The following is a 57671-nucleotide window of genomic DNA, read 5'->3' as shown; positions in this document are numbered from 1 at the left end:
GAACATGAAGCGGCACTGTTGGCGCTTTCGCAACACGTTACGCAACACTGGCCGCAACTGGCGTTGCAGCCTGGGAAATGCGTCGTGGAAATCAAACCTAAGGGAACCAACAAAGGCGAAGCGATTGCCTCCTTTATGCAGGAGGCTCCATTTGCGGGACGGATTCCCGTTTTCGTGGGAGACGATTTGACCGATGAGGTTGGCTTTGGCGTGGTGAATCACGCTGGTGGAATTTCCGTGAAAGTGGGCGTCGGAACAACCCAGGCGGCTTGGCGACTGGAAAGCGTACCCGACGTCTGGCGCTGGCTGGAGCAAATCAATTATCCACAACAAGAACAAGAAGTAATGAATAACAGGAGAGATGGCTATGAGTCGTTTAGTCGTAGTATCTAATCGAATTGCCCCCCCGGATAACAAAGGCGGCGCTGGCGGCCTCGCCGTTGGCGTGCTTGGCGCGCTAAAAGCGGCTGGTGGGTTGTGGTTCGGCTGGAGTGGCGAGACAGGTAACGAGGATGAGCCATTAAAAAAGGTGACAAAAGGGAATATTACCTGGGCATCGTTTAATCTGAGTGAACAAGATTACGAAGATTATTACTGTCAATTTTCTAATGCTGTCCTCTGGCCTGCGTTCCACTATCGTCTGGATTTGGTACAGTTTCAGCGTCCGGCATGGGAAGGCTACATGCGGGTTAATGCGTTATTAGCCGATAAGTTACTGCCTCTTATCAAAGAGAACGACATCATTTGGGTGCATGACTACCACTTATTACCATTTGCCAGCGAACTGCGTAAACGTGGCGTGAACAACCGAATTGGTTTTTTCCTGCATATTCCCTTCCCGACGCCGGAGATCTTTAACGCCTTACCGCCGCATGATGAACTTCTGGAGCAGTTATGTGACTTTGATCTGCTGGGGTTCCAGACGGAAAATGACCGGCTGGCTTTTCTGGATAGTCTTTCAAGTCAGACACGCGTCACGACTCGCAGCGGCAAACACCATATCGCGTGGGGTAAAGACTTCCAGACAGAAGTGTATCCTATTGGTATTGAACCCGATGAGATTGCCCTACAGGCTGCCGGGCCGTTGCCGCCTAAATTGGTGCAGCTCAAAGCGGAACTGAAAAATGTGAAGAATATTTTTTCCGTTGAGCGACTGGATTATTCGAAAGGACTGCCGGAACGCTTTCTGGCGTATGAAGCGCTGCTGGAAAACTATCCGCAACACCGGGGAAAAATTCGTTATACCCAAATCGCGCCTACGTCACGCGGAGAAGTACAGGCGTATCAGGATATCCGTCACCAGCTTGAGACGGAAGCAGGTCGTATTAATGGGAGATATGGGCAACTGGGTTGGACGCCGCTCTATTATCTGAACCAGCATTTTGACCGTAAGCTGTTAATGAAGATATTCCGTTATTCAGATGTCGGGCTCGTCACACCGCTCCGTGATGGAATGAACCTGGTGGCAAAAGAGTTTGTCGCCGCGCAGGATCCCGCTAACCCTGGCGTATTGGTACTGTCACAGTTTGCCGGCGCGGCGAATGAACTGACGTCGGCGTTAATCGTCAATCCTTACGATCGGGATGACGTGGCGGCGGCACTCAATCGCGCTTTAACGATGCCGCTTGCCGAGCGTATTTCGCGTCATGCGGAAATGCTCGACGTGATTGTTAAAAATGACATTAACCGTTGGCAGGAGCGTTTTATTCATGATCTAAAGGAGGTCACGCCGCGCAGCGCTGAGCGTCGGCAGCAGAACAACGTGGCGACGTTCCCTAAGCTGGCCTGATGTATCGCGAACGGCGACTAATCGCCCGCTAACGGCACCAGCAACACATCTGCCTGGCTGGCGCTAACGACACTTTTTGCTGAGCAGGACGCTCGCGAAAAGAAACTGTGGTTATGGTTGCCGCAAATGACCAGATCAACATGGTGTTTGCGGCACACATCTATAATATGCGGACTTAACTCACCGTAGGTGATGAAGGTTTGTTCAATCGGATAATCCGCTTTCTTCCCAAGCATCTCAAGAAAATTCTTAGTCTCTTCATGCATAACCGCGCGTAAGTCCTCCATCATGGGCGCGGCGAACTGGTTATACAGCTCAGGATCGGAAGCGAGGGTAATCAGACTTATTTTCGCCTGAATAGGGCGGGCAATAGAGACCGCTTTAGCCAGTAGCTGGTGACTTTCCGGGGTGACGGCAACGGCGACAAGAATATGGGTGTAGCTCATAACTCGCTCCTTTATTGCAAGAATATGAGGTTGTCCTTTAGCTTTACTCTGTTTATCTCATTTCTGCAATGTGGTAATACAACATTAATGTGAAGGATATCATAATTAATCATTAATTATTCTTATGAAATGAATAATATCATAAGACGCTTTTTACACGTCATTAAGGTGCTTTGATTAACCGGATGAATAATTAGGGCTAAAAGTTAAATTAATTGAGCTTGAGCTTTACCTCGCTGGGTTTATGCTGGTGTATTATTGATTAATAACGGTTAATATTTAACTTGCTGTTTACTAAAGGTAAAATAAAAACGTTTCTAAAATAGAAATAATAGCCTGTTATCTATTACCTTACCGTTATTTTAACATAGGGAAACAAAAAAGTATTTGGCGTTGACGTGCCCCTATTCATCAGTACGGATTAGAAAAATTGAATGCTAGGTTATTAAATAAACAAAATAAAAGCCATGCTGATGGTTTTATCGTATGTATTCAGTTAAAATATGTGACTTGCATCACATATTTTCTAAAATCGCTGTCTCGCTCCGTTGTATGTCGCGAGGCTGACGAGTAGAGTTGCGTCGAATTAGGAAAAATCTTAGGCATTTGTAAAAAATGATGTAAACGTGTAAGGCGAATCCCTACGGGAGGCTGCGCTATACGTCGCAATGTCTGAGCGCTGCTATGCATTTGACCTTTTTGCTTCTTTTACCGGGCCTTCCCGGCGACATCACGGGGTGCGGCTACGCCGCACAAAAATAAAGTTGGTTATTCTGGATGGGAACAATGCATACATCCGAGTTGCTAAAACACATTTATGACATCAATTTGTCATATTTACTCCTTGCACAGCGTTTGATCGTCCAGGACAAAGCATCTGCGATGTTCCGCCTCGGTATCAACGAAGAGATGGCAAATACACTGGGCGCGTTGACCCTGCCGCAGATGGTCAAACTGGCTGAGACGAACCAGCTGGTTTGTCATTTCCGGTTTGACGATCATCAGACGATCACCCGTTTAACTCAGGATTCGCGCGTCGACGATTTACAGCAGATTCACACAGGTATCATGCTTTCAACGCGTTTACTCAATGAAGCGGACGAAACGGCGCGTAAGAAAAGGGCGTGATAATGAGTGAAAAAAGCATAGTTCAGGAAGCTCGCGATATCCAATTGGCGATGGAGTTGATTAATCTTGGCGCTCGCCTGCAAATGCTGGAAAGCGAAACACAGCTCAGTCGTGGTCGCCTCATCAAGCTGTACAAAGAGTTACGCGGTAGCCCGCCGCCTAAAGGGATGCTGCCATTCTCGACAGACTGGTTTATGACCTGGGAGCAAAATATTCATGCTTCCATGTTCTGTAATGCCTGGCAGTTTTTACTTAAAACCGGCTTGTGTAGCGGCGTGGATGCGGTAATTAAAGCTTATAGACTTTATCTTGAGCAGTGTCCGCAACCGCCTGAGGGGCCGCTGTTGGCTCTGACCCGCGCATGGACTCTGGTGCGTTTTGTTGAAAGCGGACTGCTCGAATTATCAAGCTGCAACTGCTGCGGCGGAAATTTTATCACCCATGCGCATCAGCCAGTAGGCAGCTTTGCGTGTAGTTTATGCCAGCCGCCATCCCGTGCAGTAAAAAGACGTAAACTTTCCCGGGATGCTGCCGATATTATTCCACAACTGCTGGATGAACAGATCGAAGAGGCTGTTTAACCGAAACGGTGTGGACAAACACTCCAGCAGCGGTAAGTCATTACCGCTGCTTTTTTTTGCCTTACCATCGCGTTAATCGCCCGACTGCGCATCCTGTCATAGTCAACAGCGGAAGGATGATGTCGTGCTTATCTTATTGGGTTACCTGGTGGTTATCGGTACAGTTTTCGGCGGTTATGTCATGACCGGTGGACACCTTGGGGCACTCTATCAACCCGCTGAACTGGTCATCATTGGCGGCGCGGGGATAGGGGCGTTTATTGTCGGCAACAACGGGAAGGCCATCAAAGGCACGATGAAAGCGATCCCGCTGTTGTTTCGTCGATCGAAATACACGAAAACCATGTACATGGATCTGTTGGCGCTGCTCTATCGCCTGATGGCCAAATCACGTCAGCAGGGAATGTTCTCCCTTGAGCGCGATATTGAAAATCCGAAAGAGAGTGAAATCTTCGCCAGTTATCCGCGTATTCTGGCCGATGCGGTAATGCTTGATTTTATTGTGGATTATCTGCGCCTGATCATCAGCGGCAACATGAACACGTTCGAAATTGAAGCGTTGATGGATGAAGAGATTGAAACCCATGAAAGCGAGTCGGAAGTCCCTGCCAACAGTCTGGCGATGGTGGGGGATTCGCTGCCTGCCTTTGGTATCGTAGCTGCGGTAATGGGAGTGGTTCACGCTCTGGCTTCAGCCGATCGCCCGGCCGCCGAATTGGGGGCGCTGATTGCCCATGCCATGGTAGGAACATTCCTCGGTATTTTACTGGCTTATGGATTTATTTCACCGTTGGCTACCGTTTTGCGCCAGAAGAGCGCCGAAACCACCAAAATGATGCAGTGCGTAAAAATTACATTGCTGTCTAATCTGAACGGTTATGCGCCGCCGATTGCCGTGGAATTTGGACGTAAAACGCTTTATTCCAGTGAACGTCCGTCGTTTATCGAGCTGGAAGAACATGTTCGCGCGGTGAGAAACCCAAACCAGCAGCAGACGACTGAGGAAGCATGAAAAATCAGGCCCATCCCATTGTCGTCGTAAAACGTCGCAAGCACAAACCGCACGGCGGCGGGGCGCACGGTTCCTGGAAGATTGCCTACGCCGATTTTATGACGGCGATGATGGCTTTTTTTCTGGTGATGTGGCTGATTTCCATCTCCAGCCCTAAAGAATTAATTCAGCTTGCCGAATATTTTCGCACGCCGTTGGCCACTGCGGTAACGGGCGGTAATCGAATTGCCAATAGCGAGAGTCCGATACCTGGCGGCGGTGATGATTACACCCAACAACAGGGTGAAGTGGAAAAGCAGCCGAATATTGACGAGCTGAAAAAACGGATGGAGCAGAGTCGGTTAAATAAACTGCGCGGCGATCTGGATCAACTGATCGAATCCGATCCCAAACTGCGCGCGTTACGTCCGCATCTGAAGATTGATTTAGTTCAGGAGGGGTTGCGCATCCAGATTATCGACAGCCAGAATCGCCCAATGTTTAAAACCGGCAGCGCCGAGGTTGAGCCATATATGCGCGATATCCTACGCGCGATTGCGCCAGTGCTAAACGGTATTCCTAATCGCATTAGCCTGGCGGGCCATACCGATGACTTTCCCTACGCGAATGGCGAAAAAGGCTATAGCAACTGGGAGTTATCCGCCGATCGCGCCAATGCCTCGCGTCGCGAACTGGTCGCAGGCGGGCTGGATAACGGAAAAGTATTACGGGTGGTAGGCATGGCCGCCACGATGCGGTTGAGCGATCGCGGTCCCGATGACGCCATTAACCGCCGTATAAGTCTGCTGGTGTTAAACAAGCAGGCGGAACAGGCCATTTTGCATGAAAACGCTGAAAGCCAGAATGAGCCGGTAAGTGTATTACAACAGCCTGCGGCAGTCCCGCCGGCAAGCGTACCCACATCGCCACAAGCCGAACCGAGGTGATAGCGTGAGCATGGATATTAGCGATTTTTATCAGACATTTTTTGATGAAGCTGACGAGCTGTTGGCAGATATGGAGCAGCATCTGCTGGATTTGGCGCCGGAATCCCCGGACGCTGAACAACTGAACGCCATTTTTCGCGCGGCGCACTCCATTAAAGGCGGCGCAGGGACATTCGGTTTCACCATTCTGCAGGAAACCACACATTTAATGGAAAACCTGCTGGATGCAGCCCGACGCGGTGAAATGCAGCTCAATACCGACATTATCAACCTGTTTTTGGAAACGAAAGATATTATGCAGGAACAGCTCGACGCCTATAAAAACTCCGAAGAGCCGGATGCCGCAAGCTTCGAATATATCTGCAACGCGCTACGCCAGTTGGCGCTGGAAGCGAAGGGCGAAACCACGCCAGTGGTCGTCGAAACTGCGGCATTAAGCGCGGCTACTCAGGAAGAACGCGTAGCCGAAACCGAAGCGCCTCATGATGAGAGTAAACTGCGCATTGTACTTTCGCGGTTGAAAGCCAGTGAGGTCGATCTGCTTGAAGAAGAGTTGGGTAATCTGGCTACCCTGACGGATGTCGTTAAGGGGGGGGATTCACTGTCGGCGACTCTGGATGGCAGCGTCGCAGAAGATGATATTGTCGCCGTGCTCTGTTTCGTCATTGAGGCCGATCAGATCGCTTTTGAAAAAGTTGTCGCCGCGCCGGTTGAAAAAGCGCAAGAAAAAACTGAGGCGGCGCCGACAGCGCCTCCGGCGGCGGTTGCGCCTGTCGCCAAAAGCGCGGCGCATGAACATCATGCAGGTCGCGCAGAGCGTGAAAAACCTGCGCGTGAACGCGAGTCTACCAGTATTCGCGTGGCGGTAGAGAAAGTGGATCAGCTCATAAACCTGGTCGGCGAGTTAGTGATTACCCAGTCAATGTTGGCCCAGCGTTCTAATGAGCTGGACCCGGTAAACCACGGCGATCTCATTACCAGTATGGGACAGTTACAACGTAACGCCCGCGACTTGCAAGAGTCGGTGATGTCGATTCGCATGATGCCTATGGAATATGTCTTCAGCCGTTTTCCTCGTCTGGTTCGCGATTTAGCAGGCAAACTGGGCAAGCAGGTAGAGCTGACGTTGGTCGGCAGTTCTACGGAACTTGATAAAAGTTTGATCGAGCGCATTATCGACCCGCTAACGCACCTGGTGCGCAACAGTCTCGACCACGGGATTGAAATGCCGGAAAAACGCCTCGAAGCCGGAAAAAATGTTGTCGGCAACCTGATCCTTTCGGCAGAGCACCAGGGCGGAAATATTTGTATTGAAGTGACCGATGACGGCGCGGGGCTTAACCGTGAACGTATTCTTGCGAAGGCCATTTCGCAGGGCATGGCGGTGAATGAAAACATGACCGACGATGAAGTGGGTATGCTGATTTTCGCGCCGGGATTTTCGACTGCGGAGCAGGTAACGGACGTCTCTGGTCGCGGCGTTGGCATGGATGTCGTGAAACGTAACATCCAGGAGATGGGCGGTCACGTTGAGATCCAGTCGAAACAGGGCTCCGGCACCACGATTCGTATTCTGCTGCCGCTGACGCTGGCAATACTTGATGGCATGTCTGTTCGCGTAGCGGGGGAGGTTTTTATTCTGCCGTTGAATGCGGTGATGGAGTCGCTGCAACCGCGTGAAGAAGATCTTCATCCGCTGGCGGGCGGCGAGCGGGTTCTGGAAGTCCGCGGCGAGTATTTGCCGCTGGTCGAATTGTGGAAAGTGTTTGACGTGGAAGGGGCGAAAACCGAAGCCACACAGGGAATTGTCGTGATCCTGCAAAGCGCGGGACGCCGTTACGCGCTGCTGGTCGATCAGCTTATAGGCCAGCACCAGGTAGTGGTCAAAAACCTGGAAAGCAACTATCGCAAGGTGCCGGGTATTTCCGCCGCGACGATCCTTGGCGATGGCAGCGTCGCGCTGATTGTTGATGTTTCTGCATTGCAGGGGTTAAACCGCGAACAACGTATGGCGATCACAGCCGCCTGATTGAGTGAGAAGGGAATAATATGACCGGTATGAGTAATGTAAGCAAACTGGCCGGCGAGCCGTCAGGTCAGGAATTCCTGGTGTTTACACTGGGAGATGAAGAGTACGGTATCGATATCCTGAAAGTGCAGGAGATCCGTGGCTATGACCAGGTGACGCGCATCGCCAATACACCCGCCTTTATTAAAGGGGTGACTAACCTACGTGGCGTGATTGTACCTATTGTCGATCTGCGCGTGAAGTTCTGCGCAGGCGACGTTGAGTATGACGATAATACGGTGGTGATCGTACTGAACCTGGGTCAACGCGTCGTCGGGATTGTGGTAGACGGCGTGTCTGACGTACTGTCGTTAACGGCAGAACAAATCCGTCCGGCGCCAGAATTTGCCGTGACCTTGTCAACGGAATATTTGACGGGACTGGGCGCGCTCGGCGAGCGTATGCTGATTCTGGTGAATATCGAAAAACTGCTAAACAGCGAAGAGATGGCGCTGCTGGATATCGCAGCGTCGCACGTCGCATAATGGCATTGCCGGATGGCGTCGCGTCATCCGGCAATATTAACCGTTAAGCTTCCACCAGCGATGATATTTCATCTTCATCGCCCTCACCTTGTACCTCTTCATTTTGTCCTGACTGCTTAACCGTGTTTGTGTGATCATGATCGCATAAGAATGAATATATCCTCGATAAACGTAGCGTTAACTCACATGCATTTAATTTAATGAATTGATAAATATGATTTTTTAAGTCAATACGCGATCGGTATGAGCTTATGTTGCGCCAGTGGTTTATTCCCCAGACATAAACTAAATTTTTGTTTACCAATTTGTTATTCCTGATTCACGTTGATAGTCGCGCCACGTACTGGGGGATAACCAGATAAGTATGAGGGGTTGGGGAGATAAAAAGATGAATAAAATTTACCTTGTGCTGGTTGCTGCGGGTCTCGCTTCAGGCGCTTTGTCTCCGGCATTTGCGGTGACCAGCAACGGAACTATTGGTGCGACGCTGACGTTGACCAACGGTTGCCTGATTAATGGCTCGCCGGGTCAAAATGGGATCAATTTCGGGACGCTGGACTTTGGTACGCATCCGGCGACCTTTTCTGAACTGACCACGCAGTTAACTGGCGCGGGCGGCGGCAACAGTTTTGGTATCCAGTGTACGACCGCCAACTACACGGTGCAGGTTACCGGAAATACCAACGTGACCGCACCTGGTACTACCATCGGAACGCCCGGCACGCCAGCGCGTTATCTGATGAATTCAGCGAATACCAGCCAGGGTGTCGCATACCGTCTTTATAGCGACAGCAGTTTTAATAACGAGATCACTAACAATACGCCGATACCGAAAGCGAATACCACCGCAGGCGTAGACAACTACACGCTATATGGTCGCATTCAGGGCGGCGGCAACAGCGTTACGGTTAACCCAGGCATCTATACCGACACCATTAACGTCAGCGTTATCTACTGACAGAAAAACCATGCGACGTAAAAACGCACGCTTTCTGAACGGGAGCGGGAAACGGTTATGCCTGATGCTGGCGCTACTGGGGGGGATGGCACCGCCGCTTCCGGCAGTGACGACGCAATCTTTTCAGCTTAACGCCACTATTACGCCGGGGTGCAGCGTCGCCACCGGCAGCGGCGGAACGCTAGGTACACTGAACTTTGGCACATACAGCGGCGTGGAAAATCGTCAAATTAATACTCGTTTTGTACCGGGAACGACGGTGAATCTGGCCTGTACGCCAGGCGTGGCGTTAAGCATGAGTATTGATGGTGGTCGCCAGTATACCTCAGTGCGCAACATGCAACGTTCAGGCGGCAGTGAGCGGGTCGCTTACCGGTTATACAGCTCGGCATCACTGGCGGCAAACAGCGAGATAGGCGTCAATCAATCTGTTCCCGTGCTTTATACCGACAGCAATAACATTGCGTTACCGCTTTTCAGCGCCGCATTTTTGAGCGGATTTAGCCCGGCAGGCACCTATTCCGATCAACTGACCGTGACCTTGTCATGGTAATAAGGGAGACATGATGAAATTTACGGTCCTTTTCAGGCGCGTTTTGCTGGCGCTGGCGGGTCTATTTTTTTCACTTGGGGCAAATAGCGGCGCCGCTATTTTATTGTGGCCGATCGATCCCTGGCTTGCCGCAGAGAGGAACGCAAGCGAACTGTGGATTGAGAATCGGGGCGACGCGCCGACGACCATGCAGGTACGTATTGTGCGCTGGCGCCAGCAAGGGGGGTTCGAGCGTTATCAGAATCAGCAAGATGTGGTTGCCAGCCCACCGATTGTGCGCATTGAAAAAGGGAATAAGCAGTTGATTAGGCTGATAAAACAAACAAAAGCCCCTGACGGAGCAGAACAGGCTTATCGCATTATTGTTGATGAGATCCCCTCATCCGATAACGCCGGTACGCCGCCGATGGGACTAAAAATACAGATGCGCTACTCTTTGCCGCTGTTCGTTTATGGGCAAGGCATCGCAACCTGGCCTGGGGAAGAACATCATGCCCGCGCCAGTGTACCGCAGTTGCAGTGGCGTGTGATTCGAGAAAATGGGGCGCCATTTCTGGAGGTGCGTAACCAAGGGGCGGTACATGTTCGCCTCAGTAAAACGAGTGTGCGCCAGGGAAGTGAAACGCGTTCCCTGGCGGATGGCTTGTTGGGGTACGTGCTTCCAGGTAGCTATCGGCGCTGGCCGCTACCCCCAGGAATGACACAGCCGACGGAATTGACAGCGACGATTAACGCTCAGGGTGGGCAATGGCAGTCTGGCCCCACGCGCTAAGCGGCGTAGCGATGTTCCTGGTCAGTAGTGTGTACGCCGGAGATGATGCTCTCCCGCCGCCGCCTGATGGGGAGGTTATGAACGAGCAGGCGGTATTTCACCTGACGTTAATTATCAACCATTTCGATAGCAAGCAGGTGGTCCCCGTCACGTGGCGACAGAATGATTTTTATGTTGCCAGCGTGGATCTACAACGTGCCGGACTGCCTGCCGATAAGCTGCCGCCGGGAGAGGTTAATATGTCGCAACTGTCTGGAGTAAAAACGGAATATGACAGCGGCAGACAGCGCCTGTTACTGTCGGTTCCCCGTGACTGGTTACCTGAGCGTCCTGTCTCTTTTGGCGGCGAGCCGACGCAAATCACGCCGCAAAACGGTCAAGGGGCGCTGCTGAATTATGATTTTTATACTAGTCATACCCAACATGGCGATGGACAGGCATCGCTCTGGCATGAGTTACGCTTTTTTAACGATGTCGGTTTTTTCTCTTCTACCGGCTATCTTCGCCAGCGTCTGACAGGGGATAACAATCAACAAGAGGGCTATGTGCGTTATGACACGGTATTTACTGCGATGCATGAAGAGAGCGCGACACAATGGCGGTTGGGCGATGTGGTTAGCGATGCCTTAAGCTGGAGCAGCAGCGTGCGTGTCGGCGGTATTTCATGGGGGAGGGACTTTTCGCTACGTCCGGATTTAGTCACCTGGCCCTTACCAACGTTTTCCGGAGAAGCGGTCGTTCCGACGGCGGCGGATCTGTTTATTAATGGTTATCAGGCGGGATCGACGCAGATTCAGCCTGGGCCATTCACCTTGACTAACCTGCCGTATATTAACGGCGCGGGGGAGGCCGTACTGGTTACCCGCGATGCACTGGGCAGGCAGGTGAGTACTACACTTCCATTTTATGTCGCCAGCGATCTGCTCAAAACGGGAATGACCGACGGCGCGGTAACGTTCGGCAGTTTACGCCGCAACTACGGCCTCGAAAATTTTGACTATGGGCCAGCGTTGGGCAGCGCCACATACCGTTATGGCGCGAGTGATTATATTACTCTGGAAAGTCATGGCGAGGGGGCGAAATCGCTGGCGTTGGCGGGGGCTGGCGCGCTGGTCAGACTGGGGCGTTTCGGCGTAGTAAATGGCGCCTTAAGTGAAAGCCGGATGCGGGGAAATCCTGGCGAACAGCGAACCTGGGGATATCAGTACAATACCTCTGCTTTTAGCCTTGCCACACAGCATAGTCGTCGTACTCGCGGGTTTGGCAATCTGGCGTTATATGATCAACTTCCCCGTGTGGATGACGATAATTTCCCCCAGGCATCGTTGAGCCAGCGCAGCGATCAGTATTCGCTGACGTTTAACATGGGCACGTTTGGTAATGTCGGCGCCGCGTGGATTGGCGTTCGCACTTTCGACGCGCAAAAAACAGAATTACTTAACCTCTCCTGGAGCCGGAATTTATGGCGAAGTAGCAGCCTTTATCTGGCGGCTAGCCGGGACCAGCAACAGGGGGAATGGACGCTGGCGATGTCGTTACAAATTCCGCTCGGCGCGCGGGATAGCGCAGCGTTGAGCATGGAGAAAACGCCAGACGCTGGGCAGACGCAGCGTATAAATTATAACCATGCTATGCCAACAGACGGCGGATTTGGCTGGAATCTGGCATGGGCGCGACAATCTCAGCGTCACAACTATCAGCAGGCAACGCTGGGCTGGCGAAACAATAATGTGGAGTTGCAGGGCGGCGTGTACGGTGAAAGCGATGCATTTACCGGTTGGGGGGAAGCGCAGGGAGCTGTGGTTCTGATGGATAATCATTTCTTTACCGCCAATAAAATTAATGACGCTTTTGCGCTCATTAGCACTGATGGACATGCGGATGTACCCGTGAATTATGAGAACCAGCCAGTAGGAAAAACCAATGTTCAGGGCTATTTATTGATCGCTGGCGTGTCGGCGTATTATCCGGCGCATTACAGTATTAATACCCTTAATTTACCTGCCGATACTCGCCTGAAAGAGACCGGTCGTCGTATTGCGATCCGGCGGCAAAGCGGTTTTCTGGTTGAGTTCCCGCTGGAGCAGTCGCGGGCCGCCAGCGTCATTTTATATAATGAGCAGGGGGAGCCATTACCGTTGGCAAGCTTGGTGCTGCGGCCGCAAAACGCGTCCGCGGTCGTCGGATACGATGGCATCGTCTGGCTGGAGGATCTGGAATCGGTAACGCCGCTGCAGGCAGTAACACCGGACGGTACTCGATGTGAGGCTACGCTTACGCTTGCCGCGAATCCTGATCATAAATTGCAGACCTACGGGCCGCTTGTTTGTCGAAGTAAGGCCTTATGACTGCACGAATTTTATGGCTGTTGGCCTTACTATTTTTCGTGCCCGGAGTGTGGGCGGCCTGTAGCGTCGCCACTACCAGCGGCGCATTCGGTAGCGTATCGTCTTTTATGTTAAACAGCTCTGAGCAAACTACTAGCGCCAATGTGCTGGTGCAGTGCGACGTGGTGCTGGGGCTGCTGAATAACGATACGGTGACATTAACCTACACCGGTGCGTCAGTCTCAGCCGGTACTCGCGCTGCCCTGAAACGTACAGATAATACCAGTATCACGGACACTATTCCGGTTCGGTTATGTGGACAGGCTGGATGCGCAAATAACAGTGAGATTGCCATCAACGGCAGTTATACCTGGAACGGCAGTACGCTATTGTCCTTACTGGGATCTCGTCGTTTTACATTACCGCTCTGGTTTCGTACCACGTCTGGCCTTAACGTTAGCGCCGGGCCGTACCAGGTAACATTCAATTTCAGCGTTTACTACAATATTTGTCAGGTCGGTCTTTTAGGGATCTGCGGGACGGCGCAAACGGGAACTGCGGCGACAACGTTGCAATTAACGTTAACAGTAGCCAATGACTGTATTGCGATTACTGCGCCCGATGTCAATTTTGGCAGCGCGCCGCTGGTCAAGAATTTTCCAGTGATAAGTCAGAGCGTGGCGGTCACTTGCACCAAAGGAAGCGTGTATAGCGTAGGTATCAATAATGGTGCATATGCAAACGGTAACAGCAGAAACATGGCCAGTGGCAGTAACCGGTTGAATTATGAAATTTACAAGGGCGCGACCAACAACCGATGGGGCAGTAGCGGCAGTGAACGGTGGGCGAGCGAGGCATCCTCGGCTATTAGCGCCGATGGTCTGCTGCGAACGTATAATTATAACGCAAAAATTCTTACTAACCAGCCTACGCCGCCCGCTGGTGTCTATAGTGATACGGTTGTAGTCGATATCACCTTCTAGCGCAGGGTTTTTCCTTTTCGCAAATGTAAAGTTATTACCGCAGGTGCCGATAACGTTGATAACTCGTTATCAGGAAGGTGCCTTATGTTTAACCGTATCCGCGTTGTCACAATGCTGATGATGGTGCTGGGGGTTTTCGCACTGCTACAGCTTGTTTCCGGTGGTTTGCTGTTTTCTTCATTACAGCATAACCAGCAAGGTTTTGTTATTTCTAACGAATTACGTCAGCAACAAAGTGAACTCACGTCGACATGGGACTTAATGCTGCAAACGCGCATTAACCTGAGCCGCTCCGCCGCACGCATGATGATGGGCACCTCTAACCAGCAGAGCAGCGCCAAAACGGATTTACTCCAGAACGCAAAAACTACCCTCGCACAGGCGGCGGCGCACTACACTACTTTCAAAAACATGACTCCATTGCCAGCGATGGCGGAGGCCAGCGCAAGCGTTGATGAAAAATATCAGCGCTATCAGGCTGCATTAACCGAACTTATCCAGTTCCTGGATAACGGCAATATGGATGCTTACTTCGCCCAGCCAACCCAGGGAATGCAAAATGCGCTGGGCGAGGCGTTGGGCAACTACGCACAGGTGAGCGAAAACCTGTACCGTCAGACATTTGATCAAAGCGCTCACGATTACCGTTTTGCGCAATGGCAACTGGGGATTCTTGCCATCGTGCTGGTGCTGATTTTGATAGTGGTTTGGTACGGTATTCGTCAAGCCCTGCTTAACCCATTAGCGCGAGTGATTGCCCATATCCGTGAAATTGCCAGCGGCGATCTGACGAAAACGCTCACTGTCTCAGGGCGTAATGAAATCGGCGAACTGGCGGGGACGGTCGATCACATGCAACGTTCGCTGACTGACACCGTGACCCAGGTTCGCGAAGGTTCGGATGCGATTTATTCCGGCACCAGCGAAATTGCCGCCGGTAATACCGACCTCTCTTCCCGTACCGAACAGCAGGCCTCCGCTCTGGAAGAGACGGCAGCCAGCATGGAACAACTGACGGCGACCGTTAAGCAAAACGCCGATAACGCCCGCCAGGCTTCGCAACTGGCGCAAAGCGCCTCCGATACCGCGCGTCATGGCGGCAAAGTTGTCGACGGCGTGGTGAATACCATGCACGAAATTGCCGACAGTTCGAAGAAGATCGCTGACATTATCAGCGTTATCGATGGTATTGCCTTCCAGACTAATATTTTGGCGCTGAACGCGGCGGTAGAAGCGGCGCGCGCGGGCGAACAGGGGCGCGGTTTTGCGGTAGTGGCAGGCGAGGTGCGTAATCTGGCCAGCCGCAGCGCCCAGGCGGCGAAAGAAATTAAGTCGTTGATTGAAGATTCCGTCGCGCGTGTCGATACCGGTTCTGTGTTGGTGGAAAGCGCCGGGGAAACCATGACCGATATCGTCAATGCCGTCACGCGCGTCACGGATATTATGGGCGAAATCGCCTCCGCCTCGGATGAGCAAAGTCGGGGCATCGATCAGGTCGCTTTGGCCGTTTCTGAGATGGATCGCGTAACGCAACAGAATGCCTCGCTGGTTCAGGAGTCCGCGGCTGCGGCCGCCGCGCTGGAGGAGCAGGCCAGCCGTTTAACCATGGCGGTATCCGCTTTCCGGCTGGCATCGCGACCGCTTGCGGCAAATAAACATGAACCGCGTCCGTTAGTGGACGTTCAGCCTGGTAATACGCCGCGGCCCTTAGCCGCCGGGGACGATGCGAACTGGGAAACCTTCTGATCGATGTGCGCGATGTGCTGTCGGTTATCGATTAATTTGCGAACCAGCCGATACCTTTCGTCTGGTTCGCAATAGGTAAAAGCAAAAAATGAGTAATACGGGAAGCATGGCGTTGTCGCAGGGCGCGCCCGTTGTATTGTGAATGTGATTAAGAAGGCGCTATGACATCATCTCTGCCCTCCGGGCAAACGTCATTAATGTTACAGATGACACAGCGCCTCGCGCTGTCCGACGCGCATTTTCGTCGGATATGTCAATTAATCTACCAACGCGCAGGGATCGTGCTGGCCGACCATAAGCGGGATATGGTTTATAACCGCCTGGTGCGTCGGTTGCGTACCCTGGGGCTGGATGATTTTGGCCGTTACCTTAGTATGCTGGAGGCTAACCAAACCAGCGCTGAGTGGCAGGCTTTTATCAACGCTCTGACCACCAACCTGACCGCTTTTTTTCGGGAGGCGCACCATTTCCCGATCCTTGCGGAACATGCGCGCCGCCGCCACGGCGAATACCGCGTCTGGAGTGCGGCGGCATCGACGGGAGAAGAACCTTACAGCATCGCCATTACGCTGGCGGATGCGTTGGGAATGGCTCCCGGTCGCTGGAGAGTGTTTGCCAGCGATATTGATACTGAAGTGCTGGAAAAAGCGAGAAGCGGTATTTATCGCCTCAGCGAACTGAAAACGTTATCGCCGCACCAGCTACAGCGTTACTTCATGCGCGGTACAGGGCCGCATGATGGGTTGGTGCGCGTGCGTCAGGAACTGGCCAATTATGTTGAATTTTCCTCCCTTAATTTGCTGGAAAAACAGTACAACATCCCTGGACCCTTTGACGCGATATTTTGCCGTAACGTCATGATCTATTTTGACAAAACGACACAGCAGGACATTCTGCGCCGTTTTGTTCCACTCCTTAAACCTGACGGACTGTTGTTTGCCGGTCACTCAGAAAACTTTAGCAACCTTGTGCGCGAGTTTAGCCTGCGCGGACAGACGGTGTATGCGCTAAGTAAGGATAAAGCATGAGTAAAATCAGGGTGTTGTCGGTAGATGATTCCGCGCTGATGCGCCAAATCATGACTGAAATTATTAATAGCCATAGCGATATGGAGATGGTGGCGACCGCGCCGGATCCGTTGGTCGCCAGGGATCTCATCAAAAAATTTAATCCGGACGTATTGACGCTTGACGTTGAGATGCCGCGGATGGATGGCCTCGATTTCCTTGAAAAACTGATGCGTTTGCGTCCGATGCCGGTGGTGATGGTCTCCTCGCTGACCGGTAAAGGTTCCGAAGTTACGCTGCGGGCGCTGGAGTTGGGGGCCATCGATTTTGTCACCAAACCACAGCTTGGCATTCGTGAAGGTATGCTGGCGTATAGCGAGATGATCGCTGAGAAAGTGCGTACCGCCGCGCGAGCCCGCATCGCCGCGCATAAACCGATGGCGGCCCCGGCAACCTTAAAGGCCGGTCCGCTGCTCAGTTCGGAAAAACTGATTGCTATCGGCGCCTCAACGGGCGGTACTGAAGCTATCCGCCATGTGCTACAACCGCTGCCGCTTTCCAGCCCGGCAGTGATTATTACGCAGCATATGCCGCCTGGCTTTACCCATTCGTTTGCCGAGCGCCTTAATAAACTCTGTCAAATCAGCGTGAAGGAGGCCGAAGACGGCGAACGCGTATTGCCAGGTCATGCCTACATTGCGCCCGGCGACAAGCATATGGAGCTGGCGCGTAGCGGGGCGAATTATCTAATCAAAGTTCATGACGGCCCGCCGGTGAACCGGCATCGGCCTTCCGTGGATGTGCTGTTTCATTCGGTGGCGAAACACGCGGGGCGTAACGCCGTAGGCGTCATTCTTACGGGGATGGGCAACGATGGCGCTGCCGGAATGTTGGCGATGTACCAGGCAGGCGCCTGGACCATTGCTCAAAACGAAGCAAGTTGTGTGGTGTTCGGCATGCCGCGCGAGGCCATCAATATGGGTGGCGTGAGCGAAGTGGTCGATCTTAGCCAGGTGAGCCAGCAGATGCTGGCGAAAATCAGTGCCGGACAGGCGATACGTATTTGAACCAGGAGTAGTATTTTATGGCGGATAAAGAGCTTAAATTTTTGGTTGTGGATGACTTTTCGACCATGCGTCGTATTGTGCGCAACCTTTTAAAAGAGCTTGGATTTAACAATGTGGAAGAGGCCGAAGATGGCGTCGATGCGCTGAATAAGCTCCAGGCGGGCGGTTTTGGTTTCATTATCTCCGACTGGAACATGCCGAACATGGATGGTCTGGAACTGCTGAAAACCATTCGCGCTGATAGCGCCATGTCGGCGTTACCCGTGTTGATGGTGACGGCGGAAGCCAAGAAAGAGAATATTATCGCCGCCGCGCAGGCTGGCGCCAGCGGTTATGTCGTAAAACCGTTTACGGCAGCGACGCTGGAAGAGAAGCTAAACAAAATTTTTGAGAAACTGGGCATGTGAGGATGCGATGATGATGCAACCATCTATCAAGCCTGCTGATGAAGGTTCAGCAGGAGACATCATTGCGCGCATCGGTAGTCTGACCCGAATGCTGCGCGACAGCTTGCGCGAACTGGGGCTGGACCAGGCGATTGCCGAAGCGGCAGAGGCGATTCCCGATGCGCGCGACCGTCTGGATTACGTCGTCCAGATGACGGCGCAGGCGGCGGAACGCGCGCTGAATAGCGTAGAGGCCTCGCAGCCGCATCAGGATGCGATGGAAAAAGAGGCGAAGGCGCTGACGCAACGTTGGGACGAATGGTTTGAAAATCCGATCGAACTTTCCGACGCCCGTGAACTGGTAACGGATACGCGTCAGTTTCTCAAGGATGTCCCAGGTCATACCAGTTTTACTAACGCGCAGTTGCTGGACATCATGATGGCGCAGGATTTCCAAGACCTGACTGGTCAGGTGATCAAGCGTATGATGGACGTGATTCAGGAAATTGAGCGCCAGTTGTTAATGGTGCTACTGGAAAACATCCCGGAGCAGAGCACGCGGCCAAAACGCGAAAACGAAAGTTTGCTTAACGGCCCGCAGGTAGATGCCTCGAAAGCTGGCGTGGTCGCCAGCCAGGATCAGGTGGACGATCTGCTGGACAGTCTTGGGTTTTAAGTCTTTTTGACCTGATGGCGCTGCGTTTATCAGGTCCGAACCCATCAACCAGGCCGGATACGATATATTCTTATCGTATCCGGCCATCTATATTAACGCCATAAACCCCGCCTTTTTTACCGCTTACTCTGCCCATTGGCGTAAAGCGGTTCTGGCATCATTCTCGCTTATCGATCTATCCAGGATTTGCTGCGTGGCAGAAGAGAGCGACGACGACAAAACAGAAGACCCCACACCCCACCGACTTGAAAAAGCGCGGGAAGAAGGGCAGATCCCCCGTTCCAGAGAACTGACCTCACTGCTGATATTGCTGGTGGGCGTTTGCATTATCTGGTTCGGCGGTGAGTCGCTGGCGCGGCAACTGGCGGGAATGCTCTCAGCAGGCCTGCACTTCGATCACCGCATGGTAAACGATCCTAACCTGATCCTGGGGCAGATAATTTTGCTCATTAAAGCGGCGATGATGGCGCTGCTGCCGCTCATCGCAGGCGTGGTGCTGGTGGCGCTTATTTCGCCGGTCATGCTTGGCGGCCTGATCTTCAGCGGTAAGTCATTACAGCCAAAATTTTCTAAATTAAACCCGCTGCCGGGAATTAAGCGGATGTTCTCGGCGCAAACCGGCGCGGAGCTGCTAAAAGCGGTCTTGAAATCTACGCTGGTAGGCTGCGTTACCGGATCTTACCTCTGGCATAACTGGCCGCAAATGATGCGCCTGATGGCGGAGTCGCCGATTACCGCGATGGGGAACGCGCTGAATCTCGTCGGGCTTTGCGCGTTACTGGTGGTTCTGGGCGTGATCCCGATGGTGGGATTTGACGTTTTTTTCCAGATCTTTAGCCATCTGAAAAAATTGCGTATGTCGCGGCAGGATATTCGCGACGAATTTAAAGAGAGCGAAGGCGATCCGCACGTTAAGGGCAAAATTCGTCAGATGCAGCGTGCTGCCGCGCAGCGTCGCATGATGGAGGATGTGCCGAAAGCGGACGTCATTGTCACCAACCCGACGCACTATTCCGTGGCGTTGCAGTATGAAGAAAACAAAATGAGCGCGCCGAAAGTGGTCGCTAAGGGGGCCGGGTTGATAGCGCTGCGTATTCGCGAGATCGGCGCTGAACATCGGGTTCCCACTTTAGAAGCGCCGCCGCTGGCGCGCGCATTATATCGCCACGCCGAAATCGGTCAGCAAATTCCCGGACAGCTCTATGCTGCCGTCGCGGAAGTGTTGGCCTGGGTCTGGCAGCTTAAACGCTGGCGGCTTGCGGGCGGGCAACGTCCTCCACAACCTGAGAACCTTCCGGTGCCAGAAGCGCTGGATTTTATGAACGAGAAGACTACTGATGGATAATCTGGTCGCGATGCTGCGCCTGCCCGGCAACCTGAAATCGACGCATTGGCAAATTCTGGCCGGGCCGATCCTCATTCTGCTGATTTTGTCGATGATGGTGCTGCCGCTGCCTGCTTTTATCCTCGACTTACTGTTTACCTTTAATATTGCGCTATCGATCATGGTGCTGCTGGTGGCGATGTTTACTCAGCGTACTCTGGATTTTGCCGCGTTTCCGACCATCCTGCTGTTTACCACGCTGCTGCGCCTGGCGCTCAACGTGGCCTCGACGCGTATTATTTTGATGGAAGGGCATACCGGCGCGGCGGCGGCGGGAAAGGTGGTGGAGGCGTTCGGCCATTTCCTGGTCGGCGGTAACTTCGCGATCGGAATTGTGGTCTTTATCATCCTCGTCATTATTAACTTCATGGTCATCACCAAAGGCGCTGGACGTATTGCCGAAGTCGGCGCGCGCTTTGTGCTGGACGGTATGCCCGGTAAGCAAATGGCGATTGACGCCGATCTTAATGCCGGTCTGATTGGTGAAGATGAGGCTAAAAAACGGCGTGCGGAAGTGACTCAGGAAGCCGATTTCTACGGCTCGATGGACGGGGCGAGTAAATTTGTGCGCGGCGATGCCATCGCCGGCATTCTCATTATGGTCATTAACGTGGTGGGCGGACTGCTGGTCGGTGTATTGCAGCACGGAATGAGCATGAGCAGCGCGGCGGAAAGCTACACTCTGCTGACCATTGGCGACGGTCTGGTCGCCCAGATCCCGGCGTTGGTTATCTCTACGGCGGCGGGCGTGATCGTGACCCGCGTTAGTACCGATCAGGATGTAGGCGAGCAAATGGTTGGCCAGTTGTTCAGTAACCCAAGAGTGATGCTGCTCGCGGCGGCGGTCCTGGGGCTGCTTGGCATGGTGCCTGGAATGCCTAACCTGGTATTTTTACTCTTTACCGCCGCCTTGCTCGGTCTGGCATGGTGGTTGCGCGGGCGTGAACAAAAAGCGCCGGAGGAGCCGCAGCCGGTAAAAATGCCGGAAAATAACTCGGTGGTCGAAGCCACCTGGAATGACGTGCAGCTTGAAGATTCGCTGGGCATGGAAGTCGGTTATCGCCTGATACCGATGGTAGATTTTCAACAGGATGGCGAGTTACTTGGACGTATTCGCAGCATTCGTAAAAAATTTGCGCAGGATATGGGGTTTTTGCCGCCGGTTGTCCATATTCGCGACAATATGGATTTACAGCCGGCGCGCTACCGTATTTTGATGAAAGGGGTAGAGATCGGCAGCGGGGACGCCTATCCTGGACGCTGGCTGGCCATTAATCCCGGCACAGCGGCGGGAACGCTACCGGGCGAGAAAACTGTCGATCCAGCTTTTGGCCTTGATGCCATCTGGATTGAGAGCGCCCTGAAAGAGCAGGCACAAATTCAGGGCTTTACTGTGGTTGAAGCCAGCACCGTCGTGGCGACGCACCTTAACCACTTGATCGGCCAATTCGCCGCCGAGTTGTTCGGCCGCCAGGAAGCGCAGCAACTGTTGGATCGTGTCTCTCAAGAGATGCCTAAACTCACGGAAGATTTGGTCCCCGGCGTCGTGACCCTCACGACTTTACATAAAGTCTTACAAAACTTACTGGCGGAAAAAGTCCCGATTCGCGACATGCGCACCATTCTTGAAACGCTGGCGGAACATGCGCCGTTACAAAGCGATCCGCATGAGTTAACCGCCGTGGTACGCGTGGCATTGGGACGGGCGATTACGCAGCAGTGGTTCCCCGGTAATGAAGAAGTACAGGTTATTGGACTGGATACCGCGCTTGAACGTTTGCTGCTTCAGGCATTGCAGGGCGGCGGCGGCCTTGAACCTGGATTGGCGGATCGTTTGTTGGCGCAAACGCAAGAGGCGCTTTCTCGTCAGGAGATGCTTGGCGCGCCGCCGGTATTGCTGGTTAACCATGCGCTACGTCCACTATTGTCCCGCTTTTTGCGACGCAGTTTACCGCAGTTGGTGGTGCTATCGAATCTTGAACTTTCCGATAACCGTCATATCCGCATGACGGCGACTATTGGAGGAAAATAATGTGTAAATGGCTCGCTTTGCTGCTCTTTCCCCTGACGGTACAGGCCGCAGGCGAAGGCGCGTGGCAGGACAGCGGTATGGGCGTAACCTTACATTACCGGGGCGTCTCCGCTTCGTCTTCGCCACTGTCGGCGCGCCAGCCGGTTTCAGGTTTGATGACGTTGGTCGCCTGGCGCTATGAACTGAATGGTCCGACACCCGCGGGCTTACGGGTACGTTTATGTTCCCAGTCCCGTTGCGTAGAACTGGATGGTCAGAGTGGGACTACCCACGGTTTTGCCAATGTTCCCGCTGTTGAGCCGCTCCGTTTTGTCTGGGAGGTCCCTGGAGGCGGTCGTCTCATCCCGGCATTAAAAGTGCAAAGCAATCAGGTCATTGTGAACTACCGCTAATCCCTCATCTTTTCGCCAGGCAGCAGGAAATTGCTGCCTGGCCCGCATTTTTGGCTTTGTCTTTTCAATAAATAGAAACGATGTTTTATAAATCGGTGACGCGCGTTAGCGGACTCTTTGTGTTTTTGCCATTTCTCTTTTGGATCTGGCAAATACAAAAAGGTTTCCTCGCGAATTAGCTTTTACTGTAGCCGTGTAATGACTCCCTGAATCCTGATGCCGGGAGTCTCCCCATTATTTGCAGGGTTAGCGGCAATGAAAACACGTAAAATTGGTTTAATTAACTATTTTGCCTATGGTTCTGGCGATTTTTTAGGGGCTGGCACGACGGCGTTAACCGCCGCATGGTTACTCTATTTTTATACGACGTTTTGTAACCTTACCCCGATTGAAGCCACCTTCATTTTCGCCACTGCCAGGGTACTGGATGCGGTTGTCAGTCCGCTTATGGGATTTTTAACGGACAACTTTGGTTCTACCTGGTTGGGTAAGCGCTTCGGGCGACGCAAGTTTTTTATTTTACTGGGGATTCCATGTGTATTTAGCTATTCATTAATATGGCTTAGCGGTATGGGATTCTGGTATTACCTGTTAACGTATCTGCTGTTTGATGTCGTTTATACCATGATTCTGGTGCCTTATGAGACCCTGGTACCGGAAATGACTGATGATTTCAAACAGAAGACCCGGTTTTCAGGCGCGCGTATTTCAATGGCGCAAATGTCCGCTATTCTGGCGTCATTCCTGCCAGGAGTCCTGCTGGCAGCATTTGGTAAAAATAATCCTGTCTCTTTCTTTTATGCCAGCCTGGTCTTTTCTGTGCTGTGCGCATTAATGCTGGTTTTTGTCTGGTGCTTTACCTGGGAGCGTCCGCGGGAGGCATGGACGGAAGCTGCGCTGCGCGCTGAAGATGAGAAGAAAAGCCTGACGTTTACCCAGAGCGTACGCCGCCTGGTCGTTGAACTCATGTCCACGCTACGTATTAGAATTTTTCGCCAGCATCTGGGGATGTATCTGGGAGGGTATATCGCTCAGGATGTATTCAATGCCGTCTTCACCTGGTACGTTGTTTTTGTGCTGATGCAGGATGCTTCCGTCGCCTCGAATTTACTGGGCACCATGGCGACGTTCCAGTTTATCGCGGTTATTGCGATGATCCCGCTTTGCATTCGCTTTGGGCCCGCGCCATCTTACCGGATGGTTGTCGTACTATTCGGCCTGAGTTCTCTTTCTTATGCATTGGTGTATTACATCGGGTTGAGCGATGCCTATGGGTTATTATTATTGGTGTCTGCGTGTGCGGGACTGGGACGCGGCGGCATTAACTACGTACCGTGGAACACTTACACCTATATTGCTGATGTTGATGAGGTCATTACCGGTCAGCGTCGCGAAGGCATTTTCGCCGGAATTATGACGCTAACCCGCAAAGCCTCACAGGCTGGCGCTGTTATGGTGGTCGGAATTGTGATGCAGCTTTCCGGCTTCGTCTCTGGTCAGAGTATGCAAGCCGCCGCCGTGGGCCACACCATTCTGTTGATTTTAAGCTGCGGCACGCTGGTTATGCTTGCCTTTGGCTTCCTGGTTTCCCTGAGATTCAGACTGAATTTGCACACCCACCGTGTCTTACGCGAAGAGACTGCCAAAATGCGTGAGTCGGGCTGTACGACGCCGGAAAACATTACGCCACAGGCGCGTGCCGTGGTCGAGATGCTTTCAGGTCTGCCTTATGAATCGCTTTGGGGTAACAACAATATTGGTTATCTGAATCGTAATAAACCGGCTGCGTCAGGAGCAACACTATCCGCAGCGCTGAATTCGACATTAAACAGAGGTTAAGGAAATGATTGTTTATCCAGTCAAACACAGTCCGTTATTGCGTCAGCCTGAGCGTTTTATCGCCAGAGATGAACTAAAAGCCTTGATACAAAAGGTGACGTATAACCTGGTTAATATTAAAGATGACACGGGCGAATTTTTATTGCGACTGGACGACGGACGTGTGATCGATACTAAAGGCTGGGCCGGGTGGGAGTGGACGCATGGCGTGGGCCTGTACGGAATGTATCACTATTATCAACAGACCGGCGACCAGACGATGTGTAACATCATTGATAACTGGTTTGCCGATCGGTTTGCGGAAGGCGCGACGACGAAAAACGTCAATACGATGGCGCCGTTTTTAACGCTGGCGTATCGCTATGAAGAGACCGGTAATCCCGCCTGGCTACCGTGGCTTGAATCATGGGCCGAATGGGCGATGTATGACATGCCCCGTACCGATCACGGCGGGATGCAGCACATCACCCTGGCGGAGGAAAATCATCAGCAGATGTGGGACGACACGCTAATGATGACGGTGTTGCCGCTGGCGAAAATCGGTAAACTGTTGAACCGGCCGGAGTATGTGGAAGAGGCGACCTATCAGTTCCTGCTGCATGTGCAGAATCTGATAGATAGAGAAACGGGGCTGTGGTTCCACGGCTGGAGCTATGACGGCCATCATAACTTCGCGAACGCGCGCTGGGCGCGCGGCAACAGTTGGCTGACCATTGTAATCCCGGATTTTCTTGAACTGTTGGACTTGCCGGAAAATAATGCTGTACGCCGTTACCTGGTTCAGGTACTGAATGCGCAGATCGCCGTGCTGGCGAAATGTCAGGATGAAAGCGGTTTATGGCATACGCTGCTTGACGATCCGCACGCGTATCTGGAGGCGTCCGCGACGGCGGGTTTTGCCTACGGTATTCTTAAAGCGGTACGCAAACGCTATGTCGATCGGCGATATGCGTTAGTGGCGGAAAAAGCCGTCCAGGGCATTGTGCGGCATATTTCTCCGGAGGGCGAACTGCTGCAAACTTCATTTGGCACTGGCATGGGCCACGATCTCGATTTTTACCGCAATATTCCGTTGACCTCTATGCCTTACGGGCAGGCGATGGCAATGCTGTGTTTGACGGAATATCTGCGTAACTATTTTTGATGTATGCGGATATTCCGGGCGTATCCTTGTCTGATGGCGCTTTGCTTATTTGACTATGGCGCCTGACCCGGCTGCGTGGTATCAGCCTGTGGATCAAACAGGTGGTCAAGGATTTTTCGCATGACGGGTGCGGCGGTAACGCCGTCGCTTCCGCCGTTTTCCAGAATCAAGGCAATAGCGACCTTAGGGTTTTTATACGGTGCAAAAGCGGTATAAAAAACATGATCGCGCAGGCGAATGGGGATCATTTTCGCGTTGTAGGTCTGATTTTCTTTCAGGCTAAACACCTGCGACGTGCCGCTTTTGGCCGCAATGCCGTAGGGCGCGGTGTGAAAGAACTTATAGCCCGTTCCGTTGGGTGCATTCGCCATGCCATACATCGCCTGACGCACCAGTCCCCAGTATGGCGACGCCGGATCGGCTATCTGTGACGCTGTTCCGGAAGGACGATACGGAACCACCGTTTTGCCGCTCTCTTCATTGAGTAACAGGTGAGGGGCAATCACCTTACCGTTGTTGATGAGCGCCACCATCGCTTTTACCATCTGGATGGGGGTGGCAATCCAGTAACCCTGGCCGATGCCGACAGAAATGGTATCGCCCTGATACCAGGCTTTTTTATGGACCCGCTGTTTCCATGCACGGCTGGGAAGCAGCCCGTCATATTCTTCATTAAGGTCGATGCCCGTCGGTTTGCCATAGCCGAACTGAGACAACATCGTGTCGATACGGTCAATACCCATCATATAAGCGACCTGATAGAAAAAGGTATCCGCAGATTCCTCAATCGCTTTAGTGACATCCAGCATACCGTGTCCGGTTTTTTTCCAGTCCCGGTAATGCCGCTGCGTGCCGGGAAGCGTCCAGGTTGGCGCGCCAAAGAAGGTAGTTTGCGGCGTAATAATCCCGCTTAACAGCGCGGACATCGCCATATAGGGTTTAACCGTTGACGCCGGAGGATAAAGCCCTTGCGTCACGCGGTTGATCAGCGGCAGATTTTTATCGTGCAGCAGTTTGCCGTAATCCTGATAGCTAATGCCTTTTACAAAGGGGTTCGGATCGTAGCTGGGCATAGATACCATCGCCAGCACTGAACCATCGTGCGGATCTTCAACCAGTACGGCAGCACGCTGCCCGGCCAGCAAACTTTCAATGTACTCTTGTAAATGGAGATCCAGCGTCAGGTGAATATTCTTACCCGCGATGGGAGGAACGTCTTTCAGCAGGCGGACAATACGCCCGTGATTATCCACCTCGACCTCCTGATAACCGGTTTTGCCATGAAGATCGTTTTCGTAGTAACGCTCAATCCCCTGTTTACCGATGTTATGGTCCGCCGCGTAATTCTCTGCCAGCCCTTTTTTATCCAGCGCTTTAAGGTCGTTATCGTTTATCTTTGACACGTAACCGAGAACATGCGCCAGCTCCGCGCCGTAAGGATACTGCCGATCCTGATAGCTATTGATCGTGACGCCGTTGAAATGAAACTGATTGACCGCAAAGCGTGCGATTTCAACATCCGTTAGCGCGTTTTTGAGCACCACCGGACGATAGCGGCTACTGGATTTTAGCGCATGGCGAAAGTCGGCGATATCATTGGGGGAGAGATCAACAATAGGGGTGAGCTGTTTTAGCAGCGCATCCATATCGGCAATTTTATAGGGCGTAACCGCGATATCATACCAGGTTACGTTACGCACCAGCGGAATGCCGTTGCGATCGTAAATGATGCCGCGCGTGGGCGCGACGGGTAGCATCTTGATATCGTTCTCATTCGAACGGGTGGTGTAATAGTGGTGCTGACGGATTTGCAAGTTATAGAGGTTGAAGATCAGGATACCAAAGCAGACAATCACTACACCAAACGCCACAATCACACGTCTCAGGAAGAGTTTCTCTTCCGCATCAAAGTCTTTAAAAGTCATTACCTGTACCTGAACAATCCGCCGCCTAATGATACGGGGCGGTCAGCGCCAGGACAGGTAAAAGATGTTCCATCTCTCTATAGAAATGTGTCATTCCTTGTGATTTGTTACAGATATACCGCTGTGGCAATAAAAAGGCCTGAGTCCGTTACCCGGAGTCAGGCCTGATGATGTTAACGACGGCGCATTTACATGCGTTCTACGGTTTCGATACCCAACGTATCCAGACCCAGTTTCAGCGTCTTCGCCGTCAGTTGCGCCAGTTTTAGGCGGCTATTGCGAACCGCGTCATTCTCGGCGCTGAGAATAGGGCAGTGCTCGTAGAAGCCGGAGAACAGCCCGGCGACGTCATACAGATACGCGCACATGACGTGCGGCGTACCTTCACGCGCGACCACCGTCAGGGTTTCTTCAAACTGCAGCAGACGGGCAGCGAGCTGCGCTTCGCGATCTTCGCTAATGATAACCGGCGCGCTCGCCAGCGCCTGCTCGTCGATGTCCGCTTTACGGAAAACAGACAGCACACGCGTATAGGCATACTGCATATAAGGAGCGGTATTGCCTTCGAAAGCCAACATATTATCCCAGTCGAAGATATAGTCAGTGGTGCGGTTTTTTGACAGATCGGCGTATTTCACCGCGCCAATACCGACGGCGTTAGCCAGTTTTTCCAGCTCGTCAGCCGGCATATCCGGGTTCTTCTCCGCCACCAGACGACGCGCGCGCTCCAGCGCCTCATCCAGCAGGTCCGCCAGTTTCACCGTACCGCCCGCGCGAGTTTTAAACGGTTTACCGTCTTTACCCAGCATCATGCCGAACATGTGGTGTTCCAGCGGAACGGAATCCGGTACATAACCGGCTTTGCGCACAATGGTCCAGGCTTGCATCAGGTGCTGGTGCTGACGGGAGTCAATGTAGTAGAGCACGCGGTCGGCGTGCAGCGTTTCGTAACGGTATTTGGCGCAGGCGATATCGGTAGTGGTATACAGATAACCGCCATCTTTCTTCTGAATAATGACACCCATCGGGTCGCCTTCCTTGTTTTTAAACTCATCAAGGAAAACCACCGTCGCGCCTTCGCTTTCAACCGCCAGGCCTTTGGCTTTCAGATCGGCGACAATGCCTGGCAGCATCGGGTTATACAGACTTTCGCCCATCACATCGTCACGCGTCAGGGTGACATTCAGGCGATCGTAGGTGATCTGGTTTTGCGTCATCGTGATATCAACCAGCTTACGCCACATCTCACGGAAATAGGCATCACCGCTCTGCAATTTTACGACGTAGTTACGCGCACGCTCGGCAAACCCTTCATCTTCGTCATAATGCTTTTTCGCATCGCGATAAAACCCTTCAAGATCCGCCAGTGCCATTTCGCCCGCGTTTTCCTGCTGCTGTTTTTCCAGCCAGGCGATAAGCATACCGAACTGAGTGCCCCAGTCGCCGACGTGGTTAGCGCGAATAACATGATGGCCCAGAAATTCCAGCGTGCGCACTGCCGCATCGCCGATAATCGTGGAGCGCAGATGACCGACGTGCATCTCTTTCGCAACGTTAGGCGCCGAATAGTCGACGACAATCGTCTGGCGAGCCGGCTGAGAAACGCCCAGACGATCGGAGGCCAGCGCCTGTTGCACCTGTTCAGCGAGAAAAGCCGGATCGAGGAAAATATTGATAAAACCAGGGCCGGCGATTTCCACCTTGCTGGCGATACCGCTGAGATCCAGATGAATCAGCACCTGCTCTGCAAGTTGTCGGGGGGCCATACCCAGTTTTTTCGCAACTGCCATCATGCCGTTGGCCTGATAGTCGCCGAACTGAACTTTGGCTGACTGACGAACCTGGGGCTCGCAATCTGCAGGCGCGCCTGCAGCAATCATGGCCTGACTAACTTTTTCTGAGAGAAGAGCCTGAATATTCACCGGAATACCTTACGTTTATGAAGCGGACTGTATTACCCGCGCCAGTTTGAGAATTAGGGCGGGAGTATACTGCAAATGCCCGTTGGCGTCAGCATTGCGCGCGCGTCGCGTCGCCTGAAATATACGCAACAATAATCTGCATAAACATTCAATAAACGCCCAATCAAATCAAAGGTTGGTTGACGGGACGCAACAGCGTAAATTAGCGGCTTTCACAGTAAAAAGAGCTTCCTGATATGGCGAACTGGCAAAATATTGACGAACTGCATGATATTTCGGCAGATTTACCGCGATTCACTCTGGCGTTAAGAGAACTTTCCACTCGCCTCGGTCTGGAGATTAGCGCACTTGAGGCTGATCACATTTCATTGCGCTGCCACCAGAATACGACGGCGGAACGTTGGCGTTGCGGTTTTGAACAATGTGGCGATCTACTGTCGGAAAATATCATCAACGGCAGGCCGATTTGTCTGTTTAAGCTGCATGAACCGGTATATGTGGAACACTGGCGGTTTTCTGTCATTGAATTACCGTGGCCGGGAGAAAAACGCTATCCGCACGAAGGGTGGGAGCATATTGAAATCGTGCTGCCCGGCGAGCCGGAGACATTGAATGCGAGGGCATTGGCGTTGTTATCGGATGAGGGGCTTAGTCAGCCGGGAATCGTGGTTAAAACCAGTGCGCCGCAGGGCGAGCATGAACGTTTGCCAAACCCTACGCTGGCCGTGACTGATGGTCGCGTCACGGTAAAATTTCATCCGTGGTCGATTGAAGCGATTATCGCCAGCGAGCAGGCAGCACATTAACATGCCGACAGGAGTGAATATGGCGTTACTTGAGATCTGTTGTTACAGCATGGAATGCGCACTCACCGCGCAGCAAAACGGCGCGGATCGTATCGAACTGTGCGCCGCGCCGAAAGAAGGGGGGCTTACGCCTTCGCTGGGCGTATTACGCAGCGTGCGCGAGCATATTATGATTCCCGTACATCCGATTATTCGTCCTCGCGGCGGGGATTTTTATTACACTGATGGCGAATTTACCGCCATGCTGGAGGATATCCGCCTCGTCAGAGAACTGGGCTTTCCCGGGCTTGTTACTGGCGTTTTGACCCTTGATGGGGATGTCGATATGCCGCGAATGGAAAAAATAATGGCGGCGGCCGGACCGCTGGCGGTGACATTTCACCGCGCCTTTGATATGTGCGCTAATCCCTTCAATGCGTTAAAGAATCTGGCTGACGCAGGCGTAGCAAGAGTGCTGACTTCCGGGCAAAAAGCCGATGCAGCGCAAGGTTTATCAATAATTATGGAACTTATTGCGCAGGGGGATGCTCCAATCATTATGGCTGGTGCAGGCGTTCGTGCCGATAACCTGCAGAATTTCCTCAATGCCGGAGTACGGGAAGTACACAGTTCCGCCGGAGTCTTACTGGCTTCGCCGATGCGCTATCGCAATCAGGGGTTATCGATGTCTGCCGATGTTCAGGCGGACGAGTATTCCCGTTATAGGGTAGAGGGGGCGGCGGTCGCTGAAATGAAAGGAGTCATTGTTCACCATCAGACCAAATGATTTTTACCGTTGCATCATGTCGCCCAATATGATGCTTGCTCGTACCAGGCCCCTGCCAATTCAACAGGGGCCTTTTTTTCTCTTTCTCCGGCATATTTCAGCCTGCAACTGTGTTGGCTTTCCTCGTTCATCCCAGTTACTTACTGATGTAAGCTCCATGGGGATTCAGTGCATCGCCGCCTTGTTGCAAACCGAACATTTGGCGAAAAATGAGACGCAGCCCCTCCATACCCTCACGGTTTACGCGCAATCAGCACCGCGCGCAGCGGGGCGGGATATCCTTCCACCGTTTTGCTGTGGTCGTTCGGGTCAAGAAAATCAGCCAGCGACTCGGTAACCATCCATTCCGTGCGGCGCTGCTCTTCCGTGGTGGTGACGCAAACGTCAGCGATACGCACATCAATAAGGCCGCATTTTTCCAGCCATTTTTTTAACGCTGGCGCGGAAGGAATAAAATAGACGTTACGCATCTGAGCATAGCGATCGCCGGGTACCAGAACGGTATTTTCATCGCCGTCGACTACCAGCGTTTCCAGTACCAGTTCACCCTCGTTGACTAACTGATCTTTTAACTGCCACAGATGCTCCAGCGGCGAGCGGCGGTGATAAAGCACCCCCATCGAGAAGACAGTGTCAAACGCTTTCAGGGCCGGGAGTTGTTCAATGCCCAACGGCAGCAGATGCGCGCGCTGATCGTTACCCAACAGTTTACGCACCGCCTCAAACTGGCAGAGGAAAAGCTGCGTAGGATCGATGCCGACTGCCAGATGCGCGCCTGCGCCAATCATTCGCCACAGGTGATAGCCGCTGCCGCAGCCGACATCAAGGATCGTCCGGCCGGTTAAATCTGACAGATGCGGCAGTACGCGTTCCCACTTCCAGTCGGAACGCCATTCGGTATCAATATTTACGCCATAAAGCGAGAACGGGCCTTTACGCCACGGCATCAGGTTACGCAACAACGTATCAATACGCTTTAGTTGACCTTCGCTGAGCGGCGCTTCGCTTTCCGCCGTGACACTGTGCAGTAAATCCAGTCGCCAGGGCGTTATTTCCGGTAAAAATTCTACCGCGTTCGACCACTGTTTAAACAAACCATGCTGTTGCTCGCGTTGCCAGGCGGCAATCTGCGCAGGCAATATTTCCAGCCAGTGAGAAAGATGATTTTTGGCAATGAGCTGATAAAAGTTACCAAACTCGATCATGCGGCAACTCCGGCTTTTAAAGCGACAAGCGACCCGAAATTAAAGCACTGGAACCATAGTTCGCTGTGTTCGAAACCCGCCTTACGCAGGCGCGCTTTATGTGTTTCCACCGAGTCGGTGAGCATCACGTTCTCCAGCATACTGCGCTTCTGACTGATCTCCAGTTCGCTGTACCCATTCGCGCGTTTAAAATCGTGGTGCATGTTGAATAACAGCTCGCCCACTTTCGCATCTTCAAAGCTAAATTTTTCCGACAGTACCAGCGCGCCGCCGGGATTCAACCCCAGGTAAATCTTATCCAGCAATGCCTGGCGTTCAGCAGGTTCAAGGAATTGCAGGGTAAAATTCAGCACCACCATCGAGGCGTTTTCAATAGTGATATCGCGGATATCGCCTTCAACGACCTCGACCGGCGTTGGCGCTTTATACGCATCAATATGGCGGCGGCAGCGTTCAATCATGGCCGGGGAGTTATCGACGGCGATAATCCGGCAATGCTCATGACGGATATTGCGCCGAACAGACAGCGTTGCGGCGCCCAGCGAGCAGCCCAGATCGTAGACCTGCGTGTCCGGTTGCACAAAGCGTTCAGCCAACATGCCGATCATAGAGATGATATTGGAGTAGCCCGGCACCGAACGTTGAATCATGTCGGGGAAAACTTCGGCTACTCGTTCATCAAAAGTCCAGTCGCCGAGACGGGCGATAGGCGCAGAAAAAAGCGTGTCGCGGTGAGACATAACGTATACATCCGGGAAAAATAAAGGCGCGTATTGTGCGCTAATACAGGGAGAAAACCAACTCCCAGGGCATATACCACAGGTTTGCCAGCACCATCAGCAACAACGCGCACCAGGTGGCGCTCATCCCCGCCCGTCGCCAACGGAACAGACGATGGTGGAAACCGTAATAATGCATCAGCCGACCAGCGATTAAAATGATGCCGCAGATATGCACCATCCACGTTTCGGCGCCGTTCATTTCCATAAACAGCAGAAGCACCAGCGCGACAGGAATATATTCCACCGCATTACCGTGAATACGAATTGCGCTTTGAAGCTCGCTAAAACCGCCATCGCCATAGGCGACACGGTACTGCATTCGCAAGCGAACGACATTAAAAGAGAACTTCATTAATAATAACGCACCTAAAACGGCATACAGCGCGCTTACCATACAAACTCCCTTTAAAATGGCTGATGGCACTCTCTATGATAGGGGGCATTTTCAGAAAAGAGAAGATTGCTGTGGAATGGACGGAGCAGCGCCGATTTCCGGTAAGACGTTGCGCAAATCATGCCAAAGCGTATTCACCAGTTCCGGCGCCTGCGCGATATCCGGAGTATGCAAAAACAGAAAAGGCGTGGTGGTTTGCCGCCACTGCGGTAGTTTCTGCAACCAGGCGGCGAAAAACTCACGGTTTTGCGCCATATTATCGCTCCCGATAAAACGCACCATTGGATGGCGGGCGGTTACTACCGCATGGACCGGAACTTTGGGTTTTTTCCGCTGCGCCTCGCGGACGGACTCGCTATGCGGGTAAGCGGCATGTACCGGACGGCTATCCAGGATCACGCGGTTTACGCCGCGCTCATGTAACCCACGATTGAGGCGCTGTTCATCCTCACCCTTGTCGAAAAAGAGCGGATGACGCACTTCTACGCCGTAGGTGAAGGTGGCGGGAAGCGCATCAAGAAATTGCCATAAGGCGGGCAGATCGCGCGGCCCAAAGACGGCAGGCAACTGTAGCCAGTATTGGCCAATGCGTGTTTCCAGCGGCGCGAGACGGGTAAAAAATTCCTGTACCAGAGCGTCGCAGTGATGCAGCGCGGACTGGTGAGAAATGGTCGCAGGGAATTTGAAACAAAAACGAAAATCATCCGTAGTTTGCGCATACCAGCGATCGACAATCTCCGTTTTCGGCAGCGCATAAAGCGTGGTGTTGCCCTCCACGCAGTTAAAGTGGCGGGCATACTCTTCCAGACTGGTGATGCCGAGCCGAGCCCACTTAGGGTGCGACCATTGCGGCAAGCCAATGTAGATCATAAGGCGTTTAAAATATCCTCTACGCTGCGTACCCGGCCAATGCGCGGGAAAATGTGCGTCATACTACCCTGATGCTGTTCACTACTGGCGGCGCTACAGGCATCTTCGGCAATAATTAGATTAAATCCCAACTCCCAGGCGTTACGCGCGGTAGATTCGACGCCGATATTGGTTGAGATCCCGCACAATATGATGGTGTCGATACCCCGGCGGCGAAGCTGTAGCTCCAGATCGGTACCGTAAAACGCGCCCCACTGGCGTTTAGTCACTTCCAGATCGCTGTCAGTTTTACCCAATGCCTTAGGCCAGGTCCACCAGTTTTCCGGCAACGCGTGCGCAGGCGTTGCGGCATCCACCGGCTGTTTTAACGCCTCGGCATAATCGTCAGACCATCCGACGCGTACCATGACCACTGGCGAGCCGTTGGCGCGACACTTTTCCGCCAGTCGCGCGGCGCGGGCGACCACCTCATTTGCCGTGTATGGGCCGCCAGCGAAAGGAAGAATTCCTTCCTGTAAATCAATAATCACCAGGGCGGTTGTGGCCGCGTTGAGTTTCAGCATGATAATCACTCCCTTAAAAATAGCGGGTTTTGCTACACCTTAAGCGCGATTAAAGAAGAAAGCGGCGACAAATATTGTTAATTTTTGTGAGCATACGCAATACCTGCGTGAAAAACCCAAGTACAGTCAGTATGAACCGGGTGTCGATACCGCATGAAACGGGCAAGTTATCGCTCCCATGCTGGATTGACTCTTATCGTGCGGCAGAATATCCAGTATAATAGCCGCCTTTTTTCATCCAGTTGTGACATACAGCTAAAGCTGCGACTTCGTCGCCTGCATGGCAGGCAACAATCCGCCTGCGGCTAAGTTAAGGGATATCTCATGCGTACAGAATATTGCGGACAGCTACGTCTGTCCCACGTGGGGCAGCAGGTGACTCTGTGTGGTTGGGTCAACCGTCGTCGTGATCTTGGCAGCCTGATCTTTATCGATATGCGCGATCGTGAAGGTATTGTGCAAGTGTTCTTCGATCCGGATCGTGCGGACGCGTTAAAGCTGGCCTCTGAACTGCGTAATGAGTTCTGCATTCAAGTTACAGGCACCGTGCGTGCGCGTGATGCGAAAAACGTCAATGCGGATATGGCGACCGGCGAAATTGAAGTGCTGGCGTCCTCTCTCACTATCATCAACCGCGCAGACTCACTGCCGCTTGACGCTAACCACGTTAATACCGAAGAGGCGCGTCTCAAGTACCGCTATCTGGATTTGCGTCGTCCGGAAATGGCGCAGCGACTGAAAACCCGCGCCAAAATTACCAGTCTGGTGCGTCGTTTTATGGACGATCACGGCTTCCTCGATATCGAAACGCCGATGCTGACCAAAGCCACGCCGGAAGGCGCGCGCGATTATCTGGTGCCTTCGCGCGTTCACAAAGGTAAATTCTACGCGCTGCCGCAGTCGCCGCAATTGTTCAAACAGCTACTGATGATGTCCGGTTTCGACCGTTACTATCAAATAGTCAAATGCTTCCGCGATGAAGATTTACGTGCTGACCGCCAGCCTGAATTTACGCAGATTGACGTCGAGACCTCTTTCATGACCGCGCCGCAGGTGCGTGAAGTGATGGAAGCGTTGGTGCGCCATCTGTGGCTGGAAGTGAAAGACGTGGATCTGGGGGATTTTCCGGTCATGACGTTTGCAGAGGCGGAACGTCGTTATGGTTCCGACAAACCAGACCTGCGTAACCCGATGGAGCTGGTGGATGTCGCTGATCTGCTGAAATCGGTAGAATTCGCCGTTTTCGCGGGGCCGGCTAACGATCCGAAAGGCCGCGTGGCTGCGCTGCGTGTGCCGGGCGGCGCACAGCTTAGCCGTAAGCAGATCGACGATTACGGTAATTTTGTTAAGATCTACGGCGCGAAAGGCCTGGCGTATATCAAAGTTAACGACCGTGCGAAAGGTCTGGACGGGATTAACAGTCCGGTGGCCAAGTTCCTGACCGCCGACATCGTCGACGCTATCCTTGAACGTACCGGCGCGCAGAACGGCGATATGATTTTCTTCGGCGCAGATAACAAAAAAGTGGTTGCCGATGCGCTGGGCGCGCTGCGTCTGAAACTGGGCAAAGATCTGAGCCTGACCGACGAAGACAAATGGGCGCCGCTGTGGGTGATTGACTTCCCGATGTTCGAAGACGACGGCGAAGGCGGCCTGACCGCGATGCACCATCCGTTTACCGCTCCGCGTGACATGACGGCGTCTGAACTGAAAGCTGCGCCGGAAAACGCGGTCGCTAACGCTTATGACATGGTTATTAACGGCTACGAAGTGGGCGGCGGTTCGGTGCGTATTCACAACGGTGAAATGCAGCAAACCGTATTTGGTATTCTCGGTATCAATGAGCAGGAGCAACGCGAGAAGTTCGGCTTCCTGCTGGATGCGTTAAAATACGGTACGCCGCCGCACGCAGGCCTGGCGTTTGGTCTGGACCGTCTGACTATGCTGCTGACCGGTACCGACAATATTCGTGATGTTATCGCCTTCCCGAAAACGACGGCCGCCGCGTGTCTGATGACCGAAGCGCCGAGTTTCGCCAACCAGGCGGCGTTGACGGAGCTGGGTATTCAGGTTGTGAAGAAGGCCGAGAATAACTGATATGAACAATGTACACGGCATCATTCGTGTGATATCGCGGCGGCCCGCAAGGGCGAGTCTCATAAATGGAGGCATCACTCAACAGCCGACAACGAGGCCGCGTGAAAGATAAAGTGTACAAGCGCCCCGTTTCGGTCCTGGTGGTTATCTTCGCGAAAGATACGAAACGGGTGCTGATGTTGCAGCGACGCGACGACCCGGATTTCTGGCAGTCGGTGACTGGCAGTCTGGAAGACGGGGAGACCGCGTTGCAGGCCGCCGTGCGTGAAGTCAAAGAGGAGGTCACGATTGATGTTGCGGCAGAGCAACTGACCTTAATCGACTGCCAACGCATGGTGGAATTTGAGATTTTTTCACATTTACGTCATCGCTATGCGCCGGGTGTCATGCACAATACGGAATCCTGGTTCTGCCTTGCGCTACCGCATGAGCGTCAGGTGATATTCACTGAACATCTGACGTACCAGTGGCTTGATGCGGCTGCCGCAGCGGCGCTCACCAAGTCCTGGAGTAACCGGCAAGCGATTGAAGAGTTTGTAATTAACGTCGCCTGAAAAGGCGCGCTTTTTTGAGGAAATATTTATGGCAGGTCATAGTAAATGGGCCAACACCAGACATCGTAAAGCTGCGCAGGATGCCAAGCGCGGTAAAATCTTTACTAAAATTATTCGTGAGCTGGTAACGGCAGCTAAACTGGGCGGCGGCGATCCTGATGCTAACCCGCGTTTGCGCGCGGCCGTGGATAAAGCGCTGTCCAACAATATGACCCGCGACACTCTGAATCGCGCCATCGCTCGCGGCGTGGGCGGCGATGATGACGCGAACATGGAAACCATTATCTATGAGGGTTACGGTCCTGGCGGCACGGCCATTATGGTTGAGTGTCTGAGTGATAACCGCAACCGTACTGTAGCGGAAGTGCGTCATGCTTTCAGCAAGTGCGGCGGTAATCTGGGCACCGACGGCTCAGTGGCATATCTGTTCAGTAAGAAAGGGGTCATCTCCTTTGAGAAAGGCGATGAAGACACCATTATGGAAGCCGCTCTGGAAGCTGGCGCGGAAGATGTTGTGACCTATGATGATGGCGCGATTGATGTTTACACTGCCTGGGAAGAGATGGGCAAAGTGCGTGATGCGCTGGAAAATGCGGGTCTGAAAGCGGACAGCGCCGAAGTTTCCATGATCCCGTCAACCAAAGCGGATATGGATGCGGAAACCGCGCCGAAGCTGCTGCGTCTGATCGATATGCTGGAAGACTGTGACGATGTTCAGGAAGTCTACCATAACGGTGAGATCTCTGATGAGGTTGCCGCTACCTTAGAATGAGGTGGTTGAATCCGAACATAACAGGAGATGCGTGATGGCTATTATTCTCGGCATTGATCCGGGGTCGCGCATCACCGGTTATGGCGTCATTCGTCAGGTCGGCAGGCAACTGACCTACCTGGGCAGCGGATGTATTCGCACCAAAGTTGATGATTTGCCGTCCCGTCTGAAGCTCATATACGCAGGCGTGACGGAAATCATCACCCAGTTCCAGCCGGACTATTTCGCTATCGAACAGGTGTTTATGGCGAAGAATGCCGATTCCGCCCTCAAGCTGGGACAGGCCCGCGGCGTAGCGATTGTCGCCGCGGTCAACCGGGAATTGCCTGTGTTTGAATACGCGGCGCGTCAGGTTAAGCAAACCGTCGTTGGTATTGGTAGCGCGGAGAAAAGCCAGGTTCAGCATATGGTTCGAACGTTGTTGAAGCTCCCCGCTAATCCGCAGGCAGATGCCGCAGATGCGCTGGCTATCGCGATCACGCATTGCCATGTTAGCCAGAACGCGATGCAAATGAGCGAGAGCCGACTCAATCTGGCGCGGGGAAGGTTGCGCCAATGACAAATGAGGCTGGATATCTATCCAGCCTTTTTTTATGATACGACTTTACCTTTTCAGCCCTTTACGCAGGAGCGTCATGTGATAGGCAGACTCAGAGGCATTATTCTCGAAAAACAACCCCCGATCGTACTGCTGGAAACAGGGGGCGTAGGCTACGAAGTGCATATGCCGATGACCTGTTTCTATGAGCTCCCGGAATCCGGAAAGGAAGCGATAATCTTTACCCATTTTGTGGTGCGTGAAGATGCGCAATTGCTGTACGGATTCAACAATAAGCAAGAGCGCACGCTGTTTAAAGAGCTGATCAAAACGAATGGCGTCGGGCCTAAGCTGGCGTTGGCTATCCTCTCCGGCATGTCGGCGCAGCAGTTCGTCAATGCGGTTGAACGTGAAGATCCTGCGGCGCTGGTAAAATTACCCGGCATCGGTAAAAAAACCGCCGAACGATTGATTGTGGAAATGAAAGACCGCTTTAAAGGGCTACATGGCGATCTCTTTACGCCAGCGGTCGATCTTGTATTAATGTCGCCAGCCAGTCCAACCTCGGAAGATGCTGAACAAGAAGCGGTTGCTGCGTTGGTGGCGCTGGGTTATAAACCGCAAGAAGCCAGTCGGATGGTGAGCAAAGTCGCCCATTCTGACGCAAGCAGTGAAACACTGATTCGCGACGCGTTACGCGCCGCGTTATGAGGTAAAGGATGATAGAAGCAGATCGCCTGATTTCAGCAGGCGCCACGATCGCAGAAGAGGTGGCCGATCGCGCCATTCGCCCTAAGTTATTGGCGGAGTATGTCGGCCAACCGCAGGTGCGCTCCCAGATGGAGATCTTTATTCAGGCGGCAAAACTGCGCGGGGACGCATTAGATCACTTGCTGATTTTTGGCCCGCCAGGGTTAGGTAAAACGACCCTGGCGAATATCGTTGCCAATGAAATGGGCGTCAATCTGCGTACCACGTCCGGCCCGGTGCTGGAAAAAGCGGGCGATCTGGCGGCCATGCTCACCAATCTTGAACCGCATGATGTGCTATTTATTGATGAGATACACCGGCTTTCACCGGTGGTGGAAGAGGTGCTCTATCCAGCGATGGAAGATTACCAACTGGATATTATGATTGGCGAAGGGCCAGCCGCGCGGTCGATTAAAATCGATCTGCCGCCGTTTACGCTTATTGGCGCGACGACGCGAGCTGGCTCACTGACCTCGCCGCTACGCGACCGTTTTGGTATCGTGCAGCGCCTGGAGTTCTATCAGGTGCCCGATCTACAGCATATTGTCGGGCGCAGCGCCCGGCACATGGGACTTGAGATGAGTGATGACGGCGCGCTGGAAGTGGCGCGGCGGGCGCGTGGTACGCCGCGTATTGCCAACCGTCTGCTCAGACGTGTGCGTGATTTCGCCGAGGTGAAGCATGACGGGGCTATTTCAGCGGAAATTGCCGCGCAGGCGCTGGATATGTTGAATGTCGATGCGGAAGGTTTTGACTATATGGATCGCAAGCTGCTGCTGGCGGTTATTGATAAATTCTTCGGCGGCCCGGTGGGACTGGATAACCTTGCGGCGGCGATTGGCGAAGAGCGTGAAACCATCGAAGACGTGCTGGAACCGTATCTGATTCAGCAAGGCTTTTTACAGCGCACGCCGCGCGGAAGAATGGCGACAGTGCGTGCGTGGAATCACTTTGGCATTACGCCACCGGAAATGCCTTAAACTTGATAATGCCGGATGGCGCTACGCTTATCCGGCATTGTACCTTCAGCTCGCCTGCTTTTTCAGCATGCTGAAGATAAACAGCAAGGCTGCGCACAATACCACTGACGGACCTGCTGGCGTGTCATAGAACGCAGAGAAGGTCAGTCCGCCCGTTACGGCGAGCATTCCTGTTACTACCGCTACGCCCGCCATCTGCTCAGGCGTTCGGGCAAAGCGACGCGCGGTTGCTGCGGGAATAATCAGTAGCGACGTAATGATCAGCGCCCCGACAAATTTCATCGCTACGCCGATGGTTAACGCCGTCACCAGCATCAATAGCAACTTCACGCGCTGTAACTTCACGCCATCCACAAAGGCAAGATCCGGGCTGATAGTCATCGATAACAAGTTACGCCACTGCCAGGAGAGAATAGCCAGCACAATAACCACGCCAGTGGCGATAGAGATAAGATCTTCCGGCGTAACGGCCAGCAAATCGCCAAACAGATAGGCCATTAAATCAACACGAACGTTGGACATCAGGCTGACAACGACCAGCCCTAAAGACAGGGCGCTGTGCGCCATAATGCCCAGTAAAGTATCAATTGCGAGGTGAGGGCGTTTCTCCAGCCATACCAGACCAGCCGCCAGCAACAGCGTCACGACGATGACCGCATAAAAGGGGTTAACGTCCAGCAACAGGCCAAACGCCACGCCCAGCAGCGACGCGTGAGCCAGCGTATCGCCAAAGTAGGACATCCGACGCCAGACCACGAATGAGCCCAGCGGGCCTGCGGCGCAGGCCAGCATCATCCCGGCCAGCCAGCCGGGCAGTAATAATTCAATCATGAGTGACCATTTCCCCGGCGCAGTACAATACGACCCTGTAAATCGTGGCGATGATTATGATGATGGCGATAAATCCCCAATTGCTCCGCGCCGCGCGGGCCAAACATAGAGATAAATTCCGGATGCATCGACACCACTTCCGGCGTGCCGGAACAGCAAATATGATGGTTCAGGCATAACACCTCATCTGTTTTCGCCATTACCAGGTGTAGATCGTGTGACACCATCAGCACGGCGCAATCAAGTTCGCGGCGCAACTGATCGATAAGGTCGTATAACGCGACCTGGCCATTGACATCCACGCCTTGCGTAGGCTCATCGAGCACCAGTAACTGCGGCCTGTTAAGCAGCGCGTGGGCCAGCAGTACGCGCTGCGTCTCGCCACCGGAGAGTTTTTGCATTGGCGCGTCAATCAGATGTCCGGCCTGGACTCGTTTAAGCGCCGGGAGAATATCCGTTTTTTGCGTAGCGGGACGTAAACGTAAAAATCGGTTTACCGTCAGCGGAAGCGTGGTATCGAGATAGAGCTTTTGTGGGACATAGCCGATACGAAGCTGTCCGTTGCGCTTGATCACCCCTTCATCAGGGGCTACCAGTCCTAAAACCACGCGCACAAGCGTTGACTTCCCCGCGCCGTTAGGGCCGAGAAGCGTTAAAATTTTTCCAGGGCTCAGTTCAAGCGACACGTCAGAGAGGACGCGGCGTGCACCAAATGAGACCGAGACGTTTTCCAGTGAAACTAAACTTGTCATGTCAATTTTAGGCTTGCAGAAGTAATAGAATGTTATAATATCACATTACACGCATTCATTACGATGATTGGACGCATTATGTTACAGAAAAATACGCTTCTTTTCGCAGCATTATCCGCCGCGCTTTGGGGGAGTGCAACCCAGGCTGCTGACGCCGCCGTTGTTGCTTCGCTTAAACCGCTTGGGTTTATTGCTTCCGCCATTGCTGATGGCGTTACGGATACGCAAGTATTACTCCCGGATGGGGCTTCCGAGCATGATTATTCATTGCGTCCATCAGACGTAAAACGCTTACAGGGCGCGGACTTAGTCGTCTGGGTTGGCCCGGAAATGGAAGCCTTTATGGAGAAGTCGGTCAGAAATATTCCTGATAATAAGCAGGTCATAATTGCGCAACTTTCCGATGTGAAACCGTTACTCATGAAGGGCGCGGATGATGATGAGGATGAACACGCGCACGCGCATACCGGTGATGAAAAAGGTGACGAGCATCACCATCACGGCGAATATAACATGCATCTTTGGCTCTCCCCAGAGATAGCGCGGGCTACAGCGGTTGCAATCCATAAAAAATTAGTGGAACTTATGCCGCAAAGTCGAGCCAAACTTGACGCCAACCTGAAGGATTTTGAGGCACAATTAGCCGCAACCGATAAACAGGTCGGTAACGAGCTCGCGCCGCTCAAGGGGAAAGGGTATTTCGTTTTTCATGACGCCTATGGTTACTACGAAAAACACTACGGACTCACACCACTCGGTCACTTTACCGTGAACCCTGAGATACAGCCTGGCGCGCAGCGTTTACATGAAATAAGAACACAGTTGGTTGAGCAAAAAGCAACCTGCGTTTTTGCTGAGCCACAATTCAGGCCAGCGGTCGTGGAAGCCGTGGCGAGAGGGACATCCGTTCGAATGGGAACACTGGACCCCCTCGGGACGAACATTAAACTGGGTAAAACAAGCTATTCAGCGTTTTTAAGCCAATTAGCTAACCAGTATGCGAGCTGCCTGAAAGGAGATTAACGAGGAAGTGATTACGTGCAACAGATAGCCCGCTCTGTCGCCCTGGCAATTAATAATCTGCCCCGACCCCATCGCGTTATGCTGGGGTCACTCACCGTTCTGACACTGGCCGTCGCCGTATGGCGGCCTTATGTTTACCATCCGGAATCCGCGCCAATCATTAAAACTATTGAACTGGAGAAAAGCGAGATCCGTTCTCTCTTACCTGAGGCCAGCGAGCCCATCGATCAGGCCGCCCAGGAAGATGAGGCCATTCCTCAGGATGAGCTGGACGACAAGACCGCCGGCGAGGTCGGCGTCCATGAATACGTCGTCTCTACGGGCGATACATTAAGCAGTATTCTGAATCAGTACGGCATCGATATGGGCGATATTAGCCGACTTGCCGCTTCTGATAAGGAACTGCGCAATCTGAAAATTGGTCAACAACTTTCCTGGACACTAACCGCTGATGGCGATTTACAGCGTTTGACATGGGAAGTCTCCCGCCGTGAAACGCGTACCTACGATCGCACTGCCAACGGTTTCAAAATGAGCAGTGAAATGCAGCAGGGCGACTGGGTCAACAGCCTGCTGAAAGGTACGGTGGGCGGTAGTTTTGTCGCCAGCGCGAAAGAGGCTGGGTTAACCAGCAGCGAAATCAGCGCGGTGATAAAAGCGATGCAGTGGCAGATGGATTTTCGGAAGCTGAAAAAGGGCGATGAATTTTCGGTTCTGATGTCGCGTGAGATGCTGGATGGCAAGCGCGAGCAAAGCCAGTTGTTGGGCGTGCGTATGCGTTCCGATGGTAAAGATTACTATGCTATTCGCGCCGCTGACGGTAAATTCTATGACCGTAACGGTGTCGGTTTGGCGAAAGGCTTTTTGCGTTTCCCGACCGCAAAACAATTCCGCATTTCTTCCAACTTTAATCCACGTCGTCTGAACCCGGTTACCGGACGCGTTGCGCCACATCGGGGCGTTGACTTTGCGATGCCGCAGGGTACGCCAGTGCTGTCGGTGGGGGATGGCGAGGTCGTGGTCGCTAAACGTAGCGGCGCTGCCGGTTACTACATCGCGATTCGTCATGGACGCACTTACACCACACGTTATATGCACTTGCGTAAACTGCTGGTGAAACCGGGGCAAAAAGTGAAACGTGGCGATCGTATTGCGCTTTCTGGCAACACCGGGCGTTCCACAGGGCCGCATCTGCATTATGAAGTATGGATCAACCAGCAGGCCGTTAACCCTCTAACCGCAAAATTGCCGCGTACGGAAGGTCTGACAGGATCAGATCGTCGTGAATACCTGGCGCAGGTGAAAGAGGTTCTGCCGCAACTGCGCTTCGATTAACAAATGTGCTGACAGAGCCGGTACGCGATGTGTGCCGGCTTTTTTATTTTGTGTGAGGCGCAGACATCGCTACACTATTCACAATTCCTTTTCGCGTCACCAGACCCTGGAAAAGCATGGAAACCAAAAAAAATAATAGTGAGTATATCCCTGAATTTGAAAAATCCTTTCACTATCCGCAGTATTGGGGCGCCTGGTTGGGCGCTGCGGCAATGGCGGGGATGGCATTAACCCCGGCATCTTTTCGCGACCCTCTGCTCGCGACGTTGGGGCGTTTTGCCGGACGGTTGGGAAAGAGTTCTCGTCGTCGGGCGCTAATTAATCTGTCATTGTGCTTTCCGCAGCGTAGCGAAGCCGAGCGTGAAGCGATTGTCGATGAGATGTTCGCCACCGCGCCGCAGGCGATGGCGATGATGGCTGAGCTGGCGATGCGCGGCCCGGAAAAAATTCAACAGCGTGTTGAGTGGGAAGGTCTGGAAATCATTGAGGAGATGCGTCGTAACGACGAGAAAGTCATTTTCCTCGTGCCGCATGGCTGGGGCGTGGATATTCCGGCCATGCTGATGGCCTCTCAGGGGCAAAAAATGGCGGCGATGTTCCATAACCAGGGCAATCCGGTTTTTGACTATATCTGGAATACGGTGCGTCGGCGTTTCGGCGGACGTTTACATGCGCGCAATGATGGGATTAAACCTTTCATCCAGTCTGTTCGTCAGGGTTACTGGGGCTACTACCTACCGGATCAGGATCACGGCCCGGAGCATAGTGAATTCGTTGATTTCTTTGCAACGTACAAAGCGACGCTGCCTGCGATTGGTCGGCTGATGAAAGTGTGTCGCGCACGCGTGATACCCCTTTTCCCGGTTTATAATGGTAAAACGCACCGCCTGACTATCCAGGTCCGCCCGCCAATGGACGATCTACTTGCCGCTGACGATCACACTATCGCCAGGCGGATGAACGAAGAGGTTGAAATTTTTGTCGGCCCGCATCCGGAACAGTATACCTGGATCCTTAAGTTGCTCAAAACCCGCAAGCCTGGCGAAATTCAGCCGTATAAGCGTAAAGATCTTTATCCTATCAAATAAATAAAGCCTCTCGAAAGAGAGGCTTTATGTCGACACCCTCTGTATGCCTGATAGCGCAGCGCTTATCAGAGGCATGGGCGGGTTTTACTCAACGGTCAAGATACGCGTGGTATTGGTTGAACCTATGGTGCTCATCACATCGCCCTGGGTCACGATAACCAGGTCGCCGGAAACCAGATACCCTTTATCGCGCAGCAGATTAACAGCTTCATGCGCCGCGACAACGCCATCAGCCGCGCTATCAAAATGCACCGGCGTTACTCCGCGGTAGAGCGCGGTCAGGTTCAGCGTGCGTTCATGGCGCGACATGGCGAAAATCGGCAGGCCGGAGCTGATACGGGAAGTCATTAGCGCGGTACGACCGGACTCCGTCATGGTGATGATCGCGGTAACGCCTTTCAGATGGTTTGCCGCATACATCGCAGACATGGCAATGGCTTCTTCGACATTGTCGAACTGCACGTCGAGACGGTGTTTAGACACATTGATGCTGGGGATTTTTTCTGCGCCCAGACAGACGCGCGCCATTGCGGCAACGGTTTCAGAAGGATACTGACCGGCTGCGGTTTCGGCAGACAGCATAACTGCATCCGTGCCATCCAGGACGGCGTTCGCCACGTCCATCACTTCCGCACGGGTCGGCATCGGGTTGGTGATCATCGACTCCATCATCTGCGTTGCGGTGATGACTGCGCGGTTTAGCTGACGCGCACGGCGAATCAGCGCCTTCTGGATACCAACCAGCTCCGGATCGCCGATTTCAACGCCCAGGTCGCCACGTGCGACCATCACAACGTCAGAGGCCAGAATGATATCGTCCATAGCGTTTTGATCGCATACCGCTTCGGCGCGTTCGACCTTAGCCACAATTTTCGCGTCGCAGCCGGCGTCGCGCGCCAGCCGGCGTGCATAGTTCAGATCTTCGCCGCAGCGCGGGAAGGAGACGGCCAGATAGTCAACGCCTATCAGCGCAGCGGTTTGAATATCGGCTTTGTCTTTTTCGGTCAGCGCTTCAGCAGAAAGCCCGCCGCCGAGCTTGTTAATGCCTTTATTGTTAGACAGCGGGCCACCGACGGTGACCTCGGTAAAGACTTTCATGCCCTGGACTTCAAGCACTTTCAACTGCACTCGACCATCGTCAAGCAGCAGGATATCGCCAGGAACGACGTCTGCCGGCAACCCTTTGTAATCAATGCCGACTTTTTCTTTGTCGCCTTCGCCTTTACCCAGGTTAGCGTCTAACAGAAATTTGTCCCCGATGTTGAGGAACACTTTGCCTTCTTTAAAAGTGGAAACGCGAATTTTTGGCCCTTGCAGGTCGCCTAAAATAGCCACATGACGCCCCAGTTTGGCGGCAATCTCACGGACTTTATCAGCACGCATTTTATGATCTTCCGGCGAGCCGTGAGAGAAGTTCATACGTACGACGTTTGCGCCCGCGGCGATAACCTTCTCAAGGTTGTTATCGCGGTCAGTTGCCGGGCCTAACGTGGTAACGATTTTGGTTCTGCGAAGCCTTCTGGACATGTAATACTCCGTTGACTAAAACAACTTGGTGTTGCGTGAACATTGATCCGGTCGTTCTGAAACCTTAACGGTATAAAATGAACATTCCCGGATGACGAATAGGGTAGAACATTGTTATTGCTTTTAGCGGCCATCACTCCTGGAGAGTAATTCTTTATCAAAACGCGATTCCTTGAGCGCTTCCTTGACACGCTTCAAGTTATCTCTGAATTTTGCCCCGCGACGCAAAGTAAATCCCGTTGCCAGCACATCTATCACGGTCAGTTGAGCAAGTCGAGAGACCATGGGCATATAAATGTCAGTATCTTCCGGTACGTCGAGGGTAATGGCCAGCGTGGCTTCGCGCGCCAGTGGCGTTCCTGCGGAAGTTAGGGCAATCACCATCGCGTCGTTTTCCCGCGCCAACTGCGCCAGTTCCACCAGACTCTTGGTTCTGCCAGTATGCGAAATGAGCACAACGACATCATCATCGCTACAATTCATACAGCTCATCCGTTGCAGTACGATATCGTCGGAGTAAATCACCGGCACATTGAAGCGAAAAAACTTATTCATGGCGTCATGCGCGACCGCGGCGGAGGAGCCAAGACCGAAAAAGGCGATTTTTTTTGCCTGGGTCAGTAAATCTACCGCGCGGTTGACGGCCGATTTATCCAGCGACTGGCGAACATGGTCGAGACTGGCCATGGCGGATTCGAAGATTTTTCCTGTATAGGCCTCAACGCTGTCATCTTCATCCACATTGCGATTAACATATGGGGTGCCATTGGCCAGACTTTGCGCCAGATGCAGTTTAAAATCAGGAAAGCCGCGGGTATTCATGCTGCGACAGAAACGGTTCACCGTCGGCTCGCTAACGTTGGCTTCCTGGGCCAGCATGGCAATGCTTAAGTGAATCGATCTGCCGGGGGCGGCCAGAATAACATCGGCGACTTTTCGCTCAGATTTGCTTAAATGTTCCAGTTGAGACTGGACTTTTTCCAGCATATTCATGATTAGCAAGGCTCATGGGTATTAGCGATTTCAATGATGCGCAAAACCGAACGCGTTTTGTTAGATATTACCCCTGACGACTGCTGAAGGGGACAAAATGGTTAAAAAAGGTGTTGTTTTTTTTCATTACATGACCGATGTCGGATTTTAGGTTCCGACTTGTGTGGAAAAGAGACAACTTTATTAGGTGTTTTGCCGATTATATTGCCAATCAAACACCGGTTTACAGATGAAAAAGCGTTTACGGTTTCCGTAATCTCGTAAAAGCAGTACAGTGCTGTGTAATAAAATTACAACGATATCCTGGCTAAAGTACCTGGAGATTAACTGAGGAGAATGACATGGCGGTAACGCAAACAGCCCAGGCATGTGACCTGGTCATTTTCGGCGCGAAAGGCGACCTGGCGCGCCGGAAACTGCTGCCTTCCCTGTATCAGCTTGAAAAAGCCGGCCAGATCCATCCGGATACCCGTATCATCGGGGTAGGGCGCGCGGACTGGGACAAAGAGGCCTATACCCACGTCGTGCGTGAAGCTCTGGAAACCTTCATGAAGGAAAAAATCGATGAAGGTTTGTGGGATACACTGAGCGGCCGTCTGGACTTTTGTAATCTTGACGTTAACGATACGCCTGCGTTTAGTCGCCTGGGCGATATGCTCGATCAAAAAAACCGCACCACCATTAACTATTTTGCGATGCCGCCCAGTACTTTCGGCGCCATCTGTAAAGGGTTAGGCGAAGCTAAACTCAACGCCAAACCGGCGCGCGTCGTGATGGAAAAACCGTTGGGTACTTCGCTGGCGACCTCGCGCGAGATTAACGATCGGGTCGGCGAATATTTTGAAGAATGCCAGGTGTATCGTATCGACCACTATCTGGGCAAAGAAACGGTGCTCAATCTGCTGGCGCTGCGTTTTGCCAACTCGCTGTTTGTTAATAACTGGGATAACCGCACTATCGATCATGTTGAGATTACCGTAGCGGAAGAGGTGGGGATTGAAGGGCGCTGGGGATACTTTGACCAGGCCGGTCAGATGCGCGATATGATCCAGAACCACTTGCTGCAAATTCTCTGCATGATTGCTATGTCGCCGCCGTCTGACCTGAGCGCCGACAGCATTCGCGATGAAAAAGTAAAAGTGCTGAAATCGCTGCGTCGTATCGATCGCTCCAACGTGCGCGAAAAAACGGTTCGTGGTCAATATACGGCCGGCTTTGCGCAGGGTAAAAAAGTGCCGGGCTATCTGGAAGAAGAGGGCGCGAATAAAAGCAGCAACACCGAAACTTTCGTCGCGATCCGCGTTGATATCGATAACTGGCGTTGGGCTGGCGTGCCGTTCTATCTGCGTACCGGCAAGCGCCTGCCGACGAAGTGCTCTGAAGTCGTGGTTTATTTCAAGACGCCTGAACTGAACCTCTTTAAAGAGTCCTGGCAAGATCTGCCGCAGAACAAACTGACGATTCGCCTGCAGCCGGATGAGGGCGTAGATATTCAGGTGCTTAACAAAGTGCCGGGGCTGGATCATAAGCATAACCTGCAAATCACGAAGCTTGATCTGAGCTACTCCGAAACCTTCAATCAGACGCACCTGGCGGATGCATATGAGCGCCTGCTGCTGGAGACAATGCGTGGCATTCAGGCGCTGTTTGTCCGCCGTGACGAAGTGGAAGAAGCCTGGAAGTGGGTTGACTCCATTACCGAAGCATGGGCGATGGACAACGATGCGCCGAAGCCGTATCAGGCGGGCACCTGGGGGCCGGTAGCGTCCGTGGCGATGATTACCCGTGACGGTCGTTCATGGAATGAGTTTGAGTAAATTTGTCTCTTACTCTTAGGTGTTATTTTACCGGTAACATGATCTAACACAGATTGTAGAATCATTTTTGCACTTTTAAGCCTCGTGTGGATTCACCCGCGAGGCTTTTTTTATTACACTGCCTGAAACGATTTTGCCCTATTATCGCCGGACATCACGTATTTCAACGACTTTCCACATCGATGAAACGCATGGTAAACCCGGTAGCCGGACAGATAACTTCCAGGAGCCTCTATGAATCCTAATTTGTTACGCGTAACACAACGTATTGTCGAACGATCCCAGCAGACCCGCAAAGCCTATCTTGCCCGTATTGAGCAGGCGAAGACCGCCACGGTTCACCGTTCGCAGTTGGCTTGCGGCAACCTGGCGCATGGCTTCGCCGCCTGTCAGCCAGAGGACAAAGCCTCGCTGAAAAGTATGTTGCGCAATAATATTGCCATCATTACCTCCTACAATGACATGCTCTCTGCGCATCAACCGTATGAACATTATCCAGAGATTATTCGTCAGGCGCTGCATTCCGTGAATGCGGTAGGTCAGGTCGCAGGCGGCGTACCGGCAATGTGCGATGGGGTTACGCAAGGGCAGGACGGTATGGAGCTGTCATTACTCAGCCGCGAAGTGATAGCGATGTCGGCGGCGGTAGGGCTTTCTCACAATATGTTCGACGGCGCGTTATTCCTCGGCGTATGCGACAAAATCGTGCCTGGGCTGGCGATGGCCGCGCTCTCTTTTGGTCATTTGCCTGCGATTTTTGTTCCATCAGGCCCGATGGCGAGCGGCCTGCCGAATAAAGAAAAAGTCCGTATTCGCCAGCTTTATGCGGAAGGAAAAGTAGACAGAATGGCGTTGCTGGAGTCGGAGGCGGCCTCTTACCATGCGCCGGGCACCTGTACATTTTACGGTACCGCCAACACCAACCAGATGGTGGTAGAGTTTATGGGGATGCAGTTGCCGGGTTCTTCGTTTGTGCATCCGGATGCGCCGTTGCGCGAGGCTCTGACTGCCGCTGCCGCACGTCAGGTCACACGTCTTACCGGCAATGGCAATTCGTGGATGCCGCTCGGTAAAATGATCGACGAAAAAGTCGTGGTCAACGGCATTGTCGCGCTGTTGGCTACCGGCGGCTCCACCAACCACACGATGCATCTGGTGGCGATGGCGCGTGCGGCGGGAATTCTGATCAATTGGGATGATTTCTCAGATTTGTCGGAAGTCGTACCGCTGATGGCGCGCCTGTACCCGAACGGCCCGGCGGACATTAACCACTTCCAGGCGGCGGGCGGCGTACCTGTCCTGGCGCGCGAACTGCTCAACGCCGGATTACTGCACGAAGACGTTAACACTGTCGCTGGCTTCGGCCTGAAACGCTATACGCTGGAGCCCTGGCTCAACAACGGCGAGCTGGACTGGCGTGAAGGCGCGGAAAAGTCACTGGATAGCGATGTGATTGCCTCTTTTGATAAGCCGTTCTCTCCGCACGGCGGCACTAAGGTACTGAGCGGTAACCTGGGGCGCGCAGTGATGAAGACGTCTGCGGTACCGGTTGAAAACCAGATTATTGAAGCGCCTGCTGTGGTATTTGAAAGTCAGCATGATGTGCTGCCTGCGTTTGACGCGGGGCTGCTTGACCGGGATTGTGTCGTTGTCGTGCGTCATCAGGGACCAAAAGCGAACGGAATGCCAGAATTACATAAACTCATGCCGCCACTTGGTGTATTATTGGACCGCTGTTTCAAAATCGCGTTAGTGACTGATGGACGGCTTTCAGGCGCTTCGGGTAAAGTGCCTTCAGCTATCCACGTTACGCCGGAAGCCTACGATGGCGGCTTACTGGCAAAAGTGCGCGATGGCGACATCATTCGCGTAAATGGACAGACAGGTGAGTTAACTCTGCTGGTCGACGAGGCGGAACTTGCCGCTCGCCAGCCACATAGTCCGGACCTGAGCGCGTCGCGCATCGGAACAGGGCGTGAGTTGTTCGGCGCGCTGCGCGAAAAGCTGTCGGGTGCGGAGCAGGGCGCAACCTGTATCGCTTTTTAAGATGACACATTTGTAATCAGGCGAGAGAAGAATTCTGATGAAAAACTGGAAAACAAGTGCAGAAGCAATCCTGACCACCGGCCCGGTTGTCCCGGTCATTGTAGTCAATAAACTGGAGCACGCGGTGCCGATGGCTAAAGCGCTGGTGGCCGGAGGCGTTCGCGTTCTGGAAGTGACCTTACGCACGGCATGCGCGATGGATGCTATTCGCGCTATCGCCAAAGAAGTGCCGGAAGCGATTGTCGGCGCCGGAACCGTTCTCAATCCGCAGCAGTTGGCGGAGGTGACGGAAGCGGGCGCGCAGTTTGCGATTAGCCCTGGTTTGACTGAGCCACTGCTGAAAGCTGCAACGGAAGGCACTATTCCACTGATCCCCGGTATCAGCACCGTTTCTGAATTGATGCTGGGCATGGATTATGGTCTGAAAGCGTTCAAATTCTTTCCGGCGGAAGCGAATGGCGGCACCAAAGCGCTGCAGGCGATTGCCGGGCCGTTCTCTCAGGTACGTTTCTGCCCGACCGGCGGCATCTCTCCGGCAAACTATCGTGACTATCTGGCGCTGAAAAGCGTATTGTGTATCGGCGGTTCCTGGTTGGTGCCGGCCGACGCGCTGGAAGCGGGTGATTACGATCGCATCACCAAACTGGCGCGCGAAGCGGTAGAAGGCGCGAAGCAGTAAGCTGTTAACTGCCCGATGGCGCTCGCTTATCGGGCCTACGAGTGCGATCTGTAGGCCTGATAAGACGCGCTAGCGTCGCCATCAGGCTATGGCGCATTATTCTTTTACTATCACGCTGCTGACGGCCTTTTTCGCTCTTATCACCGCCTCTTCAACGTTTTCACCTGTCGCTAACGCTACACCAAGACGACGGGCGCCGTCGATCTCCGGCTTACCAAAGAACCGCACCTGTAGTCCTGCCCCAACCGCAGCCTGTACGTTATCAAACGTCACATTTCGACTGGTAAGCTGCGGCAGAATCACGGCTGAGGCAGCGGGGCCATACTGGCGAATAGCGCCTACGGGCAGCCCTAAAAAAGCGCGAACATGCAGCGCAAACTCAGAGAGATCCTGTGAAATCAACGTGACCATTCCGGTATCGTGCGGGCGAGGGGAGACTTCGCTGAAAATGACTTCATCGCCACAGACGAAAAGTTCAACGCCGAACAGGCCATGACCGCCTAACGCCAGTACCACTGTACGGGCGATCTCTTGCGCGCGTTTCAGCGCCAGTTCGCTCATCTGCTGTGGCTGCCAGGATTCGCGATAGTCGCCATCTTCCTGACGATGACCGACCGGCGCGCAGAAATACACGCCATCGACGGCGCTAACGGTGAGCAGTGTAATTTCAAAATCAAATTTCACCACGCCTTCCACAATCACGCGACCCGCGCCAGCGCGTCCGCCCTGTTGCGCATACTTCCATGCCTGCGCGAGCTGTTCGGGCGAGCGAATAAAACTCTGGCCTTTGCCGGAAGAGCTCATGACCGGTTTGACGATGCAAGGAAAACCCACTGCGGCTACCGCATCATGAAAACAGGCCTCACTGTCGGCAAAACGATACGCAGATGTCGGCAGACCTAATTCTTCTGCGGCAAGGCGACGAATTCCTTCACGGTTCATCGTTAACTGCGTAGCACGGGCGCAGGGCACGACATTCAGCCCTTCGTCCTCCAGCTCACACAGCGTATCGGTGGCGATCGCTTCTATTTCCGGCACGATATAATGCGGTTTTTCCATTGCAATCACACGACGTAGCGCCTCGCCGTCCAGCATATTAATGACGTGTGAACGGTGAGCCACATGCATGGCGGGAGCGTCAGGATAGCGATCGACGGCGATAACCTCGATCCCCAGTCGTTGGCATTCAATCGCCACCTCTTTTCCCAACTCTCCTGAACCTAATAACATCACCCGCGTTGCTGCCGGACGCAGCGCTGTGCCTAATAACGTCATATTTCTTTCCCCTGATTTACCTGCGCGCAGTATATAAGAAAACGTTTGCGCGTGTCTTTTCGAATAAATTGCTTTTCTCGAAATTGTGCAATATACTGTATATAAATACAGTTATCTAAGGGGCTGCAAAATGGCGGTTGAAGTTAAATACGTAGTCATTCGCGAGGGTGAGGAGAAGATGTCATTTACCAGTAAAAAGGAAGCTGACGCCTGGGACAAAATGCTTGATACTGCCGATCTTCTTGATACCTGGCTTGAGCAGTCGCCAGTCGTGCTGGAAGATGGACAGCGCGAAGCGCTGTCTTTGTGGATGGCGGAACATAAGGAGGTGTTAAGCATTATTCTGAAAACCGGTAAGTTGCCTTCTCCGCAGGCGGTTGAAAAGCACGCCGTGAGTAAAACGAAAAAGCAAGCCGCCTGACCCACACTTGCGCTCCCGGCGTTTTGTACCATGCTTTTCCTGAACCATTGTGCTAAGGAGAAAAGTATGAATAAAAGAGGAGCGTTGTTGAGCCTGCTGTTGTTATCCGCCAGCGTATCGGCATTTGCGGCACCCACCGAGAGTAAATCGGTTAGGTTTCCGCAGTGCGAAGGGCTGGATGCCGCCGGGATTGCGGCAAGCGTGAAGCGCGATTACCAGCAAAATCGTATCGTGCGGTGGGCAGATGACCAAAAAAAGGTCGGGCAGGCTGACCCGGTAGCGTGGGTTAATGTACAGGATGTTGTCGGTCAAAATGATAAATGGACTGTTCCGCTAACCGTTCGCGGTAAGAGCGCCGACATTCATTATCAGGTCATCGTTGATTGCAAAGCCGGCACGGCGGAATATAGGCCCCGCTAGCGGTGTAATTTGCGCTTCTTTTGCCGTAACAGACAATTCCTGACATCCCCTCAGGTACGCTTGACTATTATTGGTCTGTATGTGAGGGATACTATGGCTAACTGGTTGAACCAATTACAATCACTTCTTGGGCAAAAAGGGGCCTCCGCATCGTCTTCCGGTGAACAGGGGTTAAATAAACTGCTCGTTCCTGGCGCGTTGGGCGGTCTGGCGGGACTGTTGGTCGCCAATAAGTCCTCGCGCAAATTATTAACAAAATATGGCGCTGGCGCCTTGCTGGTGGGCGGCGGCGCGGTGGCGGGTTCCGTATTGTGGAACAAGTACAAAGATAAAGTACGCGCTGCGCATCAGGGGGAGCCGCAATTTGGCAGCCAAAGCACGCCGCTGGATATCCGCACTGAGCGACTGATCCTTGCGCTGGTTTTCGCTGCGAAAAGCGATGGACATATTGATGCCAAAGAGCGCGCGGCGATTGAGCACCAACTGCGGGAATCCGGAGTGGAAGAGCAGGGGCGTGTATTTATTGAGAAGGCTATCGAGCAGCCGCTCGATCCGCAACGTCTGGCACAAGATGTTCGCAATGAAGAAGAAGCCCTGGAAATCTACTTCCTGAGCTGCGCCGCCATTGATATTGACCACTTTATGGAACGTAGCTATCTGAATGCTTTAGGGGATGCGCTAAAAATCCCTCAGGATGTTCGGGATGGTATCGAGCAAGACTTGCAGCAGCAAAAACAGGCGCTACCAGGTTGATAACCTGCCATTAAGTAACATGTTTCGCTTGCATCATGCGTGTCTTTTGCCACCCTTATAGGATGGATAGTTTACGTCATTCATGTTGCAGGATAGCGGCGAAGCAGTGACATCTCAGGTGCTTACCGAGGTGAGTAACCAGAGCTTCTATGCTAAGCCGCTGTATTTGCCGCGTGATATATGACAAATATTAACGCAAAAGAAAAAACGACATGTTGCCAAAAGCCAATCGAATTCCCTATGCCATGACCTTACATGGCGATACGCGTATTGATAATTACTACTGGTTGCGAGATGACACTCGCTCGCAACCGGAAGTCCTTGATTACCTGCATCAGGAAAATGAGTATGGCCGGAGGGTCATGACTTCTCAGCAGGCGTTACAGGATCGCATATTGAAAGAAATTATCGATCGCATCCCGCCCAGAGAAGTCTCCGCCCCGTATGTGAAAAACGGCTATCGCTACCGTTATATCTACGAACCCGGCTGCGAATATGCCATCTATCAACGACAATCGGCATTTTGCGAAGAGTGGGATGAATGGGAAACCTTGCTTGATGCGAACCAGCGCGCCGCGCACAGCGAGTTTTATACGCTCGGCGGGCTCGCCATCACGCCGGATAATACCATCATGGCGCTGGCGGAAGATTATTTATCCCGTCGTCAGTATGGATTGCGTTTCCGTAACCTTGAAAGCGGTAACTGGTATCCGGAATTGCTGGATAACGTTGCGCCTGAATTTGTCTGGGCCAATGATTCTCTGACCCTTTACTACGTGCGTAAACATAAGAAGACGCTGCTGCCGTATCAGGTTTGGCGGCATACGATAGGCACTCCGTCGTCGCAAGATGAGATGGTATATGAAGAAAAAGACGATACCTTTTATGTCAGCCTGCATAAAACCACCTCGCAACATTATGTGGTGATTCATCTTGCCAGCGCCACCACCAGCGAAGTGCTATTACTTGACGCGGAACTGGCCGATGCCGAGCCGTTTTCATTCTTACCGCGCCGCAAAGATCACGAATATAGTCTCGATCACTACCAGCACAAGTTTTACCTGCGCTCTAACCGGAACGGTAAAAACTTTGGGTTGTACCGCACCCGCGTGCGCAATGAAAACGCCTGGGAAGAGCTGATCCCTCCGCGAGAGCATATTATGCTGGAGGGATTTACCCTGTTTACCGACTGGTTAGTGGTAGAAGAGCGTCAACGGGGGTTAACCAGCCTGCGGCAAATTAACCGTAAAACACGCGAAGTGATAGGCATTGCGTTTGACGATCCGGCTTATGTGACGTGGCTTGCCTATAATCCAGAACCTGAGACTTCCCGGCTGCGTTACGGTTATTCTTCAATGACCACGCCGGATACGTTGTTTGAACTGGATATGGATACTGGAGAGCGGCGGGTACTTAAACAGACGGAAGTGCCGGGGTTTGATTCTGGCTGTTATCGGAGCGAACACTTATGGATCATGGCGCGCGATGGCGTCGAAGTGCCGGTATCGCTGGTTTATCATCAAAAGTATTTTCGTAAAGGGCAAAATCCGCTCCTGGTGTACGGCTATGGATCTTACGGTTCCAGTATTGATGCTGATTTTAGCAGTAGTCGACTGAGTCTGCTGGATCGTGGCTTTGTTTACGCTATCGTTCACGTTCGCGGTGGCGGTGAGCTGGGGCAGCAGTGGTATGAAGATGGCAAGTTCCTTAAAAAGCGAAATACTTTTAATGACTATCTTGATGCCTGCGATGCCTTATTAAAACTGGGGTACGGCTCGCCTTCGCTGTGCTACGGGATGGGCGGGAGCGCGGGCGGAATGCTGATGGGCGTCGCTATCAACGAGCGTCCTGAGCTTTTCCATGGCGTTATTGCCCAGGTACCGTTTGTTGATGTACTAACCACGATGCTGGATGAGTCGATCCCGTTAACGACAGGGGAGTTTGAAGAGTGGGGAAACCCGCAGTACATTGAATATTATGACTATATAAAAAGCTATAGTCCCTATGACAATGTCAAAGCGCAGAACTATCCGCACCTGCTAGTGACCACAGGATTGCACGACTCCCAAGTGCAATACTGGGAACC

55 protein-coding genes (2 of these 55 only partly in view) are annotated in these 57671 nt (G+C 52.8%); 41 read left to right on the top strand and 14 right to left on the bottom strand.

What is annotated here, in order from left to right; translation table 11 throughout:
* Positions 1 to 393, top strand: the 3' end of a protein-coding gene (gene otsB / locus F4V61_RS04160; RefSeq protein WP_000840118.1) for a trehalose-phosphatase. Its footprint begins 411 nt before the window's first position; the window shows 393 of its 804 coding nt (coding positions 412-804); its start codon lies beyond the left edge, outside the window; its stop codon occupies positions 391 to 393.
* Positions 368 to 1789 carry an alpha,alpha-trehalose-phosphate synthase gene (gene otsA, locus F4V61_RS04155; protein ID WP_000089039.1) on the top strand — a complete coding sequence of 474 codons (1422 nt, stop codon included), beginning with the start codon at positions 368 to 370 and terminating at the stop codon, positions 1787 to 1789. Before otsB ends, otsA begins: the two co-directional genes overlap by 26 nt.
* Positions 1790 to 1806: 17 nt before the next feature.
* Here otsA and uspC read toward each other — a convergent pair whose 3' ends face one another.
* Together uspC and F4V61_RS04145 are read right to left on the bottom strand one after the other, a co-directional pair.
* Positions 1807 to 2235, bottom strand: a complete 429-nt coding sequence (gene uspC / locus F4V61_RS04150) for a universal stress protein UspC (RefSeq protein ID WP_038395744.1) — start codon at positions 2233 to 2235, stop codon at positions 1807 to 1809.
* Positions 2236 to 2246: 11 nt separating this feature from the next.
* Positions 2247 to 2348 carry a hypothetical protein gene (locus F4V61_RS04145; RefSeq protein ID WP_038395746.1) on the bottom strand — a complete coding sequence of 34 codons (102 nt, stop codon included), beginning with the start codon at positions 2346 to 2348 and terminating at the stop codon, positions 2247 to 2249.
* A 673-nt stretch (positions 2349 to 3021) separates the two neighbouring features.
* On the opposite strand from F4V61_RS04145, the gene flhD reads away from it, so the two are divergent.
* The 21 genes from flhD to F4V61_RS04040 all read left to right on the top strand — a co-directional run bounded on the left by flhD (position 3022) and on the right by F4V61_RS04040 (position 25701).
* Positions 3022 to 3363, top strand: a complete 342-nt coding sequence (flhD, locus tag F4V61_RS04140) for a flagellar transcriptional regulator FlhD (protein ID WP_000557472.1) — start codon at positions 3022 to 3024, stop codon at positions 3361 to 3363.
* On the top strand, positions 3360 to 3944 hold the full coding sequence (flhC, locus tag F4V61_RS04135; protein WP_077905481.1) for a flagellar transcriptional regulator FlhC: 585 nt from the start codon (positions 3360 to 3362) through the stop codon (positions 3942 to 3944). The genes flhD and flhC overlap by 4 nt, the downstream gene beginning before the upstream one ends.
* 124 nt (positions 3945 to 4068) lie before the next feature.
* Complete coding sequence (gene motA, locus F4V61_RS04130) at positions 4069 to 4956, top strand: flagellar motor stator protein MotA (protein ID WP_000906316.1); 888 nt, start codon at positions 4069 to 4071, stop codon at positions 4954 to 4956.
* Positions 4953 to 5882 (top strand): flagellar motor protein MotB, encoded by a 930-nt coding sequence (motB, locus tag F4V61_RS04125; protein WP_000795651.1) that lies wholly within the window; start codon positions 4953 to 4955, stop codon positions 5880 to 5882. The genes motA and motB overlap by 4 nt, the downstream gene beginning before the upstream one ends.
* A 4-nt stretch (positions 5883 to 5886) precedes the next feature.
* A complete protein-coding gene (gene cheA, locus F4V61_RS04120) occupies positions 5887 to 7911 on the top strand; it encodes a chemotaxis protein CheA (protein WP_024131843.1) in 2025 nt (674 codons plus the stop codon).
* A gap of 20 nt (positions 7912 to 7931) precedes the next feature.
* Entirely contained in the window at positions 7932 to 8435 is a 504-nt protein-coding gene (cheW, locus tag F4V61_RS04115; RefSeq protein ID WP_000147289.1) for a chemotaxis protein CheW, read from the top strand.
* A 388-nt stretch (positions 8436 to 8823) separates the two neighbouring features.
* Positions 8824 to 9393, top strand: coding sequence for a Csu type fimbrial protein (locus F4V61_RS04110; RefSeq protein ID WP_001034043.1), 570 nt, complete (start codon positions 8824 to 8826; stop codon positions 9391 to 9393).
* Between the two features lie 10 nt (positions 9394 to 9403).
* Positions 9404 to 9946 (top strand): Csu type fimbrial protein, encoded by a 543-nt coding sequence (locus F4V61_RS04105; RefSeq protein ID WP_001253169.1) that lies wholly within the window; start codon positions 9404 to 9406, stop codon positions 9944 to 9946.
* Between the two features lie 10 nt (positions 9947 to 9956).
* A complete protein-coding gene (locus F4V61_RS04100) occupies positions 9957 to 10718 on the top strand; it encodes a fimbrial biogenesis chaperone (protein ID WP_012210057.1) in 762 nt (253 codons plus the stop codon).
* Positions 10694 to 13066 carry a fimbria/pilus outer membrane usher protein gene (locus F4V61_RS04095; protein ID WP_080161208.1) on the top strand — a complete coding sequence of 791 codons (2373 nt, stop codon included), beginning with the start codon at positions 10694 to 10696 and terminating at the stop codon, positions 13064 to 13066. The genes F4V61_RS04100 and F4V61_RS04095 overlap by 25 nt, the downstream gene beginning before the upstream one ends.
* Positions 13063 to 14028, top strand: a complete 966-nt coding sequence (locus tag F4V61_RS04090) for a Csu type fimbrial protein (RefSeq protein ID WP_000126953.1) — start codon at positions 13063 to 13065, stop codon at positions 14026 to 14028. The genes F4V61_RS04095 and F4V61_RS04090 overlap by 4 nt, the downstream gene beginning before the upstream one ends.
* A gap of 84 nt (positions 14029 to 14112) precedes the next feature.
* The gene (gene tar / locus F4V61_RS04085; RefSeq protein ID WP_000483287.1) at positions 14113 to 15774 is read left to right on the top strand and encodes a methyl-accepting chemotaxis protein II; all 1662 of its coding nucleotides are present in this window, start codon (positions 14113 to 14115) and stop codon (positions 15772 to 15774) included.
* A 161-nt stretch (positions 15775 to 15935) separates the two neighbouring features.
* Positions 15936 to 16802 (top strand): protein-glutamate O-methyltransferase CheR, encoded by an 867-nt coding sequence (gene cheR, locus F4V61_RS04080; protein ID WP_000204359.1) that lies wholly within the window; start codon positions 15936 to 15938, stop codon positions 16800 to 16802.
* The gene (locus tag F4V61_RS04075) at positions 16799 to 17848 is read left to right on the top strand and encodes a protein-glutamate methylesterase/protein-glutamine glutaminase (protein ID WP_000036388.1); all 1050 of its coding nucleotides are present in this window, start codon (positions 16799 to 16801) and stop codon (positions 17846 to 17848) included. The genes cheR and F4V61_RS04075 overlap by 4 nt, the downstream gene beginning before the upstream one ends.
* Before the next feature lie 17 nt (positions 17849 to 17865).
* The gene (cheY, locus tag F4V61_RS04070) at positions 17866 to 18255 is read left to right on the top strand and encodes a chemotaxis response regulator CheY (RefSeq protein ID WP_000763861.1); all 390 of its coding nucleotides are present in this window, start codon (positions 17866 to 17868) and stop codon (positions 18253 to 18255) included.
* A 10-nt stretch (positions 18256 to 18265) separates the two neighbouring features.
* Positions 18266 to 18910, top strand: a complete 645-nt coding sequence (gene cheZ / locus F4V61_RS04065; RefSeq protein WP_000983590.1) for a protein phosphatase CheZ — start codon at positions 18266 to 18268, stop codon at positions 18908 to 18910.
* A gap of 193 nt (positions 18911 to 19103) precedes the next feature.
* A complete protein-coding gene (flhB, locus tag F4V61_RS04060) occupies positions 19104 to 20255 on the top strand; it encodes a flagellar biosynthesis protein FlhB (RefSeq protein WP_000797094.1) in 1152 nt (383 codons plus the stop codon).
* Positions 20248 to 22326, top strand: coding sequence for a flagellar biosynthesis protein FlhA (flhA, locus tag F4V61_RS04055; RefSeq protein WP_000369565.1), 2079 nt, complete (start codon positions 20248 to 20250; stop codon positions 22324 to 22326). Before flhB ends, flhA begins: the two co-directional genes overlap by 8 nt.
* Complete coding sequence (flhE, locus tag F4V61_RS04050; RefSeq protein ID WP_038395759.1) at positions 22326 to 22718, top strand: flagellar protein FlhE; 393 nt, start codon at positions 22326 to 22328, stop codon at positions 22716 to 22718. The genes flhA and flhE overlap by 1 nt, the downstream gene beginning before the upstream one ends.
* A 255-nt stretch (positions 22719 to 22973) precedes the next feature.
* Positions 22974 to 24557 carry an MFS transporter gene (locus tag F4V61_RS04045; protein ID WP_058345024.1) on the top strand — a complete coding sequence of 528 codons (1584 nt, stop codon included), beginning with the start codon at positions 22974 to 22976 and terminating at the stop codon, positions 24555 to 24557.
* Positions 24558 to 24561: 4 nt separating this feature from the next.
* Entirely contained in the window at positions 24562 to 25701 is a 1140-nt protein-coding gene (locus F4V61_RS04040; protein ID WP_080161207.1) for a glycoside hydrolase family 88/105 protein, read from the top strand.
* A gap of 53 nt (positions 25702 to 25754) precedes the next feature.
* Here the strand turns inward: F4V61_RS04040 and mrdA are convergent, their stop codons facing one another.
* Together mrdA and argS are read right to left on the bottom strand one after the other, a co-directional pair.
* Positions 25755 to 27626, bottom strand: a complete 1872-nt coding sequence (gene mrdA, locus F4V61_RS04035; protein ID WP_000142848.1) for a penicillin-binding protein 2 — start codon at positions 27624 to 27626, stop codon at positions 25755 to 25757.
* A gap of 188 nt (positions 27627 to 27814) precedes the next feature.
* Entirely contained in the window at positions 27815 to 29548 is a 1734-nt protein-coding gene (gene argS, locus F4V61_RS04030) for an arginine--tRNA ligase (protein WP_079781864.1), read from the bottom strand.
* A 236-nt stretch (positions 29549 to 29784) separates the two neighbouring features.
* On the opposite strand from argS, the gene F4V61_RS04025 reads away from it, so the two are divergent.
* Both F4V61_RS04025 and cutC read left to right on the top strand, forming a co-directional pair.
* Positions 29785 to 30354, top strand: coding sequence for a VOC family protein (locus F4V61_RS04025; RefSeq protein ID WP_038395768.1), 570 nt, complete (start codon positions 29785 to 29787; stop codon positions 30352 to 30354).
* Between the two features lie 19 nt (positions 30355 to 30373).
* Positions 30374 to 31120, top strand: a complete 747-nt coding sequence (gene cutC / locus F4V61_RS04020) for a copper homeostasis protein CutC (protein WP_001185713.1) — start codon at positions 30374 to 30376, stop codon at positions 31118 to 31120.
* A gap of 233 nt (positions 31121 to 31353) precedes the next feature.
* Here the strand turns inward: cutC and cmoB are convergent, their stop codons facing one another.
* Genes cmoB through F4V61_RS03995 form a run of 5 tightly spaced genes read right to left on the bottom strand, consistent with a single transcriptional unit; the run spans position 31354 to position 34934 of the window.
* Positions 31354 to 32325, bottom strand: coding sequence for a tRNA 5-methoxyuridine(34)/uridine 5-oxyacetic acid(34) synthase CmoB (gene cmoB / locus F4V61_RS04015; RefSeq protein WP_000569022.1), 972 nt, complete (start codon positions 32323 to 32325; stop codon positions 31354 to 31356).
* The gene (gene cmoA / locus F4V61_RS04010; protein ID WP_000019582.1) at positions 32322 to 33065 is read right to left on the bottom strand and encodes a carboxy-S-adenosyl-L-methionine synthase CmoA; all 744 of its coding nucleotides are present in this window, start codon (positions 33063 to 33065) and stop codon (positions 32322 to 32324) included. The genes cmoB and cmoA overlap by 4 nt, the downstream gene beginning before the upstream one ends.
* Positions 33066 to 33105: 40 nt before the next feature.
* Complete coding sequence (locus tag F4V61_RS04005) at positions 33106 to 33501, bottom strand: MAPEG family protein (RefSeq protein WP_000252975.1); 396 nt, start codon at positions 33499 to 33501, stop codon at positions 33106 to 33108.
* Between the two features lie 51 nt (positions 33502 to 33552).
* Positions 33553 to 34371, bottom strand: a complete 819-nt coding sequence (locus F4V61_RS04000; protein ID WP_079829475.1) for a DUF72 domain-containing protein — start codon at positions 34369 to 34371, stop codon at positions 33553 to 33555.
* The gene (locus F4V61_RS03995; protein ID WP_080161206.1) at positions 34368 to 34934 is read right to left on the bottom strand and encodes a hydrolase; all 567 of its coding nucleotides are present in this window, start codon (positions 34932 to 34934) and stop codon (positions 34368 to 34370) included. Before F4V61_RS03995 ends, F4V61_RS04000 begins: the two co-directional genes overlap by 4 nt.
* A 324-nt stretch (positions 34935 to 35258) precedes the next feature.
* Here F4V61_RS03995 and aspS point away from each other — a divergent pair, with 324 nt between their 5' ends.
* From aspS to ruvB, 6 genes are all read left to right on the top strand, one after another.
* Entirely contained in the window at positions 35259 to 37031 is a 1773-nt protein-coding gene (gene aspS, locus F4V61_RS03990) for an aspartate--tRNA ligase (RefSeq protein ID WP_080161205.1), read from the top strand.
* Positions 37032 to 37132: 101 nt separating this feature from the next.
* Positions 37133 to 37585 (top strand): dihydroneopterin triphosphate diphosphatase, encoded by a 453-nt coding sequence (gene nudB / locus F4V61_RS03985; protein ID WP_000653690.1) that lies wholly within the window; start codon positions 37133 to 37135, stop codon positions 37583 to 37585.
* Positions 37586 to 37613: 28 nt separating this feature from the next.
* The gene (locus F4V61_RS03980; RefSeq protein ID WP_000907254.1) at positions 37614 to 38357 is read left to right on the top strand and encodes a YebC/PmpR family DNA-binding transcriptional regulator; all 744 of its coding nucleotides are present in this window, start codon (positions 37614 to 37616) and stop codon (positions 38355 to 38357) included.
* 34 nt (positions 38358 to 38391) lie between these two features.
* Positions 38392 to 38916: a crossover junction endodeoxyribonuclease RuvC gene (ruvC, locus tag F4V61_RS03975; RefSeq protein WP_080161204.1), complete on the top strand. Its 525-nt coding sequence runs from the start codon at positions 38392 to 38394 to the stop codon at positions 38914 to 38916.
* A gap of 78 nt (positions 38917 to 38994) precedes the next feature.
* Positions 38995 to 39606: a Holliday junction branch migration protein RuvA gene (ruvA, locus tag F4V61_RS03970; protein ID WP_024131844.1), complete on the top strand. Its 612-nt coding sequence runs from the start codon at positions 38995 to 38997 to the stop codon at positions 39604 to 39606.
* Positions 39607 to 39614: 8 nt separating this feature from the next.
* On the top strand, positions 39615 to 40625 hold the full coding sequence (gene ruvB, locus F4V61_RS03965; RefSeq protein ID WP_000568510.1) for a Holliday junction branch migration DNA helicase RuvB: 1011 nt from the start codon (positions 39615 to 39617) through the stop codon (positions 40623 to 40625).
* Between the two features lie 45 nt (positions 40626 to 40670).
* On the opposite strand, the gene znuB is transcribed toward ruvB, so the two are convergent.
* On the bottom strand, positions 40671 to 41456 hold the full coding sequence (gene znuB / locus F4V61_RS03960; protein WP_000571519.1) for a zinc ABC transporter permease subunit ZnuB: 786 nt from the start codon (positions 41454 to 41456) through the stop codon (positions 40671 to 40673).
* On the bottom strand, positions 41453 to 42208 hold the full coding sequence (gene znuC, locus F4V61_RS03955; protein WP_080161203.1) for a zinc ABC transporter ATP-binding protein ZnuC: 756 nt from the start codon (positions 42206 to 42208) through the stop codon (positions 41453 to 41455). The genes znuB and znuC overlap by 4 nt, the downstream gene beginning before the upstream one ends.
* A 78-nt stretch (positions 42209 to 42286) precedes the next feature.
* Between znuC and znuA the strand changes: the two genes are divergently transcribed.
* The 3 genes from znuA (at position 42287) to lpxM (ending at position 45654) form a co-directional block, all read left to right on the top strand.
* Positions 42287 to 43231: a zinc ABC transporter substrate-binding protein ZnuA gene (gene znuA, locus F4V61_RS03950; protein ID WP_024131845.1), complete on the top strand. Its 945-nt coding sequence runs from the start codon at positions 42287 to 42289 to the stop codon at positions 43229 to 43231.
* Between the two features lie 15 nt (positions 43232 to 43246).
* Positions 43247 to 44566: a murein DD-endopeptidase MepM gene (gene mepM, locus F4V61_RS03945; protein WP_001184058.1), complete on the top strand. Its 1320-nt coding sequence runs from the start codon at positions 43247 to 43249 to the stop codon at positions 44564 to 44566.
* Positions 44567 to 44682: 116 nt separating this feature from the next.
* Positions 44683 to 45654: a lauroyl-Kdo(2)-lipid IV(A) myristoyltransferase gene (gene lpxM / locus F4V61_RS03940; protein ID WP_000448396.1), complete on the top strand. Its 972-nt coding sequence runs from the start codon at positions 44683 to 44685 to the stop codon at positions 45652 to 45654.
* Positions 45655 to 45738: 84 nt separating this feature from the next.
* Here lpxM and pyk read toward each other — a convergent pair whose 3' ends face one another.
* Together pyk and F4V61_RS03930 are read right to left on the bottom strand one after the other, a co-directional pair.
* The gene (pyk, locus tag F4V61_RS03935; protein WP_079781859.1) at positions 45739 to 47181 is read right to left on the bottom strand and encodes a pyruvate kinase; all 1443 of its coding nucleotides are present in this window, start codon (positions 47179 to 47181) and stop codon (positions 45739 to 45741) included.
* Between the two features lie 123 nt (positions 47182 to 47304).
* On the bottom strand, positions 47305 to 48174 hold the full coding sequence (locus F4V61_RS03930) for a MurR/RpiR family transcriptional regulator (RefSeq protein WP_001056722.1): 870 nt from the start codon (positions 48172 to 48174) through the stop codon (positions 47305 to 47307).
* Between the two features lie 341 nt (positions 48175 to 48515).
* Between F4V61_RS03930 and zwf the strand changes: the two genes are divergently transcribed.
* The 3 genes from zwf to kdgA all read left to right on the top strand — a co-directional run bounded on the left by zwf (position 48516) and on the right by kdgA (position 52716).
* Positions 48516 to 49991, top strand: a complete 1476-nt coding sequence (gene zwf / locus F4V61_RS03925; RefSeq protein ID WP_000301708.1) for a glucose-6-phosphate dehydrogenase — start codon at positions 48516 to 48518, stop codon at positions 49989 to 49991.
* Positions 49992 to 50225: 234 nt separating this feature from the next.
* On the top strand, positions 50226 to 52037 hold the full coding sequence (gene edd / locus F4V61_RS03920; RefSeq protein ID WP_058344985.1) for a phosphogluconate dehydratase: 1812 nt from the start codon (positions 50226 to 50228) through the stop codon (positions 52035 to 52037).
* A gap of 37 nt (positions 52038 to 52074) precedes the next feature.
* Entirely contained in the window at positions 52075 to 52716 is a 642-nt protein-coding gene (gene kdgA, locus F4V61_RS03915) for a bifunctional 4-hydroxy-2-oxoglutarate aldolase/2-dehydro-3-deoxy-phosphogluconate aldolase (protein ID WP_079781856.1), read from the top strand.
* Between the two features lie 96 nt (positions 52717 to 52812).
* Here the strand turns inward: kdgA and purT are convergent, their stop codons facing one another.
* The gene (purT, locus tag F4V61_RS03910; protein WP_080161202.1) at positions 52813 to 53991 is read right to left on the bottom strand and encodes a formate-dependent phosphoribosylglycinamide formyltransferase; all 1179 of its coding nucleotides are present in this window, start codon (positions 53989 to 53991) and stop codon (positions 52813 to 52815) included.
* Between the two features lie 130 nt (positions 53992 to 54121).
* On the opposite strand from purT, the gene yebG reads away from it, so the two are divergent.
* The 4 genes from yebG to ptrB all read left to right on the top strand — a co-directional run.
* Complete coding sequence (gene yebG, locus F4V61_RS03905; protein ID WP_038395786.1) at positions 54122 to 54412, top strand: DNA damage-inducible protein YebG; 291 nt, start codon at positions 54122 to 54124, stop codon at positions 54410 to 54412.
* A 66-nt stretch (positions 54413 to 54478) separates the two neighbouring features.
* Complete coding sequence (gene yebF, locus F4V61_RS03900) at positions 54479 to 54832, top strand: protein YebF (protein WP_038395788.1); 354 nt, start codon at positions 54479 to 54481, stop codon at positions 54830 to 54832.
* Positions 54833 to 54925: 93 nt separating this feature from the next.
* Entirely contained in the window at positions 54926 to 55585 is a 660-nt protein-coding gene (locus F4V61_RS03895; protein WP_038395790.1) for a tellurite resistance TerB family protein, read from the top strand.
* Between the two features lie 212 nt (positions 55586 to 55797).
* Positions 55798 to 57671 carry the 5' portion of an oligopeptidase B gene (gene ptrB, locus F4V61_RS03890; RefSeq protein ID WP_038395792.1) on the top strand. It continues 178 nt past the right edge of the window, so 1874 of the gene's 2052 nt are visible here — the first part of the coding sequence; the start codon lies at positions 55798 to 55800; its stop codon lies off the right edge, out of view.

Origin of the sequence: Salmonella enterica subsp. arizonae, from assembly GCF_008692845.1 — a bacterium.
Taxonomy (GTDB): Bacteria; Pseudomonadota; Gammaproteobacteria; order Enterobacterales; family Enterobacteriaceae; genus Salmonella; species Salmonella arizonae.
The sequence above is the reverse complement of the archived record's forward strand: the minus strand, read 5'-3'. Positions and strand labels throughout refer to the sequence as shown.

What these genes read in the sequence shown, in the direction of transcription:
- otsA (WP_000089039.1), top strand. Translation starts at nt 368, where the DNA reads ATGAGTCGTTTAGTCGTAGTATCTAATCGAATTGCCCCCCCGGATAAC.
- uspC (WP_038395744.1), bottom strand. Translation starts at nt 2,235, where the DNA reads ATGAGCTACACCCATATTCTTGTCGCCGTTGCCGTCACCCCGGAAAGT.
- F4V61_RS04145 (WP_038395746.1), bottom strand. Translation starts at nt 2,348, where the DNA reads ATGATTAATTATGATATCCTTCACATTAATGTTGTATTACCACATTGC.
- flhD (WP_000557472.1), top strand. Translation starts at nt 3,022, where the DNA reads ATGCATACATCCGAGTTGCTAAAACACATTTATGACATCAATTTGTCA.
- motB (WP_000795651.1), top strand. Translation starts at nt 4,953, where the DNA reads ATGAAAAATCAGGCCCATCCCATTGTCGTCGTAAAACGTCGCAAGCAC.
- cheW (WP_000147289.1), top strand. Translation starts at nt 7,932, where the DNA reads ATGACCGGTATGAGTAATGTAAGCAAACTGGCCGGCGAGCCGTCAGGT.
- F4V61_RS04110 (WP_001034043.1), top strand. Translation starts at nt 8,824, where the DNA reads ATGAATAAAATTTACCTTGTGCTGGTTGCTGCGGGTCTCGCTTCAGGC.
- F4V61_RS04105 (WP_001253169.1), top strand. Translation starts at nt 9,404, where the DNA reads ATGCGACGTAAAAACGCACGCTTTCTGAACGGGAGCGGGAAACGGTTA.
- F4V61_RS04100 (WP_012210057.1), top strand. Translation starts at nt 9,957, where the DNA reads ATGATGAAATTTACGGTCCTTTTCAGGCGCGTTTTGCTGGCGCTGGCG.
- F4V61_RS04095 (WP_080161208.1), top strand. Translation starts at nt 10,694, where the DNA reads ATGGCAGTCTGGCCCCACGCGCTAAGCGGCGTAGCGATGTTCCTGGTC.
- F4V61_RS04090 (WP_000126953.1), top strand. Translation starts at nt 13,063, where the DNA reads ATGACTGCACGAATTTTATGGCTGTTGGCCTTACTATTTTTCGTGCCC.
- tar (WP_000483287.1), top strand. Translation starts at nt 14,113, where the DNA reads ATGTTTAACCGTATCCGCGTTGTCACAATGCTGATGATGGTGCTGGGG.
- cheR (WP_000204359.1), top strand. Translation starts at nt 15,936, where the DNA reads ATGACATCATCTCTGCCCTCCGGGCAAACGTCATTAATGTTACAGATG.
- F4V61_RS04075 (WP_000036388.1), top strand. Translation starts at nt 16,799, where the DNA reads ATGAGTAAAATCAGGGTGTTGTCGGTAGATGATTCCGCGCTGATGCGC.
- cheY (WP_000763861.1), top strand. Translation starts at nt 17,866, where the DNA reads ATGGCGGATAAAGAGCTTAAATTTTTGGTTGTGGATGACTTTTCGACC.
- cheZ (WP_000983590.1), top strand. Translation starts at nt 18,266, where the DNA reads ATGATGCAACCATCTATCAAGCCTGCTGATGAAGGTTCAGCAGGAGAC.
- flhA (WP_000369565.1), top strand. Translation starts at nt 20,248, where the DNA reads ATGGATAATCTGGTCGCGATGCTGCGCCTGCCCGGCAACCTGAAATCG.
- flhE (WP_038395759.1), top strand. Translation starts at nt 22,326, where the DNA reads ATGTGTAAATGGCTCGCTTTGCTGCTCTTTCCCCTGACGGTACAGGCC.
- F4V61_RS04045 (WP_058345024.1), top strand. Translation starts at nt 22,974, where the DNA reads ATGAAAACACGTAAAATTGGTTTAATTAACTATTTTGCCTATGGTTCT.
- F4V61_RS04040 (WP_080161207.1), top strand. Translation starts at nt 24,562, where the DNA reads ATGATTGTTTATCCAGTCAAACACAGTCCGTTATTGCGTCAGCCTGAG.
- mrdA (WP_000142848.1), bottom strand. Translation starts at nt 27,626, where the DNA reads ATGACTTTTAAAGACTTTGATGCGGAAGAGAAACTCTTCCTGAGACGT.
- F4V61_RS04025 (WP_038395768.1), top strand. Translation starts at nt 29,785, where the DNA reads ATGGCGAACTGGCAAAATATTGACGAACTGCATGATATTTCGGCAGAT.
- cutC (WP_001185713.1), top strand. Translation starts at nt 30,374, where the DNA reads ATGGCGTTACTTGAGATCTGTTGTTACAGCATGGAATGCGCACTCACC.
- cmoB (WP_000569022.1), bottom strand. Translation starts at nt 32,325, where the DNA reads ATGATCGAGTTTGGTAACTTTTATCAGCTCATTGCCAAAAATCATCTT.
- cmoA (WP_000019582.1), bottom strand. Translation starts at nt 33,065, where the DNA reads ATGTCTCACCGCGACACGCTTTTTTCTGCGCCTATCGCCCGTCTCGGC.
- F4V61_RS04005 (WP_000252975.1), bottom strand. Translation starts at nt 33,501, where the DNA reads ATGGTAAGCGCGCTGTATGCCGTTTTAGGTGCGTTATTATTAATGAAG.
- F4V61_RS04000 (WP_079829475.1), bottom strand. Translation starts at nt 34,371, where the DNA reads ATGATCTACATTGGCTTGCCGCAATGGTCGCACCCTAAGTGGGCTCGG.
- F4V61_RS03995 (WP_080161206.1), bottom strand. Translation starts at nt 34,934, where the DNA reads ATGCTGAAACTCAACGCGGCCACAACCGCCCTGGTGATTATTGATTTA.
- aspS (WP_080161205.1), top strand. Translation starts at nt 35,259, where the DNA reads ATGCGTACAGAATATTGCGGACAGCTACGTCTGTCCCACGTGGGGCAG.
- F4V61_RS03980 (WP_000907254.1), top strand. Translation starts at nt 37,614, where the DNA reads ATGGCAGGTCATAGTAAATGGGCCAACACCAGACATCGTAAAGCTGCG.
- ruvC (WP_080161204.1), top strand. Translation starts at nt 38,392, where the DNA reads ATGGCTATTATTCTCGGCATTGATCCGGGGTCGCGCATCACCGGTTAT.
- ruvB (WP_000568510.1), top strand. Translation starts at nt 39,615, where the DNA reads ATGATAGAAGCAGATCGCCTGATTTCAGCAGGCGCCACGATCGCAGAA.
- znuB (WP_000571519.1), bottom strand. Translation starts at nt 41,456, where the DNA reads ATGATTGAATTATTACTGCCCGGCTGGCTGGCCGGGATGATGCTGGCC.
- znuC (WP_080161203.1), bottom strand. Translation starts at nt 42,208, where the DNA reads ATGACAAGTTTAGTTTCACTGGAAAACGTCTCGGTCTCATTTGGTGCA.
- znuA (WP_024131845.1), top strand. Translation starts at nt 42,287, where the DNA reads ATGTTACAGAAAAATACGCTTCTTTTCGCAGCATTATCCGCCGCGCTT.
- lpxM (WP_000448396.1), top strand. Translation starts at nt 44,683, where the DNA reads ATGGAAACCAAAAAAAATAATAGTGAGTATATCCCTGAATTTGAAAAA.
- pyk (WP_079781859.1), bottom strand. Translation starts at nt 47,181, where the DNA reads ATGTCCAGAAGGCTTCGCAGAACCAAAATCGTTACCACGTTAGGCCCG.
- F4V61_RS03930 (WP_001056722.1), bottom strand. Translation starts at nt 48,174, where the DNA reads ATGAATATGCTGGAAAAAGTCCAGTCTCAACTGGAACATTTAAGCAAA.
- zwf (WP_000301708.1), top strand. Translation starts at nt 48,516, where the DNA reads ATGGCGGTAACGCAAACAGCCCAGGCATGTGACCTGGTCATTTTCGGC.
- edd (WP_058344985.1), top strand. Translation starts at nt 50,226, where the DNA reads ATGAATCCTAATTTGTTACGCGTAACACAACGTATTGTCGAACGATCC.
- kdgA (WP_079781856.1), top strand. Translation starts at nt 52,075, where the DNA reads ATGAAAAACTGGAAAACAAGTGCAGAAGCAATCCTGACCACCGGCCCG.
- purT (WP_080161202.1), bottom strand. Translation starts at nt 53,991, where the DNA reads ATGACGTTATTAGGCACAGCGCTGCGTCCGGCAGCAACGCGGGTGATG.
- yebG (WP_038395786.1), top strand. Translation starts at nt 54,122, where the DNA reads ATGGCGGTTGAAGTTAAATACGTAGTCATTCGCGAGGGTGAGGAGAAG.
- yebF (WP_038395788.1), top strand. Translation starts at nt 54,479, where the DNA reads ATGAATAAAAGAGGAGCGTTGTTGAGCCTGCTGTTGTTATCCGCCAGC.
- F4V61_RS03895 (WP_038395790.1), top strand. Translation starts at nt 54,926, where the DNA reads ATGGCTAACTGGTTGAACCAATTACAATCACTTCTTGGGCAAAAAGGG.